We start from the raw sequence: 57,671 nt of genomic DNA on the forward strand, positions 1-57,671 counted from the left end.
GGGCGGGGACGCCGTCGCGCCGGGACGGTTCGGTGTCCGCAGCGGGCGGGGCGCACTGGCCGGTCACCGGACCGCCGGGGCCCGCCGCCGGGCGCCGGGACGGTTCGGTGTCCGCCGCGGGCGGGTCGCTCTGCGTGGTCATCGGATCGCCTCTTCCTGTGCGCCGCGGGAGACCAGCGCGCGGTAGCCGGGCTCGGTGTGCAGGAGTTCGTGGTGCGGGCCGACCGCGACCGCGCGCCCTTCGACGAGGTAGACGACCTCGTCGGCCCGGTCGAGTACCAGCGGCGAGGTGGTGGTGACCACCGTCGTCCGGCCGGTGCGCGCGGCGCCCAGCCCGGTGGCCATCGCCGCCTCGGTGTGGGTGTCCACCGCGGAGGTGGGTTCGACGGCCAGCAGCACCTCGGGGTCGGCGCAGACCGCGCGGGCCAGCCGGAGCCGCTGGCGCTGGCCGCCGGAGAGATTGCGGCCGCCCGCGCTGAGGGAGGAGTCGAGGCCCGCGGGCAGCGCGTCCACGATGTCGGTGGCCGCCGCGGTGCGGATCGCGGCGTGCACGGTGCCGTCGTCGGGGTCGGCGCGGCCCGAGACGGCCTCGCGGACGGTGCCGCTGAAGAGCGCGGCATCGTTGTCGGCGACCAGGACGCGCTCGCGTGTCTCGTGCAGCGCGACGGTGTCGAGCCGCAGGGCGCCCCACTCGGCGTCGGAGGCGGCGAAGCGGCCGAGGCGTTCCACGACGGCGGCGGTGTCGGCGGGGCGGGCGGAGGCGAGCGCGGTGAGGACTCCGGGGCGGACGACGACGCCGGAGAGCGGGTCGCGCAGCGCGGCGGGCGACGGCGGGGCGTCCACCGGGTGCGCGCCGTCGGACTGTTCCGGCGTCAGGGCGAGGAAGCCGGTCACGCGGCGGGCGGCGACCAGCGCGCGGGCCACGTCGTTGCCGCCCTCGATGAAGAAGAAGACCGGGACGACGAGCATGGCCGCGTAGCCGTACACAGCGACCAGCTCGCCGATGGCGAGCGAGCCGTCGGCCGCCATGCGCGCGGCGAGCCAGGTGACCAGGGCGAGGAAGAGCGCGGGCAGCCCGACGGCGAGCGCGCCGACCCAGCTGGTGACCGAACCGACCCGGTAGCCCTGGTCGCGCAGCGCCTGCGAGCGGCGGCGGTAGCGGGCCGCGTAGACGTCCTTGCCGCCGAGGCCGTTGAGCACGGGCAGCCCGGTCGCCACGTCGACCAGCAGCGCGGTCAGTTCGCCCTGCTCGTCGCGGTAGCCGGTGCCGACCCGCTGGAGGCGGCGTTGCAGCGGGCCGACGGTGACGGCGACCAACGGCACACCGGCCAGCACCACGAGGGCGAGCAGCGGCGAGATGGACAGCAGCACGGCGGCGACCGCCAGATACGAGACGGCCGCGCCGATTCCGGGCCCGGTGACGGTCAACGACTGGGCGATCACCATGACATCGGCCATCCCGATCGCCACCACCTCGCCCGCGCTCATCCGGTGCGGCAGCGTGGCGCCCAGTTCCGTGGCCCGCCGGACGGTGGCGCGCACCACGCGGAAGGAGGCGTCCATCCGCACCTTGGTCATGGTGCGGTGCCGGGCGATGCCGATGAACGCGTTGAGCACCCCGACGCCGAACATGGCCGCGGCCCAGCCGAACAGCGCGGTGTGGTCGCGCGGTCGGAGACCGTCGTCGATGGCGCGGGAGAGCAGATAGGGCGGTACGGCCAGGCCGAGCATCCACACGGTGCCGAGGGTCGCCCCGGCCGTGACCCGGCCGGGCTGGTTTCTGACCAGCCACAGCAGGAAGCGGACAGGACTTCGGATGTCCCCCGGGGCGGGTGGAGAGAAAGTGTCGGCCATTCCCGCACCCTATGCGGGGGTGCGGGCCGGGTCAGAGCGGTTATTCGCCGGGGGCCGGCAGCGGGGCGGAGGTCTCCAGGAAGAAGGTGTCGATGCGCTGCACGGCTTCGAGGAAGTCGTCCAGATTGACCGGCTTCGTCACATACGCGTTGGCGTGTTTCTGGTAGGCGTCGGCGATGTCGTCCGGCGCCGCCGAGGTGGTCAGGACGACCAGCGGAATGGAGCCCAGTTCGTCGTCGTCCCGCAGTACGGCGAGGAATTCGCGGCCGTTCATGCGCGGCATGTTCAGGTCGAGCACGATCAGGTCGGGGCGCTCGTGCTCCGGGTCGCGCAGGTACTCCAGCGCCTCGATGCCGTCACCGACGTGCGAGAGCTGCCGGGTCATGCCGCCCTCGGACAGCGCGTCCTCGATGAGCAGGGCGTCCGCGGGGTCGTCCTCGACCAGCAGGACGCTGTATGTGCGGCGCGGGGTGAGGGCGTTCATCGGGTCGCTCCTGATCACGAGGGGCCTCGAGGGGGGATTCGAGGTGAAGACGAGTCCGGGCCAGCGCCGCCGGGCGCCCTGCCGGGTGATGCCCCACGCCTGGCCGAGCCGCGGGTAGTTCGCGCCGAGCCGGACCGCGGCCGCGGCCTCCTGCGCCGCGCACCGGTCGACGGCACGCATCAGATGGGCCAGCACGCGCAGCCGGTTCAGCGGCGCGGCGGCGGGCTCGGGGTCCTGCCCCGACGACGTGTCGCGCGGCGCCAACTCGGCGAATCGCGAAGCCAGTTCACCGACGAGATCGCGTACGGCGGCGTCGGTCAGACCGGCCATGGCCCGCTCGGCGGAATCGGCGGGCTCGGCGGCTTGATCGGGTCCCGCGGAGTCGACAGGAGGGGCGGGGACGGGCGCGGGCTGCTCCCGGCCGCCTGGTTCGGTGGCCGTCACGGTGATCGGCATGCTCCGCATCCTAGGGAGGAGATCGACTCCATGACAACACTGGTTGTCGAAGGGCGCGGGCGCGGAGGGCCCGCGGGCGCGACGGCGCCGTCACCGTATACGGCGCTTTGTCCGCATGGGCCGGTGCGCGGTCAGATGTGCGCGAGCAGCCCGTCCAGCGGGCGCGGGACCTGGTGCGGCTCCAGCGCGTCGACCAGCGCGTGCGCGTACTGCGACTTGCGTCCGCTGTGGGTGCCGATGAAGCGCCGGAGCTGCCGGTCGACGGGGCGCTCGCGCTGCGCGGGCTGCTTCTGGAAGATCCGGAAGGAGCGCGCCTCGCCCAGTTCGGCCGCGACCTCCCGCACCGCGTCGGTGCCCAGGGACCGGATCAGCTCCTCTTCCAGGTCCGCGACGCAGACATGGAAGCCGAGGGTCTCCATCTGCGTACGGTCGCGGGGCGAGCCGACGCCCGCGCGGTCCAGGGCGCGCAGGAAGTAGCCCTCCTCCGCCTCGTCGCACAGGCCCGCCAGCGCCAGGTCGAGCCCTTCGGGGCCGACCAGGCTCAGGAAGCGTCCGATGCTCATGGCGCCGCCGAGCGGCACGACGACCGTTCCCTCGGCGGCCAGGTCCCGGCCGCGCCGGACCGCGAGTGCCTCGACCGCCGCCTGGTCGCTGGTCCCCTCGACCAGTACCGCGGTCTTCACGTGGGTGGCCGCGGCCAGCTCGCGCGCCGCCGCCTCGGCCGCCGCCGCTCCCGTACCGCCCGCGGCCCACTCCACCACCGTCAGGCCGAATCGCGTCATCGTGTCCACGCGCTCCAGTCTCCCCCCGGTGCGCGGCGGGCCCCGCATGGTTTTTCGCGCGACGGACGGCGGCCCCCGCCGGGCCGGGTACCGCGGCGCGGGCGGCTGGTGCCAGACTGCGGAGGCGTCCGGCACTTCGTATACGCGGGCGCGTATACGCAGGTCGGACGGGCGAAGCGGCGGGAACCCCCACACGACGGGGGCTCCGGCCGGTCAGGCACCGGACAGGAGGAACATGCCCGAAGCGGTGATCATCGGCAGTGAGCGCAGCGAGGTCGGACTACCGGCCGGGATGGACGTGCTGCGGCGCGGCGGCTCGGCGCTGGACGCGGTCGAGGCCGCGATGCGCCGCTGCGAGGACAATCCGGCGGACCACTACGTGGGCACCGCGGGGCTGCCCAACGCGCAGGGCGTGGTGGAGCTCGACGCTTCCCTGATGCTGGGCTCCGGGCGGCAGTTCGGCGCGGTGGGCGCGCTCAAGGGGTACCCGAACCCGATCTCGGTGGCCCGCGCGGTGCTGGAGAAGCTGCCGCAGCACAGTCTGCTGGTCGGCGAGGGCGCCGCGCTGTTCGCGCGGGAGTGCGGCTTCGACACGGCGGACCTGCTGACGGACGCGTCGCGCGAGCAGTGGCGCAAGCAGGTCGCCGACTCCGAGGAGTCGGTGGAGGGCGAGAACACCGCGGCGACCGACGGCGACGCCCGCTACCGGGAGAGCGCACTCGCGCTGATCCGCAGGCTGGCCCCGCACGACGGCCCCTGGGGCACGATCAACATCATCGCGCTGGACGCGTCGGGCGAGATGTGCGTCGGGGTCTCGACCTCCGGCTATCCGTACAAGTACCCCGGCAGGGTCGGCGACTCCGCGCTGCCCGGCGCGGGCAACTGGTGCGATCTGCGCTCCGGCGGCGCCGCCTGCACCGGCCGCGGCGAGCTGAGCATGCGCGGCGGCACCGCCCGTACGATCGTCGACCTGCTGGCGGCGGGGCTCGACCCGTCCGACGCGTGCCGGGACGCGCTCGCCGACGCGGCCACCCTGCCCGACGAGTTCCGCTCCGAGCTGCGCGCGCTGGCCCTGACCCCCGACGGCAGGCACGGCGGCGCGGCCGGACAGGAGGGCAGCGTCTACGCGTTGATGACCGACGCGTCGACCGAGCCCGAATTCCGCCCCCGGACCGTGCTGTGAAGATCTTCGTCTCCTCCGACATGGAGGGCACCGCGGGGGTCGTCGACTGGTCGCAGTGCCGTCCGGGGCAGCCCGAGTACGCGTACTGCCGCACGCTGCTCCAGGCGGAGGTCAACGCCGCGATCGAGGGGGCGACGGCGGGCGGCGCGAACGCGTTCCTGGTCAACGACTCGCACTCCACGATGGCCAATCTGCGCCCGGACGAACTGGCCGGGCGGGCCCGCTATCTGTCCGGCCGTCACAAGCCGCTGTACATGATGCAGGGCCTGGACTCCTCGTACGACGGGGTCTTCTTCGTCTCCTACCACGGCTCGATGTCGGCCGAGCGGGCCACGCTGTCGCACACGTACAACCCCGCGGCGATCAGCGAGGTGCGGCTCAACGGGGTCGTGGCGGGCGAGAGCGGGATCAACGCGCTCGTCGCGCTCGGGCACGGGGTGCCGGTGCTGCTGGTCACCGGGGACGCGACGACGGCCGCCGAACTGGAGCCGTTCTGTCCCGGAGCGGTGGGCGCGGTCGTCAAGTCGTCGGTGTCGCGGTTCGCGGCCGACAGCCTGCACCCGGAGGAGGCGCGCGAGGTGATCCGGGACGCCGCCCGCAGGGCGGTCGAGGGGCTGCCGTCCGCGGCCCTGCCGGACATCGCGCTGCCCGCGACGCTGACGGTACGGATGCGCAATCCGGACCTGGCGGAGATGGCGACCTGGATCACGGGCGTCGAGCGGGACCCGGCGAACGCGGTGACGGTACGGATGACCGACGAGGATCCGGTGCGGCTCTACCGCACCTTCGTGACCGTCGTGCTGCTGACGCGCGGCATCGCGGAGTGACGACGGCGGGGCCCGGCCGTCCGGGCCCCGCCGTGTCCGCGCGGGTCGCGGGCCGTCGACCACCCACGGCCTGCTCGTTCAGAAGCCCTCGCCTCAGAAACTGAGCGCCGAATCGCGCACCACGTAGGCGCACTCCGTGTAGATGTAGCCGCTGCGCAGCTTCACCGTGTCGCTGCCGGGCGTCGCGGAATCGCCCGAACTGGTCGACTTGTGCAGGAAGTACGTGGTGCCGACCGGCAGGTTCAGCGTCTTCTTCGGGTAGTTCCTGCCGCTGTTGTTGCACGCCGAGGTCCGCGCCGCCGCCTGGCTGGAGTACGTCTTGCAGGCGCCGCAGCCCTTGAGCGTGAAACTGCCGGTGACCGGTCCGGTGAACAGCACCTCGACCTGGTCGGGGCTGTCGTTGCTGACCGTCACGGAGATGCTGCCGCCGGAGTCCTTGGTCGGCATGCGCTTGCCCGCGTCGGGCACCGTCACGGCGACCTCGGCGGCGATGGCGAGCTTCTTGGCGTACGCGGTGTTCTTGTCGCGCGGGTACTTCTTCACGAAGTCGCGGATCTTGTCCAGCGCGCCGCTGAAGTCGCCGCCCTTGTACTCGTGGACGGCGCAGGTGTAACTGCCCGACTGCACATAGGTGTCGGCCCGGCGGGCGTCCTTGTCGAAGGCCGCGGCCACGCCCGTGTCCTCGCCCTTGAGGTTGCCCGCGCGCACGCCGAGGGCGCGCACCTTGTCGGTGGCCGCGCACGGGTCGCCGCCGTTCAGACCCTTGGCCGCCGCGTCGATGGTCGACTTGAAGGCGGGCTCGACCTTCGCGGCCTGCGGCGACTTGGGGTACGTGGAGAGCAGGTCGCTCAGGTACCCGTCCTTCGCCTCCGCGCCGCTCGCGTCGGCCAGGTCGGCCGTGCCGCACGCGTACAGCGAGGTCGCGAGCCGGTCGTCCGGCCATCCGGTCAGCGTGCCGAGGGCCTTCTTGTCGAAGTGCTCGGGTACCGTCCGCAGGTACTTCAGCGGCTCGATGGCGTCGCAGTACTTCTTCTGCGCGTAGGACGTGCCGACCGCCGTGTAGTACGTGGTCAGCCGGTCGGGTACGCGCTTGGCGGCGCGGGAGCCGCCGTGGTGGTCGCTGAGGTCGCGGTACGCGGCCAGCGCCGTGGTGTAGTCGGTGCGCGCCTGGTCGAACGGCTTGTTCTTGGCCGCCTGGACGAGCTGGTCGGCGGTGTCGAGGCGGTCGAGCAGCATCTTCTGGGTGGCCTCGTCGCGCGCGCTGTCGTAGAGGACGACGCCGCCGACGGGCGCGGCGAGCAGCACGAGGCCGAGCACGATCGCGACGGGCGTCCGCGGCGGCCAGGACAGCGGGGTGCGCAGGCCGCGATAGGCGCCGTGCGCGGCCGCGAGGACGAGGAAGACCGCGTAGGCGACGACGACGCCGCCGGACACGCCGTCCGCCTTCGCGGGCAGCGCGACGAAGAGCAGGACGCCGGTCGCGACCAGGCAGGCGGCCGTCGCGAGCCAGCGGCGGGTCAGCGCGTAACCGACGCCGAGGCCGCTGAGATTGAGCAGGCCGACGGCGACGGCCCGCAGCGCGTTCGCCGGGGCGGGCGGCGGTGCGGGCGGACCGGCCGGGAAGCCGGGCGCGTAGCCGGACTGATAACCGGACGCGTAACCGGAAGGGATGCCGGGCTGCGCGGCGGGCTGCTGCGGCAGCCAGGCCGGCGGCGCGGGCGGTGGCGGCGGCGGCGGCCCGAAACCCTCCGGTGTGCCGCCGCTCCTCGGCGTGTCGCTGGCGCTCGGCGTACCGTCAACGCCCGGCGCGTCGCCGCCGTCCGGTGTCCCGTTGGCGCCCGGCCTACCGCCGGCGCCCGCTCCGTCTTGCTGGTCCCAGGTCATGGCGAATTCCCCCCTGCTCCTGCGCGGACGGGACCACCGCCCGTCGCGCTTCCCCACCCCACCGCGGGCGCGCCCGCGCGTCCGGCCGCTGGAGGACAGGACGCGGGTGCCGACGCGGCAGTTCCCGCTCGGCGCGGGCCCTGCGCGTACCCGCCCGTGCGGTATGCGTGCTTTTGCGCGTGCGCGTACGGCTCCGCGTGCCGCTGTACGTGCCGCTCCGTGTACGGCCAGTATCGGGGGCCGGGGCCATACGCCACAAGCGAGTTGGATCACACCCCGTGCGGGGTCCCGAGGCCGACGCGGCGCAGCGTCGTGGACGCGAGGGCGACGGCCGCGGCCAGAAGACAGACGGCGCCGAAGGCCGCGAAGAGAACCCCGCAGCCCCAGGCGGCGACGGTGAGGCCGACCGCGGGGAAGAGGACGGGGGCGAGGCCGAGGGCGCACAGGGTGCTGACGGAGGTGACCCGGCCGAGGTAGCGGGGTTCGGTGACGGTCTGGACGAGGGCGCCGGTGAGCGTCGAGGTGAGGCCGCTGCCGACACCGACGACCGCGCCGAGCACGACGGCGGACGCCAGCGTGGGGGCGTAGCCGAGGGCGGCGGTGCCCGCCGCGGTGAGGAGCAGGGCGCAGGACATCACCAGTCCCGCCCGCGGCGGCCCCGACCCGACGGTGAGCAGCAGGGCGGCGCCCGCCGCGCCGACGCTGAAGGCGCTCGCCATCCACCCCATGCCGGAGGCGCCCCAGCCGCGCTCGTCGGCGAGCAGGACGAGACCGGCGGCGACCGGTCCGCTGAAGCACATCTCGCTGAGGCCGACCACGACGACCAGCGGGCCGAGCAGCGCGTGCCGCCGTATGTACCGCAGACCCTCGCCGGACTCCCGCAGCAGGGAAGGGCGTTCGGCCTCCCGTACGGCGACGGGTTCGGCCGTCCGCACCGTCAGCAGCAGGGCCAGCGACGCGGCGAACAGGACCCCTGCGGCGGTGAAGGCGCCCGCCGCGCCCCCGGCGGCGAGGACGACGCCCGCGAGCAGCGGGCCGACGGCGTTGCTCAGCCGGATGGACAGTCCGCGCATCCCGTTGACCCGCGCGAGCTGATCGTGGGTGGTGATGCGCGGCGGAAGCGCACCGACCGCGGGCATGAACACCGCGTCCACGACGCCGAAGACCAGCGCCACGGGGATCAGCAGCCACAGGCCCGGCGTGGTCGCGACGAGCATCAGGGCGGCGGCGAGGATCACCGCGCAGCGGGTGGCGTCGCTGGCGACGGCGACCCTGCGGGGGCCGAAGCGGTCGGCGACCGCTCCCCCGCCGAGCATCAGCACGGCCCGCGGCAGAGCGCCCGCCGCGATCACCAGGCCGACCTGGGAGGGCCCTGCCACGCGGGTGGCCGCCCAGGTCAGGGCGAGGAAGTACAGCAGATCACCGGTGACGGACGCGGTGTACGCGGTCAGCCAGCGCAGCACGTTCGCGTCGCGGTAGGCGGGCGAGCCGTCGGCAACCGGTACGGCCGCGACCGGTACGGACCCGGCGGGTACGGACCCGGCCGCCGTACCCGTATCGGCCCCTGCCCCGCACAACTCCCCCGCGCCCGCCTCGCTTATCGCGCCGGTCGCCTCCGGCCGGCTCATGCGTCGCCCTCGTCGTCCGGCTGCGCGGTCTGCGGCTCGTCCGGCGGCTCGTCCGGCTGCGCGCCCGGTGCCGCTGTCAGCGGCGCGACCGTGCCGGGGACGGGGAAGACCTGGAGCTGGAGCGCGACCGGTACGGCGCCCTCGACCGGATGCTCCGCCTCCTCGCGGAGCCGGGCGAAGACCTCGAAGATCTCCGCCTTCACGCGGCCGGCCCGCTCGGGCGTGAGCCACAGGACGAAGTCGGCGTACGCGCTGACGTCGAGCCATTCGCGCGGGAGCAGCGGGATCTCGTCGGCGGCCCTGCGCAGCCGGTCGACCCCGGCGAGGGCGACGGCGTGCGCGTATGGGCGGCCCGCCTCGCGTTCCTCCGGCGGACCGCTCGCCGGGTCGTGCTGCGACTGGCGGTGCGCGGCCCGCCACCACCGCTCGCGCCCGGTGCCGCGCCCCGGCTCCTCCACGATGAGCCCGCCGAGGGCGAGCCGCCGCAAGTGGTAGCTGGCGGAGCCGGGGTTGATGCCCAGTTCGTCGGCGACGCGGGTCGCGGTGGACGGCCCGCGCTGGCGCAGCATCGTCAGCACATTGATCCGCAAGGGGTGCGCGAGGACCCGGAGGGCGGCGGTGTCGAGCCGTACGTCCGCTTCCGGTTCCGGCGGGGAGTCGTCGGTCATGCGCCGACCCTAAACCCACAACAGTTCTTTCGAAAGAGTTGTTGTGAGACAGATCGGCGCGGGACCGGCCGGGGCGCTCCCCCCTCAACTCACCGTCGGCACCCAACTCCCGTGGAGGCCGAGCGGAATGGTGGCCGGGAGGTGGATCCTGGCCAGCGGGGCGGCCGTGAAGTCCTGGGCGGACAGGATGACGAGGTCGGCCGCGCCTCGGTCGGGGTTGTGGACGTAGGACAGGACGTAACCGTCGTCCTCGGCCTTCGTGTGCTCGTGCGCGGGGACGAAGACCGGCTCGCTCACGGCCGCGTCCTTCGGGAAGCGGTGCGTCTGGGTGGTGCCGCGCAGCAGGTCGTGCTTGATGAGCGCGTTGCCGAAGCGGGTGTCCGGCGGCACACCGTCCAGCGTCTCGTACGCCGTCCACATCGCGGCTGCCGTGGCGGCGTAACCGTAGCGGTGGCGGCGCGAGACCAGGCTCTCGCGGATGCGGGGGAACTCCTGCGGGCGGTCGTCGATCCGCCACGGGCGGGCCCGGCCGCGCTCCAGGTCGATCGTCAGCCGGTCGAGCCGGGGGGTGCCGAGCGCCGAGGGGCCGTCGCTGAGGGTGCCACGGCCCGCCGCGAAGAAGGGCGCGGGGAAGGTGATGAAGTCGACGACCACCGAGTGCCCGTCGTCGTAGGCGTTGAGCGTGTGCGAGTAGTACGAGCCGGGGTCGGCCTCGAACCAGCGGACCCGGCCGCCCCCGCGCGGCATCACCCCGACCCGCGCCGGGTGCGTGTCGTTCCAGACGTACGGCACGATCGCGCCCGCCTCGGCCGCCGCCGCGTCGAAGGTCACCGGGGTGTCGAAGATGATCACGTACCGCTCGGTGAGCGCGAAGTCGTGCATCATCGGGCTGTCCGCGACCGGAATCCTCGTGGTCCGAACGACCTTCCCCGTGTGGTCGATCACCAGGTGACGGACATGGTCCCAGGTCGGGTAGTACGTGATCGCGTGCAGTTCGTCCGCCCGCTCGTCGTACTTGGTGTGCGCGGTGAACGCCCCGCTGAGCGTGCCGCCGAAGTCGTACGGACGGACGGTGTTCAGCTCCTCGTCGAGTTCGTACGGCATCGGGCCGCTCTCCTGGACCGCGAGGACCTTGCCCTTGTACGGGATCACGTGCGTGTTGTTCGCGAAGTCGTCGTCGGGCACGGGGCCGTGGTAAGGCTCCCCCAGTTGCGCGGCGACGCCCGCCGACCTCACCCAGCGGTTGCGGTACCACTCGGCGCGGCCGTCCCTGAGGCGTACGCCGTGCACCATGCCCTGGCCGAGCATCCAGTGGTGGGTCCGCGGGTCCTCCAGGCCCAGCACATTGGGGCCGTTGCGCAGATAGCGGCCGTCGAGGGCGGCCGGTATGCGGCCGGTCACCGGCAGGTCGAAGGCGGTGACCTCCTCGGCGGCCGGCGCGAAGGCGCCCTTCAAGAAGGGGTAGGGGACAGTGTCGCCGCCCGCGGCGCCGGTCCCGGTCCGCCGCCCGCCCGAGCGGGCCTCGGCGACGCCCGCGCCGCTCAGCGCGACCGCCCCGCCGATCGCCGCCGCCGCGCCCCCGCGCAACATCGTCCTTCGCGTGCACCGCGTGAGATCCGTCATCGGTCCGACTCCCCGTTTCCCGCTGTCCGGTCAGGTCACCGCGACCGCGGCGCCTTCAACGACCCTCCCGCGCCGCGGGGTTCCGGGTCACTGCGGCCCGCGCCCGAACGGGGGTGGGGACAGCCCCACCGGGACATCCCTGACGCGGGGGCCGAAGAACCGGGGCAGGGAACACGACCGGAAACGCGGCCGGGAACGCGGTCCGGAACGCGGCCGGGGGCCGCGACATGGTGTCGCGGCCCCCGGTCTCACACGGGTCGTACGAGACGCGGGTCAGTGCCCGTGGCCTCCCTTCCCCTGCTGTGCCAGCAGTTCGACCTCGGTCAGCGTCGTGGACGCGGCACCGTTGTTGGCGGTCACCACCAGGCGGTACGTGGAGTACGCGCCGGGGTGGGCGATCTGGAACGGCCGGGTCTGGAGGCGGCTGTCGAAGCTCTCGCCGCTCCTGGAGTCCAGCGTGCTCCAGTGCTTGCCGTCGGTCGTGCCCTGGAGCTGCCAGCTCTTCGGGTCCTGGGCCGCGGTGCTGCCGGAGGTCAGGGTGTAGAAACCGGCCTGCTTCTTCGCCGAGCTCCCGGTGAAGGTGTACTGCACCGTCGGGTCGGCGGCCGGGAAGGTCACCGCGGTCTTCGAGGTGTTGTCGAAGAGCGCGGCGACATCAGTGCCGTCACCGGACGTCGCGGTGCCGAGGTCGGGACCTGTCAGGTCCGCGAGCGGCTGCGGCGCCTTGCCCGCCGGGGTCAGCGACGCGGGCAGCGCGTCCTTGCCCGTGCCCCACTTGGACGGCTTGGAGCCCATGGTGAAGTCCAGGCGCGCGCCGGACGAGAGCTGGCTCTGCGTCAGGTACACCTTGTTCCACGCCTTGCCGTTGACCTTCAGCGACTGCACGTAGATGTTGCTGCTGCTGTTGTTCGGCGCGTTGACGACGATGCTCTTGCCGTTGTCCAGGTGGATCGTCGCCTTGGTGAACAGCGGGGAGCCGATCACGTAGTTGTCGCTGCCGACCTGGAGCGGGTAGAAGCCCAGCGCGCTGAAGATCTGCCAGGTGGCGGTGGCGCCGTTGTCCTCGTCACCGGGGAAGCCCTGGCCGATCGAGCTGCCCGTGAACAGCCGCCGGGTGGCCTCGCGCACGACGGCCTGGGTCTTGGCCGGGTCGCCCGCGTAGTCGTACATGTAGGGGATGGCGAACGACGGCTGGTTGCTCAGGCCGAGTTCACCCATCCGGACGTCGCGGGCCTCCAGCATCTCGTGGATGGTGCCGCCGTAGCCGCCCGCGTCACCGTCGGCGGTCTCCTGAGTGGTGAAGAACGCGTCGAGCTTCTTCTCCAGGCCCTTCTGGCCGCCGTAGAGCGCGGCGAGGCCGTTCGGGTCCTGCGGCACCGTGAAGGCGTAGTTCCAGGCGTTGGTCTCGGTGTACTCGTTGCCCCACTGCTGCGGGTCGTACTGGGCGTCGGGGACGCGCCACGAGCCGTCGGCCTTGCGGCCCTCGAAGAAGCCGACGCCGGTGTTGAACAGGTTGGTGTAGTTCTGCGCGCGGCCCAGGAAGTACGCGGACTCCTCCTGGTAGCGCTGCCGGTCGGCCTTGGAGGTGTGCGGGTCCTTGGCGAGTTTGGCGGCCATGGTGGCGATGCCGTAGTCGTTGATGTAGCCGTCAAGCGACCACGAGACGCTGCCGTCGACCGAGGTGTTGGTGTATCCGGTGAACACCGAGGTGTCCAGGCCCTTGCGGCCGACACCGCCGGCGGTCGGGAACACCGTGGCGTTCTTGACCGCGGCCTCGTAGGCCGCCTTGGCGTCGAAGTTGTCGACACCCTTGGCCAAGGCGTCCGCGAAGGCGACGTCGGAGCTGGTGCCGGTCATCAGGTCGGCGTAGCCCGGCGAGGACCAGCGCGAGATCCAGCCGCCGTCCTTGTACTGCTGCACGAATCCGTCGGCGAGTTCACCCGCGGTCTTCGACTCCAGCAGCGAGTAGGCGGGCCACTCGGTGCGGTAGGTGTCCCAGAAGCCGTTGTTGACGTAGACCTTGCCGTCCACGATCTTCGCGCCGGTCTCGGCGGGCGTGTTGGCGCCGGTGGCCTTGGAGAACGGGCTGGCGTACTTGTACACCGGCTTCCTGGCCGTACCGGTGTTCTCGGAACCGGAGTTGGGGTACAGATTCATCCGGTACAGGTTCGAGTACAGCGTGGTGAGCTGGTCGTCGCTGGCGCCCTGGACCTCGACCTTGCCCAGCTTGGCGTTCCACAGCCGCTCGGCGCTCTTCTTGACGCTGTCGAAGGACGTGCCCTGCGGGATCTCCAGGTCCAGGTTCTTCTTCGCCTGGTCGGCGCTGAGGAACGAGGTGGCCAGGCGCATCGTCACGGTCTTGCTCTTGGACGTGTCGAACTGCGCGTAGCCGGTGACGTTGTCGCGGCCCTGTCCGGTGACCTTGGTGGCCGTACCGGGGGTCCGGTCGAACTCGGCGTGCACGAACATCCGCGTCGCGGCCTCGCCGCCGCCGATGTTGACGTCCGAGAAGCCGTCCAGGGTGCCCTTGGCGGCGTCGAAGGTCAGGCCGCCGTTGTTGTTCACGTTGTCGAAGAGCAGGTCGCCGTTGTCACCGGGGAAGGTGAAGCGGTAGACGGCGGAGTGGTCGGTCGGTGCTATCTCGGCCTTGATGCCGTTCTTGAACGTGACGCCGTAGTAGTGCGGCTGCGCGACCTCGTCCTTGTGGTCGAAGGCCAGCGCCCGCTTGCTCCGGTTCAGGTCCGGGGTGCCGGACACCGCGGACGGCATCACCTGGAAGGTGTCGCGGTCGCCCATCCACGGGCTGGGCTCGTGGCTGATGCCGAGCGCCTGGAGCGTCGGCAGGTTGTCGGCGTTGTTCTGGGCCGCGTAGCTGTACTCCCAGCTCGTCGAGCCCGCGTCGGTGACCGGCGTGAAGAAGTTGAAGCCGTTCGGGACCGCGGTCAGCGGCAGGTTGTTGCCGCGCGAGAAGGAGCCGGAGGCGTTGGTGCCGCGCCGGGTGTCGACGTGCTCGGCGTAGCTCTTCGCGGTGGGCGCCGGTGCGGCGCCGATGGTCAGGTCGTCGATCCAGCCCTTGAACTGGGTGGACGCGCCCGCCTCGGAGCTGCCCGCCGGGTCGTCGTAGCCGAGCAGGACCCGGTCGATCGTCTTGCCCGCGGCGACCTTGCCGATCGCGGAGACGACGGCGTTCCACTGCGAGGCGTAGAGGATCTTGCCCGCGCCCTGGCCCTGCGGGCTGAGCGTCGTGCCGTACTCGTCGAGCGCCGGGTTCCGCAGCTTGCTCAGGTACGTGCCGTCGGTGAAGTGCAGGTCTATGGAGGCGTACGTGCTCGGGTACTTCAGGTCGCCGCCGGTCAGCTCGGGGAAGATGTCGTACGAGAGCTGGGTGTTGCGGCTGACCGGGATGCGCACCTTGTAGAGCTTGTTGTAGGCGTGCACGGCGCCGGACTTCGTGTGGGTGCCCGAGTACTGGAGCGCCTTCAGGCCGCTGAAGCCGACACTCGGCTTCACGTTGGGCCCGGAGGCGGGGCCCTTGCCGACCTCGGTGGTCATGCCCGCGACGGGCGTCGGCGCCGGGGAGCCGTCGGACAGGATGAGGTCCGCGAGCTGCACGATGTCGCCGCTGTTGTTGGCCGAGACGTTCAGCCGGTAGTAGCGGTGCGGCGCGGGGTCGGCGACGTCGTAGATGGTGGACTTGTACCGGCCGCTGAACTTCACGCCGCTACGGGTGTCCACCGTCGTCCAGGTGCTGCCGTCGTCGGAGCCCTGGAGGGTGAAGTCCTTCGGGTCGCGCTCCGGCGAGTCGTTCGCGGACGTCAGCGCGTACTTCTTGACCGTCACGTCCTCGGACAGCTTGTACTGGAGCCAGCCGGTGTTCGCGAACGTGAGCCACTTGGTGTTGGCGTCCTCGTCGGCCGCGTTCTTCGCGACCTCGTTCGGCGGATTGTCCGAACTGGCCGTGACCTCGGCGATCTTGTCCTTGACGCTGCCGGCCAGCACCGGGAGGGTGCCCGCGGTCACGCCGGAGACCAGGGGGTTGCCCTTGGCGTCGGTCTCGGCGGTGCTGCTCCACGTGGGCTGCGTGTCGCCGGACTCGAAGGAGGTGGTGAAGGCGGGGGCGCCGCCCGACCTGGCCGCGTCCGCGTCCGCGTGCGCCACGGCGGACGCCGGCACGGTCAAGGTCATCGATACCGCGCCTGCCAGCAATGTTCTGGTGAGGGTGCGGCGAAGTGGGCCACGTCTCATGGGTGTTGCCTTTCTGCTTGCGGCTCCGGGTTGTGCTCCGGGACGTTCCGTTACGGGTGCGGGTGCCGCGGTGGGTACAGGTGCGGGTTCAGGTGCGGGTTCAGGGGCGTCACTCGTCACGCGTCACGTCCGCTGATCGCGTACAGCGCCAGCCGGGCGTCGTCGGGCAGGGTGAGGGAGACGGCGGTCTTCGCGCTGTCCAGCGGGACCGCGATGTGCCAGATGTCGACCCCGACACCGTCGGGCGCGCCCTGCTTGTCGTAGCGGGAGTCGGCGTGGATCGCGGCGTCCTCGCCGAGCCGGGGGGCGCCGGCCGCCCAGTCGGTCGCGGTCAGGGTGACGGGCGCGGAAGTGCCGTCCGAGTAGTGCACGGTGGCGGCGGCGTTCACATCGCCGTGGTGCGCGGTGAGCAGCACGTCGAGCGCCGAGTAGGAGCGCTCCACCAGCGCGACGCTCTGGCCGTGCGCGGTCGCGAAGTTGGCCGCGCTGCCGGTGGTGTCGGGGAAGGTGTAGGCACGCCCGCCGAGCACGCCGGGGCCCGGCACCGGGAGCTGTTCCGCGGGGAAGCTGGTCCCGGTGCCGTCGAAGTCGGCGCCGGTCGCGCCCGCCGTGCTGACGCCGTCCACGTCGTACTGCGCGGACAGGTCCTGCGGGCAGTACCCGCTGCCGCCCTGGCAGGTCGAGGTGGCGACCGAGACCGGTACGGTCCTGGTCACCGAGGGGCCGCCGGACTGCGTGACCTTGACGGTGACCTGGTAGGTGCCGCCGGGGGTGCCCGTCGGGGCGGAGATCCGTACCGGCACCACCTTGGTGGTGGGCAGCGTCCCCGAGTCCACGCGGAAGCCGCTCGTGCGCGGGCTCGCGGTGAGCCCGTGCGGCGCGCTGACCGTGACGGTGCCCGAGACCTTGCCGGGGGCGGTGAGGACGGCGGAGACGTCCACGTCCGTCCCGGGGCCGCCCGCGAGCACGCCGGGCGCGGCCGGGGAGACCGACGCGGCGGTGTGCCGTACGGGCGCCGCCACGTGGTCGGGGGCGGGCGGCCCGTCGTTCTTGCCGGTGCCCCAGCTCGACGGCTTGGTGCCGACGGTGAGCGAGAGGTCCTTGCCCGCCTTGATGTCCCGGGTGCTGATGTACGTGGTCCGCAGGCTCTTGCCGCCAAGCCGCGCGGACTGGATGTACCGGTTGGTGTCGGTGCTGCCCGGCGCGGTGATCGTCATCCTGCCGCTCGGGTAGTAGTGCCGGTCGAGGGTCAGGTCGACCCGGCCGAACAGCGGCGTGGACAGGCCCCACAGGTCGGTGCCCGGCGTCATCGGGTAGATGCCGATGGCCGAGAGCACCTGCCAGGACGACATGGTGCCGAGGTCGTCGTTGCCGGTGACGCCGTTCGGCGCGTCCGTGAAGAGGGTCAGCCCGGCGTGCACCACGTCGGTGGTCTTCCACGGCTGCCCGGTGGACAGATACGTGTACGGAGAGCTGAGGTCGGGCTCGTTCTGCGGGTTGTACTTGTCCTGGTTGTAGTACGAGTACGGGCCGTTGACCCAGACATCGCGCGCGGTGCCCGCCGGGTCCTTCACCAACTGGTCGTAGGCGAAGAAGGAGTCGAGCCGGGCGTTGGCGGTCGCGTTGCCGCCGATCAGATCCACTATCCCCGGCAGGTCCTGCGGGACGAGCCACATGTACTGCCAGGAGGTGCCCTCGTGGAAGCCGACGCTGGAGGCGGGGTCCACCGGGCCGACGAAGGCGCCGTCGGTGTTCCTGGCCCGGAAGAAGCCGGTGCTCGGGTCGAGGATGTTCCGGTAGTTCTGGCCTCGGGTCAGATAGCGGCGGGCGTCCGCGGTGTGGCCGAGCGACTGCGCCATCCCGCCCAGGGCGGCGTCGGCGAGCGCGTATTCGAGCGTCGCGGACGGGCCGTGCTGGAAGTCGTTGTCACCGGGCTTGCCGGGCCGCGCCGGGTCGTACGGCACATAGCCGTTCGCCAGGTACTCGACGTCGGCCTGGCGGCCCGCGGACGGCGAAGAGGCGGGCGGCACGGTGTCCGCGTGCTTCTTCAGCGCCCGGTACGCCTCCTCCTCATGGCCCTTGAGCAGGCCCTGCCGGTAGGCGTCCACCAGGAACGGGGTCACCGGGTCGCCGGTCATGATGTTCGTCTCGGCGGTGGCGTACCCCCAGCGCGGGAGCTGTCCGCCCTCGTCCGCGACGCGCAGCAGCGACAGCGCCATGTCGCGGGACTCGCTCGGCGCGAGCAGCGACAGCAGTTGCTGCTGGGTGCGGTAGGTGTCCCACAGCGACCAGTTCTGGTAGTACGTGATGCCGCCCGCCGGGTGCACCTTGTTGTCCCAGCCGGTGTAGCGGCCGTCCACGTCGCTGCCGACGTTCGGCGCGAGGAAGGAGCGGTAGAGCGAGGAGTAGAAGGTCCGCTGCTGCTCTTGGCTGCCCCCCTGCACCCGGATCTGGCCGAGCCGGTCCTGCCAGGACTTCCGCGCGGCGGCGGCCGTCGTGTCGAAGGTGCCGCGCCCCTCGGCCGCGAGGTTCTTCGCGGCGCCGTCCTGGCTCACCCACGACAGCGAGGTGACCGCGGTGACCTGCTGGTCCTTCGTGGTGTCGAAGCGCGCGTAGGCGCCGCCGAGCCCGGTGGAGGTCGAGGTGCGGCTGCCCGCCGTCACGGTCTTGCCGCTCCACGTCCCGTACGACTGGAAGGGCCGGTCGAAGCGGGTCTCGGTGTACACCGTGTACGGCTGGGTGTCCTGGCAGAAGCCGCGGCCGGTGATGGCGGTCAGCACCGTACGGTCGTCGAGCACGGTCACCGTGCTGCTGGTCACCTTGTGCAGCGCCTGGCCGCTGTTGAGCAGCACATTGGCCTGGTCGGTCGCCGGGAAGGTGTAGCGCTGCCAGCCGGTGCGGGTGGTGGCGCTCAACTCGGCGGTGATGCCGGTGTCGAGCTTGACCTTGTAGTAGCCGGGGGAAGCGGTCTCGTCGGCGTGGCTGAACTTCGCGGCGTAGGCGGCGTCGTCGGTGGCGGTGATCGCACCGGTCGTCGGCAGTACGGGCAGGTCGCCGCCGAGCCCGCAGCCCACACCTGACAGGTGCACGGAGCTGAAGCCGCGGATGTGGTCCTGGTTGTAGTCGTAACCCGTGTTGTGGCCGGTGTCGGGCGAGAGCTGCACCATTCCGAACGGCACGGCGGCGCCGGGGTAGGTGTTCCCGTCGTCCTGCGAGCCGATGAAAGGGTTGACCAGGTGCGTGAGATCGCCGCCGGCGACGGCGGAACCGCCGTCGGCCGACGCGGTCTGCGCGGGCAGCGCCGCCGCTCCCGCGGCGAGCAGCGCGGTGAGCGCGGCCAGCGCCGCGGAGCGCAGACGCGGCATCCGTGGAGTCATTTTGTCCTCTACTCGTTTGACAACGTTGTCAGAGCACACCTGGGATACAGGTGGTGGGAGGCACGGGGACATGCCAATGAGACGTCAGGAATCCTTGCCCGAAGAGTGCCCGGCGTCAATGGCGCAGCACAGGATGATCAAAGGATGGGGTGCATACCCCCACAATGGCGGGCATTTATCCGTCAAATCCCTTGAAACGGCACCGACTCGACAGGGAGTGCGGTCGTCTTGCGGGCGTTTTATACCGAATTGGGGGAATTCGCGGCATGGCGGGGTCCTGCCGAGAGCAGGGCCGCGAAAACCCGTGGAACCACGCCGCCACGCACGGTTATCGTGCTGGCGCACCTGTCGCACCTGTCGCCGTGGCAAAGGAACACCGTTGTACACCTGTTGAGACACCCCTGGCGCTGATCTGTCGCACGCCGCCCCCGGGCGCCGTGCCCCTTTTCGCTGCGGTCTTTCTCACCGAACAGGTGTTCATTCGTGTCACAAACCTGGGTGGTCGCTCCCACCTGCCCGCCTCTTGTCGTGCGCCGTTGCCACTCGTGCCCGTCCGATCGCTTCCGGGCGAGCGGCAAATTCCGGGTCAACGCGCACCACAAGTCCCTCGACGTCTGGCTCCTCGTCCTGTGCGCGGGATGCGGGCAGACCGCGAAGCTCACGGTCTTCGAGCGGGTCAACGTGCGCTCCCTGCGCCCCGACCTGCTGGACAGGCTCCACACCAACGACCCCGGGCTGACGGCCGAACTGCTCCAGCACCCGGCCGTCCTGCACCGCAACGGCGTCGCCCTCGACTGGACCGGCGCCTGGCGCCTCGACGTCACCGGCCCCGGCCTCGACCCCGGCCCCGGCCCCAGTCCCGGTCCCGGTCCCGCGGACGACGATGCCCTGGAGGTGTCCGTGCGCTTCGCGGCGCACATCCCGCTGCGGCCCGTCCGGCTGATCGCCGACGGGCTCGGCGTCTCACGCGCCGAGGTCAAGCGGCTGATCGACGAAGGGAAGATCGTCTCGGCGCACCGCCTGAGCGGAAAGGCGGGTGGCGACTTCACCTTCCTGCTCAAGGGCTGAGCCCTGCCGGGGCCTGTCCGGCGCGGTCCGCCGGACAGGCCCTACGGGGCGTCCGTGACGTCGAGGCGGGCGCCGCGCGCGGCGCCCGCAGAGGCCGCCACCACGCACAGCACCGCGACCCACTGCGTCCAGCGCAGCGCCTCCTGGAGCACGATCAGGCCGATGAGGGCGGCCATCGCCGGTTCGAGGCTCATGAGGATGCCGAAGACCCGCGGTGGGATCTTGCGCAGCGCCTCCAGCTCCAGCGAGAACGGGACCACCGACGACAGCAGCGCGACACCGAACCCGGCGGCCAGCACCCACGGGTGGACCAGCGCCGTACTGCCGTCGGCCACACCGAACGGGACGGCCACCAGGGCCGCGACGACCATGCCCAGCGCGAGACCGTTGCCGTGGGCGGTGTGACGGCCCAGTGCCGCGCCGACCGGGATGTACGCGGCCCAGCACGCGGCGGCGGCGAGCGCGAACAGGAAACCCACGAGGTCGATGTCTCCGCGTCCCCCGACCAGCAGGAGCACACCGGCCGCCGCGAGCAGCGCCCAGAAGGCGTCCAGCCACCGCCGCGACCCGGCCAGGGCCACCGTCAGCGGTCCGAGGAATTCGGTGGTCACCGCGATCCCGAGCGGGAGCCGGGTCAGCGCCTGGTAGAAGCAGAGGTTCATCACGCCGATCGTGACGCCGTAGCCGATCACCACGGTCCACGACCGGCGGTCCATCCGCAGCGACGGCCGCCACAGCGCCGTCAGCACGACCGCGGCGAAGAAGAGCCGCAGCGCGACCGTACCGAGGCTGCCCACCGCGCTGAACAGGTGCGTGGCCACCGCCGAGCCCAGTTGGACGCTGAGGGTGCCGAGCAGGACCAGGGCCGTCGGCGGGATCGCGCCGAAGCCGCGTCGGGCCCGCGCGGCCGGCGAGAAGCGGAGGTACGGGGCGCGTTCGGTCCTGCCGATGTTCATGGTGGCCACGCGCGGAGTATCGACGATCGGGCGCCGCACGTCGCGTGGTTTTCCTTGGGGCTTGGCCTGGGGACCTGGATTGCCGGCATCGGCGACGGGGGCGACGGGCTGTGCCTGCGCACGTCCACCGGCGAGGAGTCGCTGCCCGCGACGGTCCGACCGGCCCCCTCTGGCCCCTTCAGGCCCCCTCAGACACCCCGCAGGTCCCGCCGCGCGGCGCCGATGATCCGAAGGGCGTCGGCGCCGTACACGGCGGATTCCCGCAGGGTGCGCCAGGTGCGCAGGTACGTTCCGACGCTCACCGCGTCGTCGATCCACAGCTCCGCGTGCCAGGTCTCCACGATCACCTGGCTGTCGTCATAGACCCAGAACGCGGTGGCGGGCGGGATCTTCAGGGGCGCGGTCAACGGGACGATCCCCAGCTCCAGCGTGTCCAGGCCCACGGCGCCGGTCAGCCGGTCGAGTTGCGCTGCGAGGACGTCGGGCGGGCAGATCAGAGCCCGGAGAGCAGCCTCCCACATGAGAATCCGGAAACGTTTCCCCGGTTCGTACAGTGCCTCTTGGCGCTTGATACGGGAGCGCACCGCGTCTTCCGTATCGCGCGGCGACTGTTGCAGTTCGGCGTACCGCGTGAAGACGCACCGGGCGTAGTCGGGCGTCTGAAGAATGCCCACGACCATGGCCGGCTCCCAGCCACGGAACAGCGTGGCCGCATTGTGCCGTGCCAGGTGCGTGTCCTGGACGGCCTTGTGCCCCGCCGCGAGCTGGCGCCGCCAGGACCTGATGTGCGACTCGAAGCCGCGCAGCCGCGCCACGAGTTCCCCGTACGCCTCCGGCTGCCCCGTGGCCTCCGCCCATTGCCGAAGGTCCTCGGGCGTGGCGGTCTGCCTGCCGTTCTCCAGCTTGCTGACCTTGGGCTGCGGCCAGCCCAGAAGCCGCGCCAGGTCGGAACCGGTGAGGCGTTCTCCGGGTGCCGAGAGCCGCAGCTCACGCAGCCGCAGCCCCAGATTCTCCCGCGCCTGCTGATAGTCCGTGCTCACCGGCGCCGCCCAGGATTCACGCGTATGTGTCGTAAGGCACCGCATAGTGCCAGGCGGCGTCGCGCACCTGCGCATAGCGGTTGACGGCGGCGGGCTCCGTGATCAGTTCGACGTTCACCAGGTTGTCGTCCGCGTCGAAGTTCAGCAGCGCGACCAGACGGGAGTCAAAGATCCAGAAGTCCTCTTCAGGAAGTTGGAGCCGCTGCGCGTCGGCGCGGCCCAGGCACCGGATGTCCTCCCCCACAGCCGAATTACGCCGTGCGTTGTCGAGGAGATAGAGCTGGCCGGGGGTCGCCGGGCTGTCGAGAAGCCGCACCCGCTCGAACCGCTTGCCCAGAGCGGACTGTTCGCGCCGCTCCGCGCACCACTGCTCGTTCGCGCCCTCCCAGTTCACCGGCTCACCACGGCTGAACTGCGCCCACGTGTCCGTGGCTTCGTCGGAGGCGTAGCGGCGCCGAGTCTCCAACCGCCACGCGGTGTGTTCGAGTTGGGTGAACAGGCGCTCGAACTCATCCATGCCGATGATGTCGGCCACGCGGTCTGCCTCCTTAGGGCCGAAGTCCACCAGTAGCGCACGGGGGACGACGATCGGGACCTCGTCGGGCCCCAGGTGTTTCAGCCGGGCGATGTCAGAAGGGTCGGTCAGGACCGGTCCGTGGACGATGACTTCGCCGGAGTCCAGATCCTCGTGAATGGCCGGGCAACCGTTGACACCGCTTCCCGTGCCATTGAAACGCAGCCTTCGCACCATCGTCGGTTCCTCTCGCTGCCGGAGTTGGTCCCTTCATGCTGGCCGCGCCGGGACGTCACACGCTACTGGAACCGGGGGGTCTCGGGAGAATAAGTCGGCATACCCGCACCGGATCTGCGAATAATCGAGCATAGGCACTGCCGAGAGTCAACGTCCGTTCTCTAGCGTCGGGTTCACGGCGATGGACGCCCGCTCGGGGTGTGGTCACCGCATGGAAGACCGCTGAGGCATCTTCCGGCGGAGGCACGTCCTCGGGGACAGAATGGGAGATTCAGCATGGGTGACGGAGACAACCTTCCGGGTCAGCCGTGGCCGGGGCCGCAGGAGCCGCCGTCGCCTGACGGTGGCTCACCCGAAGGGGACGGGAAGCACAAGAAGTGAGTGGGCGTGGTGGGCCGGAGCGGGTCGGCCGGCGGGAGTTGGGCCGCTTCCTGCGGGAGGCGGGGGCGCTGTCCCCGGAGTGGGCGGGAACGTTCGAGGCCGTCGACCGGGCGGGGTTCCTGCCGTCGTTGATGTGGCCGTTCGACATGGAGACCAAGGCGTCCGTCGCCGTGGACCGTTCGCGGGAACCGGATGCCTGGTACGGCTACGCCGACTCCGATGTGCCCATCACGACGCAGTGGGACGACGGCGAGCACGCGGGACCGGGGCCGGGCCGGGTACCGACCAGTTCGGCGAGCATGCCGAGCGTCGTCTTCCGGATGCTCGGCGACCTCGCGGTGGAGGACGGCCACAGGGTGCTCGACATCGGGACGGGGCCGGGGATCAACGCGGCGTATCTGGCGCATCGGCTGGGCGGCGACAACGTCTTCACGATGGAGGTCGACGCAGGTGTCGCCGCCGCCGCGAGGAGTGCGCTCGCGCTCGCCGGTCTCCGTCCGGGCGTCATCACGGGGGACGGATTGGAGGGGCACCGCGCCGCCGCCCCCTATGACCGGATCATCGCCACGGCCGGTGTCCGGACGTTTCCCCGCGCGTGGCTGGAGCAGACACGGCCGGGCGGGGTCGTCGTCCTGCCGTGGGGCACCCGGTTCGGCAACCGGGACGCCGTCGCACGGCTGGTCGTGTCCGGCGACGGCACGGCGGCGTCCGGATTCTTCACCCGGCCGGTCGAGTTCATGAAGCTGCGGGCGCAACGGCTGTCCTGGCCGGGCCACGCCGCCCATGTCCCCGCCGAAGGAACGGCCGGCCCAGGTGTCCGGCGTACCGTCTCGGACATCCCGGAGGACGAGTTCTTCCCCGGGACGTGGGACGCCCTGGAATTCGCCCTCGGGCTCAGGATCGCGGACTGCCTGCGGATCGTCGCCGACAAGCGGGACGGGATGCGCCCGGTGTGGCTGTACGGCCTGTCGGACATGTCGTGGGCCGTCGCCGTCTTCCGGGACGGCGCGGACACCGACGTCTACCAGTCCGGCGGACGCGCGTTGTGGACGGAGGCCGAATCGGCCTACCGGTGGTGGAAGATGAACGACAGTCCGGGCTTTGAACGGTTCGGACTCACCGTGACGGCCGGCGGCCAGGACGTCTGGCTGGACGAGCCACGGCACTCGATCCGCCTGATCCGCTGAGAGGGCGCTTCTCCCCCGGCGGACGCCTCCCCCACCCCCACAGCCTCCCTGGTCACAGCCCCAAAGGCGCCCCTGCGGCACGGATCCTCCACGATCGGCCGGGGCAACAACTCCCCGCACGGGTATGGACGGGCCGCGAAACACCGACGTAGTGTGCTCCGCGGCCCAGGAAGATCAGCGGGGGTTTCCTCGTTCGCGATCTTGAAACGATTCATTCGGGAGAGACATGCCGCACAGTGAAGTGCAGGGACCAACACGGCGCGTGCTCGTCACGACGGGGCTGGCCGCCGCGTTCGTCGCGGCGACGGAGGCGGGCGGGGGCCGGGCCGTCGCCGCGGAACCGGCCGCGGGAGCCGCACCGCAGGGCGCCTCGGTCCCAGGCTCGGCCCCAGGATCGGTCCCAGGCTCGGTCCCCGCCTCGGCCCCCGCCTCGCGGCCCGGCGGCAAGGCGCCGTCGGGCAAGTGGGACGCCTTCAACCTCTCCCCCGGCAGCCGTACGGTGCGCCCGGTCGCGGTCTACACGCTCACCGGCGTGGTGCGGCAGCCCGAGGCGCTGGTGGTCAAGGGGCGCGGCGCCAAGGCCGTCACCCGGATCACCGGCAAGGGCTCCTCCGTAACCTTCGACTTCGGCAAGGAGGTCGGCGGCTTCGTCACTCTCAGCTTCGGGGCGAGCGGTGAAACGAATCAGACGATCGGGCTGACGTACTCCGAGCTGTCCAACTTCGTCAGCACGTCATCCAGCGACGGGTCGAACGGCGGCGGCAACAACGAGCCCGCCGTGCGGTACGCGGTGACGCCCGGCGGCCGGGTCAGTACCGACAAGGACACCCCGGTCGCGGGCGCGGGTCCCGCCGCGACCGCGCACCCGGCGTCCCAACTGCGCGGCGGCTTCCGCTACGTGACGGTGGTCAACGAGACCTCGGGCTCCGTGGACCTGACCGATGTCTCGGTACGGATCACCTTCGCGCCGAACGCCGCCGACCTGTCGGCGTACCCCAACTACTTCTACTGCGACGACGACATGCTCAACCGGGTCTGGTACGCGGGCGCCTACACCGTGCAGACCAACATCATCGCCGCCGACCAGGGCCGGGTCTGGGGCCCGCCGGACCTCGGCTGGGACAACAGCGCGAAGGTCGGCGAGGCGGGCGGCACCGTGCTGGTCGACGGCGCCAAGCGCGACCGTACGGTGTGGCCGGGCGACCTCGGCATCTCCGTACTGACCGACTATGTGTCGCTGGGCGACCTGGTGACCGTGCGCGACTCGCTCCAGACGCTCTACAACCACCAGGACGCCGGCGGCGCGCTCCCTTACGCGGGCCCGGCGGTGAACTTCATCGGCAACTCCGACGCCTACCACCTGTGGACGCTCATCGGCACGGCGAGTTACGTCCAGCTCAGCGGCGACACCGCGTGGGCGCGCACAGCGTACGACGCGTACAAGAAGGCCGTGACGTACATCGTCGCGAAGATCGACGGTGACGGGCTGCTGAACGTCACCAGCGCGGCGGACTGGGCGCGTTCGGACGCGGACGGCAAGAATCTCGAAGCCAACGCCATCATGTACCGGGCGCTGGTGACCGCGAGCGCGCTCGCCACGACGCTCGGCGACCCGGCCTCGGCGGGCGCGTGGAGGGCGAAGGCCGCCGCGCTCAAGTCGGCGCTGGAGAACGGCGGTTACTGGGACGAGGCGGTGGGCCTGTACCGCGACAAGCCGACCGGCGGCGGCGCCTCGCTGTATCCGCAGGACGGCAACGCGCTGGCCGTGTGGTTCGGCCTGGTGGACTCCGCGGACCGCGCGCGGACCATCAGCGCCTCGCTGGCCTGGCGTTGGACGGCGGTCGGCGCGCTGTCGCCGGAGAAGAGCGGTTCCTCCGTGCACCCGTTCCCCGGCGGCATGGAGGTGCACGCGCACTTCGCCGCGGGGCAGGACGCGACCGCGCTCGACCTGATCCGCCGCGAGTGGGGCTTCATGCTCGACAGCCCCACGGGGACGGCCAGTACGTTCTGGGAGGGCTACCGCACCGACGGCACGTCGGACTACTCCGGTTCGTACATGAGCGCCGCGCACGGCTGGTCGACGGGCCCGACCTCGGCGCTGACGTACCGCTTCCTGGGCATCTCCCCCACCGGTGACGCGGGCGCGGGGCACCGCGTGGAGCCGCACCCCGGCGAACAGCGTTTCGCACAGGGTCAGTTGACCACCGCGAAGGGTGTGATCGGCGCGTCGTGGCAGCAGCGGGGCGGCGGTGAGTTCGACCTGACGGTGAGCGCGCCGGGCGGCGCCGTGGACGAGATCGCGGTCCCGGTGACCGACGCGCGCACCTGTGTCGTACGTCTCGACGGCCGCACGGTCTGGCAGGGGTCGGCGCGGCGCACCGGAGTGACCTTCTCCGGCGGCTACGTGCGGATCGCGGGCGTGGCGGCGGGCACCCGCAAGGTGACCGTGCGCCGCCGCTGACCGGCCGCCCGCGCGCCCCGAAGGGTTCGCGCGGGGAACGCACCCGCTTCCGTAGAGGGACACAGAGAGGGAACGACGTATGCCCATTCATGTCCGCAGGAGCCGCGCGGCTGCCGCGGCCGTCGCAGCCGGGACCGTCATGCTCGGCCTGCTGCCCGGCTCGGCCTTCGGCGCCGACGCGCCGACGACGACCGCCGCGGCGAAGGCGAACGACCCCTGGACGCAGGACGGCTACACCCCGCGCCCCGGCGACTGGCGCCCGTACGTCCTGGCGCCGGCCGGCCACACGGTCACCCCGGTCCGCGTGCTGTCGGCGACCGCCAGAGGCGGCGCGATCCAGGGCGACCCGAAGGCGGTACTGGGCGACGGCCGCAGGACCGTGCGGCTGGTCAGCAACGGAGACCGCACCCAATCGCCGCTGCTGGCAGTGGACTTCGGCAAGGACGTCGGCGGCCGGATCAGCGTCAAGGTGGCGGGCGCGTCCAAGACGCCGCCTCGACTGCACGTGTGCTTCAGCGAGTCGGTGCAGTACGCGGCCACCGCTCCGGGCGACAACAACGGCGAGGCGGCCCAGGCGCCGGGCTGCGACACCGCGAACATCTGGAACGGCTATCCCGGCCAGCCGTACACCTACGACGCCGACAGCCACACCCTCACCCTGGACACGGCGAAGCTGCCCGCGACCTTGACGGACACTCAACTGCGCGGCGGTTTCCGCTACGCGACGGTGTTCCTCGACGGGCCCGGCTGGGTGGACCTCGGCGCGGTGTCGGCGACGTTCGACGCGGCGCCGCGGCAGAAGTCGCCCGCCGCGTACCAGGGCTGGTTCCTGTCCAGCGACGACGAGTTGAACAAGATCTGGTACGCGGGCGCGTACACCGTGCAGCTCGACACCTGGATGTCGGACACGGCCAAGAGCTGGCCGTATGCGACGGGTGAGGGCGATCACGCGGACAGCCAGGTTCCGAACGCCGACCCCGCCAAGGAGGTCATCTTCGACGGCGCCAAGCGGGACCGCATCGTGTGGCAGGGCGACCTGGCGGTGCAGGTCCCGGTCACGTATCTGAGCACCAACGACACGGACGCGGTGGACAATTCGCTGTCCTCGCTGGCCGCGCAGCAGTTGCCGGACGGCTACATGCCCGGCGAGAGCCTGGTGGGGCCGCACAATCAGGACGAGATCCGCACGTACGGCGAGTACGTGACGTGGTTCGTCTACAACCAGTACCAGCACTGGCTCTACACCGGGGACCGCGCCTACCTCGACAGGTGGTGGCCCGCGCTGACGAAGGCCACCGCGTGGCTGGAGTCGGTGCGCGCCCAGGACCCGCAGGGGCTGATCGCCTTCGGCGCGGTCAACTCCTGCGGTCACTACGGCTACAGCGACTGCGGGCACGAGACGTATGTGAACGCGCTGTATGTGCGCGATCTCCAGGAGATGGCGGAGCTGGCCACCGCCCAGCACGACAAGGCCGCGTCCGGGGTGTACGCGAACCGCGCGACCGTGGTGAAGAAGGCCGTCAACGACCAGCTCTGGGACCCGGCCGTCGGTGCGTACCGGCTCTCGCGGGAGATCCCGGGCGCCTATCCGCAGGACGCCAACGCGGCGGCGGCGCTCACCGGTGTCGCCGACCAGCGGCGGGCGAGCAGCGCGATGGACTATCTGCGGCGGACGAGTTGGGGCCCCTACGGCGCGCTGACGATGGCGCCGAGCACGCCCAACGCGTCGATCGGGCCCGTCTACGAGCCGCTGCCCAGCGGTTTCGAGGCGAGCGCGCGGCTGGGTCTGGCCGACGCGAGCGGCGCGCAGCAGACCGGCGGCCTGGATCTGATCCGTACCTTCTGGGGCTACCAGCTCTCGCAGGACCCGGGCGGCACCTTCTGGGAGAAGGCCAACCTGGCGGGGCAGCCCGCTCTTTCGCAGTTCACCAGCCTCGCGCACGGCTGGGCTTCGGGACCGACGGTCAGCCTCACCAACCAGGTGCTGGGCATCCGGCCGACCGGCGCGGGCTTCGCCTCGTACGCGGTCGTGCCCACGCCCGGCGACCTCACGTGGGCGCAGGGCAAGGTGCCCACACCGCACGGCGCGATAGCCGCGTCCTGGCGCGCGAACGGCAGCGGATTCACGCTGGCCACCGACGCGCCGCGCGGCACCACCGGCAGGCTCGCGGTGCCGACCGGCGGCGCGAAGGCGCGGGTCACCCTGGACGGGCGGACCGTCTGGGACGGCACGCGGGCCGTCGGCGGCGCGCGCGTCAGCAGTGACGGGGTGAACGTGTACGTGGCCGCGGTCGGCGCCGGGCACCACACGCTCGTCTCGCACAAGACGCGCCAGCGGTAGGGGAATTGAGGGACGACGGCCCGCGGGCGGTGGGGAGACCGCCTCGCGGGCCGTCGTCGCGTACCGGCCGGGACCGGATCCGGCGCGGTACGCCGCCGCCGCTCCCCGCTACTCCTCGTCCGCCGTGGCGCCGGAGGACGAGCCGCCGGGCAGCCGTTCACGGATGGTGTCCATCACCGTGGAGTCGGTCAGCGTCGTCACGTCGCCGAGGTCGCGGTGTTCGGCGATGTCCCGCAGCAGCCGCCGCATGATCTTGCCCGAACGGGTCTTGGGCAGTTCGGCGACGACCAGGATCTGCCGGGGCCGGGCGATCGGCCCGATCTCCTTGGCCACGTGCGCCCGCAGTCGCCTGGCCACGTCGTCGCCGCCCGCCTCCCGCGCGGCCTGCTCGCCGTCGGCGCGCAGGATCACGAAGGCCACGATGCCCTGCCCGGTGGTCGCGTCGGTGGCGCCGACCACGGCGGCCTCGGCGACCAGCGGATGGGACACCAGCGCGGACTCCACCTCGGTGGTGGAGATCCGGTGCCCTGACACGTTCATCACGTCGTCGACCCGGCCGAGCAGCCAGATGTCGCCGTCCTCGTCCTTCTTCGCGCCGTCGCCCGCGAAGTACCAGCCGGGGAAGCGCGACCAGTACGTGTCGATGTACCGCTGCTCGTCGCCCCAGATGGTGCGCAGCATGCCGGGCCACGGCTCGGTCAGCACGAGGTAGCCACCGGAGCCGTTCGGCACCGGACGGCCCGTGTCGTCCACGACCTCCGCCGAGATGCCGGGCAGCGGCCGGAGCGCCGAGCCCGGCTTGCAGGTGCTGACGCCCGGCAGCGGGCTGATCATCTGCGCGCCGGTCTCGGTCTGCCACCAGGTGTCGACCACCGGGCAGCGGTCGCCGCCGATGGCGCGCCGGTACCACATCCACGCCTCGGGGTTGATCGGTTCGCCGACCGAGCCGAGCAGCCGCAGCGACGACAGGTCGTACTGGCCCGGGATCGTGTCGCCCCACTTCATGAACGTGCGGATCGCGGTGGGCGCGCAGTACAGGATCGTCACCTTGTACTTCTCGACGATCTCCCACCACCGGCCCTGGTGCGGGGAGTCGGGCGTGCCCTCGTAGAGCACCGAGGTCACGCCGTTGGCGAGCGGGCCGTAGACGATGTACGAGTGGCCGGTGACCCAGCCGATGTCGGCGGCCGTCCAGTACACGTCCTGTTCCGGCTTGACGTCGAAGACCGCCCAGTGCGTCCAGGCGGCCTGGGTGAGGTAGCCGCCGGTGGTGTGCAGGATGCCCTTGGGGCGGGCTGTCGTGCCCGAGGTGTACATGATGTAGAGCGGGTGCTCGCTGTCGAACGCCTCGGCCTCGTGCTCGGCCGGCTGCGCGTCCACCAGGTCGTGCCACCACACGTCCCGGCCCGAGGTCCACGCCACGTCCTGGCCCGTACGGCGCACGACCAGGACGCTGCGGACGTCGGGGCAGCTCTCCACGGCCTCGTCCACGGCGGGTTTGAGGGCGGAGGCCGCGCCCTTGCGGTAGCCGCCGTCCGCGGTGATCACCACCCGCGCGTCGCAGTCGAGGATCCGGCCGCGCAGCGCGTCGGCGGAGAAGCCGCCGAAGACCACGGTGTGCGGCGCGCCGATCCGGGCGCAGGCCAGCATCGCCACGACCGTCTCGGGGATCATCGGCATGTAGAGCGCGACCCGGTCGCCGGCCCGCACGCCCAGCGAGAGCAGGGCGTTGGCGGCGCGGCAGACCTCTTCCCTGAGGTCGGCGTAGGTGAGCGTGCGGGTGTCGCCGGGCTCGCCCTCCCAGTGGAAGGCGACCCGGTCGCCGAGCCCGGCGCGCACGTGCCGGTCGACGCAGTTGTCGGCGACGTTGAGCTTCCCGCCGACGAACCAGCGGGCGAAGGGCGCCCGGCTCCAGTCGCGTACCCGGGTCCAGGGCTCGGCCCAGTCGAGCCGGGCGGCCGCCGCTGCCCAGAACGCCTCGACATCGGCGGCGGCTTCCTCGTACGCGGCTTCGGTGACATTGGCCCGCGCGGCCAGTTCGGGCGGCGGGGGGAAGCGCCGGTCTTCTCTGAGCAGGTTGGAGAGGGTCTCCTCGGTCATGAGTGGGGCTCCTCCACCGGTCCGCCGCGGCGGCCGACGGGGAGTCCTGACAACGGGAGCACGGGGACGACCGCGCGCTTCCAGGTGCTGTTGGTGACGACGGCGAAGGAGGCGTACCAGGCGAACACGGCGGTGACCAGGCCGATCCAGCCGCCGACCTTGGTGATGGTGACGGACTTGTCGAATTCGGCGACGGTCAGCACGATGAAGGTCGCCGACAGGGCCACGAAGACCGCGAACAGCGCGGCGTTGGTCCGCAGGGCCGCGACCGTCATGTAGACGGTGAAGATCGCCCAGATCAGCAGATAGAGGCCGGTGGCCTGGTTGGCCGTGTCCGGGGGCAGGTCGCCGACGACGAATTTCACGTAGGCCGCGTAGGAGAGCCAGAAGGCGCCGTAGGAGCCGAAGGCGGTGGCCCCGAAGGTGTTGCCCTTCTTGAACTCCCACATTCCGGCGAGCAGTTGCATGAGTCCGCCGTAGAACAGCGCGAGCGGCAGGACCACCGTGAGCAGATTCTGGTCGATGAGGTGGGCGTTGAAGGAACTGAGGACGAAGGTGGTGGCGGCGAACGCGGCGAGGCCGAGCGGTCCGGGGTCGGCGATGCCGTCCACGGGCGGCCGTTCGGTCGTGACGGGGGTGCTCATCTGCGGTTCCCTCCTCGTTGAGGAACGGCGGCGCGAGTCGCGGTACGTACGCCGCCGCAGGCCGTGCTGGGCCCGCTCCCACGCTAGGAACGGCGACGTCGGGGGGCCACAGCCACACATCGGACGTCGCCCAGCGGTCGGGTCCGGGCGACGGACGGTCCGTCAGATACGGTGAGCGGTCGGTCAGGTACGGCGAACGGTCGGTGACCGCTCACCGGCGGGTCCCGGTGCGCCGGGCGTCTCCCGCGGTACAGGGACGCCGAGTTGGCCGGACTGACCGGGCCGACCGGGTTCCGGCTGCGCGCCGACCTCCTCCGGAAGGTGCATCCGCAGCATCACCCGGTCGACGTCCGCGCGCGAGATCCGGCCGCGGGTCAGCAGCGACCCGACGACCATCACGGCGAAGGCCACGGGGACGGTCCAGGCCGCGGGTTCCTCGAGCAGCGCGGCGATCCAGCCGCCGCCGGGTCCGCGCACGCTGGTCAGCACGACCGCGACGGCGGCGAGCCCGCCACCGGCCACCAGGCCGAACAGCGCGCCCAGGTCGGTCAGTCCGCGCCACCAGATGCCCAGCACCAGCAACGGGCAGAAGGACGAGGCCGCGACGGCGAAGGCCAGGCCGATCGCGTCGGCCACCGGCAGGCCGGGGGTCGCGACCGTCATCGCCAGCGGCGGTACGGCCGCCGCGAGCGAGGCCCAGCGGAAGCCGTGGGTCGAGCCGCGCAGCAGATCCTGCGAGACCACGCCGGCCACCGACACCGTGAGTCCCGACGCGGTCGACACGAAGGCGGCGAAGGCTCCCGCGGTCGCCAGCGCCGCCAGCAGCCGCCCCGCCTCACCGGCCTGTGTGATCTGCGGCAGCACCAGGACCGCGGTGTCGGTCTGCCCGGTGAGCAGCAGTTGCGGCGCGAAGATCCGGCCGAGCGCGCCGTAGACCGGCGGCAGCAGGTAGAAGCCGCTCAGCAGGATCAGGACGAGCAGCGTCGTACGGCGGGCGGCCCGGCCGTCGGGGTTGGTGTAGAAGCGGACGAGGACGTGCGGCAGGCCCATCGTGCCGAGGAAGGTGGCCAGCAGGATCGAGTAGACGGCGTACAGCGGGTGCGATCTGCCGCCCGCCCCGGACAGCGGGCTCGCCCACATGGCGCCGGTCGCCGGTTCGAGACCGACCTTGTGCGGTACGGGGACGCCTTCGGGGAAGGTCAGGCCGGCGCCGCCTTCCGCCGTGTGCTCGCCCCGCACCAGCCGTACGGGCACGCCGTGTTGGTCGCCGCCGGTCGCCGGTCCTTCGCCGTAGGCCGTGCCGTCGAGGGTGCCGCTGACCGTCACCGTCACGGGTGTCGTCACGTCGAAGCGGACCTGGGTGTCGAGCCGTACGACCGTGGTGTGCGGGAAGCGCGGCACGTCGGGCGCGGTCAGCGAGGGCGTGCCCGCCGACCGCCAGGCCAGGACGAGGAAGACGGCGGGCACCGCGATGGCGGTGAGCTTCAGCCAGAAGTGGAAGCCCTGCACGAGGGTGACGCTGCGCATGCCGCCCGCCGCCGAGACGCCGACGACAGCCGCCGCCACGACCACCGCGCCGACCCAGCGCGGCGCGCCCGTCACCGTCTGGAGGGTGAGGCCCGCGCCCTGCAACTGCGGTACGAGGTAGAGCCAGGCGATGACGGCGACGAAGACGCTCGCCACCCGGCGCACGGCCGTCGACCCGAGGCGTTCCTCGGCGAAGTCCGGCAGCGTGTACGCGCCCGAGCGGCGCAGGGGCGCCGCGACCAGCAGCAACAGCACCAGATATCCGGCCGTGTAACCCACCGGGTAGGCCAGCATGTCGACGCCGTAGGCCATCAACAGGCCCGCGACGCCCAGGAAAGAGGCGGCCGACAGATACTCGCCGCCGATCGCCGAGGCGTTCCACAGCGGTGAGATCTCGCGGGAGGCGACGTAGAAGTCCGAGGTGGCGCGGGACAGCCGCAGGCCGTAGAAGCCGACCGCGACGGTCGCCACGAGGACGACGACGAGGGCGGTGAAGCCGAGCGCCGGATTCATCCGGCCTCCGGGCCGGGGGCGGTTTCCTTCGTGGCCGCGGGTCCAGGCCCCGGGCCCGGACCCGGCGCCGGACCGGGGGCGTTGAGCAGATCCGTGAAGTCCCGCTCGACGCGCTCCGCGTGCCGTACGTGGAACCAGGCCGCGCCCACCAGCAGCGGGTAGGCGACGACACCGAGCAGCAGCCAGGCGAGCCGGACCCCGAGGACCTCCACGGTGCGCAGCCCCGGCGCGAGCGCGAACGCGCCGGGCAGTCCGCCGATGACGACCGCGAGGACGGCCAGCACACCGAGCGAGAGCCGCAGTTGGTCCCTGACCAGGGAGCGGACATAGACCTGGCCGAGGCGCGGCTGCGCGTGCAGGTCCTCGGCGACGGCCCGCGCGGACCAGCCGCCGGTACGGTCGCGGCGCGGCGCGGTCACCGCGACCCGGCGCGGCGGGGGCGGCTGCGAACCGCTCATGACGGCCCCTCGCCCGGCGCGGGCGACCACTGCATCAGCAGGTCCCGCAGTTCCCTGGAGTGGCGTCGGCTGACCGGGAGTTCACCGCCCGCGACCCGTACCGTCCAGTGCCCGGCGTCCGAGCGCAGCTCCTCCACGTGGCGGAGCGAGACCAGGTAGCCGCGGTGGATGCGGACGAAGCCGTGCTGCGCCCAGCGCTCCTCCAGGACGGCGAGCGCTATCCGGACCAGTGGCGCGTGGCCGCCCGCGTGCAGGCGTACGTAGTCCCCCTGCGCCTCGACGTACGCGACGTCCTCGCGGCGGATGAAGCGGGTGACCCCGCCGAGGTCGACCGGGATGCGCTCGTCGGAGCGGCCGGCGGGCGCGGCTCCCGGCGTGTTGCCCTCGATGACGGCGGCGACGCGGCGGACCGCCTCGGCCAGCCGTTCCCTGCCGACCGGTTTGAGCAGGTAGTCGCAGGCTTTGAGGGCGAAGGCGTCGACGGCGAAGTCCTCGTAGGCGGTGACGAAGACGACCGCGGGCGGCCGGGCGAAGCGGCCGAGTACGCGGACCAGGTCGAGACCGTCGAGGCCCGGCATCCGGATGTCGAGGAAGACGGCCTCGACCGACTCGTCCTCCAGCAGCCGCAGGGCCTCGTCGCTGCTGCCCGCGGTGAGCACCCGGCCGACCCGCCGGTCGCCGCGCAGCAGATACGTCAGGTCCTCCAGGGCGGGCGGTTCGTCGTCAACGGCCAGGACCTGCAACGGTTTCACGATGCGCGTACTCCGTTCCGGTACTTGGGCACCCGGACGTTGACCTTCGTCCCGGCGCCGGGGGCGGTCTCCACCACCAGGCCGTACTCGTCGCCGAAGACCGTACGCAGCCGCTCGTCGACATTGCCTAGGCCGAGCGAGTCGCCGTCGTCCTCTCCGGCGAGCCGCATCCTGACCTCCTCCGGGTCCATGCCCACGCCGTCGTCCTCCACACTGATGCGGCACTCCGCGCCCGCGTCCTCGGCCCTGATGGTGATGCGCCCCGGCGTCGACTTGGGTCCGAGTCCGTGGCGTACGGCGTTCTCAACGATCGGCTGGAGACAGAGGAACGGTACGGCCACCGGCAGCACTTCGGGCGCGATGAGCAGGTCGACGCGGAGCCGGGAGCCGAAGCGGGCGCGCTCCAGGCGCAGATAGCGGTCGACGGACCGCAACTCCTCGGCGAGGGTGGAGAACTGGCCGTGTCTGCGCAGGCTGTAGCGCGTCAACTCAGCGAATTCGAGCAGCAGTTCACGGGCCTGGTCGGGGTCGGTGCGGACGAAGGAGGCTATGGCGGTGAGCGAGTTGTAGACGAAGTGCGGGGAGATCTGCGCCCGCAGCGCGCGCAGTTCGGCTTCGATCATCCGGGTGCGGGAGCGGTCCAGCTCGGCGAGTTCCAACTGCGAGATGACCCAGTGCGCGACCTCGCCCGCGGCTCTGACCAGGCCCGCCGACACCTGGCGCGCGTACACCGACAGCGCGCCGACGACCAGGCCGTCCACCACCAGCGGTACGACGACGGCGCTGCGGATCGGGCACCGGTCGTCGCCGCAGTGGATCTCCTCGGCCGGGACCACCCACGGCCGCCCGGCGTCCATCGCCTCCCGCGCGTGTTCCACGGCCTGCGCCGCGTGCCTGCGGCCCGGACCTTCCCAGGCGAGCAGTTCGCCGTCGCCGATGACGGCCAGCGCGGGTGTGCCGAGCAGCGCCCGCAGATGGCGGGCGGCGCTGCGGGCCGACTCGGGGTCGAGGCCGTTGCGCAGCGGGGGCGCGGCCAGTGACGCCGAGTGCAGGGTGGCGAAGGCGGCCCGGTCGGCGGGCGTACCGAATCCCCTGCGCCCGCGAACCAGCCAGAACAGGGCCGCCGCGGCGCCCGCGACCACCAGCGCGACCGACACCACAGTGATCACTGACCCCATGCCTCGCATTATCGCCAGGTGTGACGGCGTGAGACAGGTTCCGTTCGCAAGATTCCGTCGTGCGGGGGCCGTACCGCCGGTTTCGGCCCTGCCGCCGCGCGCCGGAGCCGCCGTGCCCCCTACGCTCTGTTCATGATTGCCGAATTGCAGTGCGTGGTGCTCGACTGTTCCGATCCGGCGGAACTGGCCAGGTTCTACAAGTCGTTGCTCGGCGGTACGGTCGACCGGCCCGATCCGCGCTGGTCGTTGAGCGACGGCTGGGCGACACTGCACACCGCGGCCGGGCTGGTGCTGGCCTTCCAGCGGGTCACCGAATACCGCAGGCCGCGCTGGCCGGAGCCCGCCTCCCCACAGCAGTTCCACCTCGACTTCGGCGTGCCCGATCTGGCCGAGGCCGAGGAGAAGGTCCTGGCCAGGGGTGCGATCCTGCTCGACGACGGTGCCGGGACCCGGAGTTGGCGTGTCTACGCGGACCCCGCGGGGCACCCCTTCTGCCTGATCAAGCACTGAGTCCTGGCCGATCGAACACCGCATCGACGTGTCCGAGCACGGATGTCGCGTGCCCGAGCAGCGATTTCGCAGGTCCGAACGCCGGTTCCGCGCGCCCGAGCGCCGGACACACGCCCGGTGACAGCGCATCACCCTGTGTGACGCACGCCACGCGGCGATCCGGCAGGCTTGGCCGTCGCTTTACGTGAGCCCTGCAACCGCCGTGATCGGGTGGGGGTCTGTAGTAGACGTACCGTGGTGATCAGGCGTAGCGGACGCGCCGGGACCCGACCGTACGTACCGGACGTAAGTGACGCAGTGATACGAGTGGAGCACGGGCATGAGTGGGTTCAGGGGCAGCTTGGGTGTCGCGCTGGTGGCCGGAGCGGTGCTCGCGGGCACGAGCGCGTGCGGCGGGAGCGGGCATGACGCCGCCTCGTCCGCTGCCGACGGGAAGGCGTCGTCCTCGGCGAAGCCGAGCGCCACGCCCTCGCCGACGAAGCCGACCCCGAAGGGGCCGCCGATGCTGCTCGACACGATCACCCCGCAGACCGGGACCACGGTCGGCGTCGCGATGCCGGTCTCGGTGCTCTTCACCAACCCGGTGGCGACCTCGGCCCGCGCGACCATAGAGAAGCACCTCAAGATCACCACGTCCGTGCCGACCACCGGCGCCTGGCACTGGTTCAGCACCACCCGGGTCGACTTCCGGCCCGAGTCGTACTGGAAGCCGGGCACGAAGGTCACGGTCGACGCGAATCTGACCGATGTGCCCAACGGCAACGGGCGGTACGGGGTGCACGGCTACCACCACGCGTTCACCATCGGCGACGACAACGAGGCGACCGTGTCGGTGCCGGGCCACACGATGAAGGTCACGCACAACGGACAGGTCGTGAAGACCCTGCCGATCGACGCGGGCAGCCCCACATGGCCGTCCTGGGACGGGACGATGGCCGTCATCGACAAGGCGGAGAAGGTCCACATGACGTCCTGTAGCGTCCGCATAACCTGCGACAAGAGCAATCCGGACTACTACGACCTGACCCTGCCGTGGGACGTGCACCTGACGAATTCGGGCACGTACATCCACTACTCGACCGGGGACCCGCAGCCGGGGCACAGCGTCGGCTCGCACGGCTGCGTCCACCTGTCGCTCGCCGACGCCAAGTGGTTCTACAGCTACGTCAAGCAGGGCGACCCGGTCACCATCACCGGCTCCCCGCGCGGCAAGGCTCCCGGAGACAACGGCTACGCCGACTTCAACCTGTCCTGGTCGCAGTGGCTCCAGGACAGCGGCACCGGCCAGATGACGACCACGGCCGCCTGAGACCCGCCGCCCCTGGCACCTGCCCCTGACCCCTGACCCTTGACCGCTGACCGCTGACGTCCGACGTCCGACGCGCGGCAGTCGCGTACCGGCGGCGCGGGACCGGCCGACCCGGTCCCGCGCCGTCAGCTCTGCGCGGTCGGGCGGACGACGATCTCGCCGACGTCGATGTCGGCGGGCTGCTCGATCGCGAAGGCGATACCGCGGGCGACGGCGTCCGGCGGCATCGCGATCCCTTCCACCATTTCGGTCAGCTTGGCGCGCGCTTCGGGGCGCCGCATGCCGCCCGCGAATTCGGTCATCGTCATACCGGGCGAGATGATCGTCACCCGCAGCTTGCCCCCCGCTTCCTGGCGCAGCCCCTCGGAGACGGCTCGGACTGCCATTTTCGTACCGGAATAGACCGACTGGCTCGGCACAATTCGGTGGGCCGACGTGGACGCGGTGTTCACGAAATGGCCGAAGCCCTGCGCGCGGAATACCGGAAGCGCGGCGGCGATGCCGTACAGCACGCCTTTGAGATTGACGTCGACCATCTCCTCCCAGTCCTCGACGCGCAGTTCGTCGAGCGGGGAGATCGGCATCGCCCCCGCGTTGCTGACCAGCACGTCGAGCCGCCCGTAGCGCTCGGTCGCGAGACCCACGAGCCCGGCCACGTCGGCGCGGCTGCGCACGTCGGTGCGCAGGTGGGCGACCTCGCCGCCCGCTGTCTCGATCCGTGCGGCGACCGCGGCGAGCCGGTCCGTCCCGCGGGCGCCGAGCACCACTTTCGCGCCGCGTTCCGCGAGCAGCAGCGCGGTCGCCTCGCCGATTCCGCTGCTGGCTCCGGTGATGGCGACGACCTTGTCCTTGATTTCGGTCATGACTTTTCCGTCCCTGCGGGGTTGAGGGGGTTCACGCGTGCGGGGAGAGTGCCGCGAGTGCCGTGAATTCCGCACGCGAGGTATGTAAGAGGGCTATCACTACGGTACGGTAAGAGGGCTATCACGTCCAGCGCGCGAGGAGGCGGCCCGTGTCGGGGAACGCGCAGGGCGGCCCGCAGCGGGGCCGCTACCACCACGGCGAGCTGCGCCCCGCGCTGATCGAGGCGAGCTTCGATCTGCTGGCGGAGGCGGGGCCCGCGGCCTTCTCGGTCGCGCGGGTCGCCCGCAGGCTCGGGGTGAGCACGGCCGCGCCCTACCGGCACTTCGCCGACCGCGACCACCTCTTGGCCGCGGTCGCGACCCGGGCCGCCGAGGAACTGGCCGAGCGGTTCCGGCAGGCCGCCGACGGCGCGGGGCAGGACCCGGCCGAGCGGTTCGCGGCGACCGCGGGGGCGTACGTCCGCTTCGTCGGCGCGCGCGGCGCCGGTTTCGACGTGATCTTCGCCAGGCCCCTGGTGGCACTCCAGGACCGCGGCCTCGCCGACGCGGGCCGCCGGCTGGTGGACCTGCTCTTCGAGCTGGCCCAGGACGCCCTCGGCCAGGGTCCCGCCGCCGCGCTGACCCTCCTGGAGCAGCACGTGACGGCCGCCCACGGCTACGCGACGCTGCACCCCGGCGGCCTCTTCAGCCGCGTGAGCCCCCGGGAAGGGGTCGACGGCACCGCGGACCTCGCGGTCGCCACGAGCCGCGCCCTGGTGCGCGGCGCGCCCGACGCCGCCGCCGCCGGGCCGACGTCATCCGGACGCCCGCACGACTGACCGCACGACTGACCGCGCGGGGCCGCGACGGGCCGCGACGGGGCCGTCACCGTGCCGCGACAGGCCCGAGCCGGGCGGACCAGGGCCGGCGCCGGGCCCGCTCCGGACCTGTTCCGGACCTGTTCCGGCCCCGCTCAGGTCCCCGACGACCCGCCAGGACCAAAGCCACGTTCGGTCCTGCGGCCCGCAGGGCGTACCGTCATAGGCGGCGCGTACCGTCGTCCCCGGACGACCTGCCGTTTTCCCCCGCACCAGGGCGGAGCCGTCACCAACGACGGCGACGACCGCCGCGGGCGGACCGAGGCAGCGGCGACCGCCGTCATCACCACTCACTGGGGGATCTTCATGGACTCTTCGCCTTCGCTCTTCTCCAATCCGGAGCAGACCTCCCCGCGCCCGGCCAGCGTGCCCAACCCGGCGCCGGTCAACGACCCGTTCCTCGCGCCGCCGGAGGCCCCGCACGAGGAAGAGGACGAGGACGCCTCGTAACGACCGGCGCCCGCGTCCCGGTCAGCTCCCGCTGACGGTGAAGTCGGTGATGCGCTGGGCGCCGTCGGTCGCGCCGGGAGCGGCGCTGGTCAGGCCGAGGCGCAGCCGCGGGGTGCGGACGGCCGGGAAGGTGATCACGGTCGGCGCGCCGCTCGCCGTCGCCCAGGTGATCGCCAAGTTCTTGACGGGCACGTAGCGGTCGCCGTCCCAGTAGGAGAGCGTGACGGCGGCGGGCAGGGAGTGCGTGGCGTCGACGGTGAAGGTGACCGAGAGGGCGTCGATCCGCTGCGGCGCGGCCCAGGCGACCGACACCCAGTCGGCGGGGCGGGCGCCGCGGAAGGCGGGCAGCAGCGCGGTGGCGCTCTTGTTGAAGGCGTTGGACCAGCCGGTGGCGGGGTTGCCGTCGAGCATCGCGGCGGGCAGCGAGGTGCCCGCGCCGGAGTAACTGGCGTCCGCCAGCGGGTAGATGACGGGCCCGGGGCCCGGGTCGGGTGCGAAGCGGACCGGCGGTGTGGTGGCCACGGGTCCCGGCGCGCGGCCGGTCCGTATCGAGGTGGTCGCGGGATGCAGCCCCGGCGCGCTCGCGGTCAGGGTGAGGCGGCCCGCCTCGGTGCCCGAGCGGACGATGGCGAGTGCCTTGCCGTGGAAGGCGGTTCTGGTGGTGGCCTGGTAGCGCTCGGCGCTCTCCTGCTGTCCGTTGTCGAGTCCGGCCAGGGAGCCGCCGGCGGACTTGAAGGTGATCAGGTGGTCGGCGCCGGGGACGACGGTGCCGTGCGCGTCGATCACCTCGGCGGTGACGAAGGCCAGGCAGTCGCCGTCGGCGGTCAGGGAGTTGCGGTCCGGGGTCAGGCGCAGGCCGCGCGGCTCGCCCGCGGTGCGCAGCACATCGGTCGCGACCGTCCTGCCGTTCTTCCGGGCGACGGCCTTCAACTCACCCGGTGCGAAGGGGACTTTCCAGGTCAGGTGGAGTTTGCCCGCGCTGCCGTTGGGGCTGGTGTAGCTGCCGGGGTACGGGCCGCCGGTGACCGTCTTGTCGTCGCCGGTCGCCTCGGTGGTCTCCAGGTACGTCCGCCCGTCGACGGTCTTCTTGGTGTCGAAGCGCCGCACCCCGAGCGAGCGGCCGTCGAGGTAGAGCTCGACGGTGTCCACGTTGGCGTACGCCCAGACCTCGACGGTCTCGCCCGGTGTGTGGTCGGTCCAGTCCATGGGCACCAGGTGGACCATCGGCTCGCTCGTCCACTGGCTGCGGAAGAGGTGGTACATGTCCTTGGGGAAGCCCGCGGTGTCGACGGCGCCGAAGAAGGACGCCTTCACCGGGAAGACGCCGTAGGGCGTGGGTTCGCCGATGTAGTCGGTGCCCGACCAGAGGAACTCGCCGGCGAAGAAGGCACGGTCGCGGTCCTTCTTCAGGCCGTACTCGCCGCTCATCGTCCAGGACGCGAGGTTGTTGTCGTAACTGGAGGTGGCGCGCTTGCCCGGGGTGTAGTTCTCGCCGGTGTTGAGGTGGTCCGGCTCCTGGTAGGCGCCGCGGGTCGAGGTCTCGGACGACGACTCGGACTCGAAGAGGAACAGGTGCGGGTAGCGGGCGTGCAGGGCGTCCACGGAGGCCGCGGTGTTGTAGTTGAGGCCGAGGCCGTCGAGTTTGGCGAGCATGAGGTCGGCGGCGGAGCCGGCCGCGGGCAGGCCGCGGTATTTGTCGGAGCCGATGACGACCGGGCGGCTGGTGTCGCGCGCGCGGACCGCGGTGATCAGCCCGTCGGCCATGCCGAGGCCCGCGGTGCTGGTGGAGTCGGGGATCTCGTTGCCGATCGACCACAGGATCACGGCGGGCGAGTTGCGGGCGGCGTCGACCATCTCGGTGATGTCGGCGGCGCTGTGGGCGTCGAAGAACCGGCCGTAGTCGTAGGTGTTCTTGCCGCTGCGCCAGCAGTCGAACGCCTCGACCATCATGACGATGCCCAGTTCCTCGCAGACCTGGACGATCTCGGGCGACGGCGGATTGTGCGAGGTCCTGAAGGCGTTGACGCCCATCGACCGCATGATCGTCATCTGGCGGCGCACCGCGTCGATGTGGACGGCGGCGCCGAGCGCGCCCTGGTCGTGGTGCAGGTCGACGCCCTTGAGCTTGGCGTACCGCCCGTTGACGAACAGTCCGCGGTCGGGGTCGACCGTGACGTGGCGGATGCCGAAGCCGGTGCTGTACGTGTCCACCGTCCGTCCGTGGACGCGGACTTCGGTCAGCAGGCGGTACCGGTGTTCCGGGGTGTCGAACGACCAGAGGTCGGGGCGGTCCACGCGCAGGTCGGCGGTGATGTCGCGCGCTCCGCCCGCGGCGGGCAGCGTCAGCGGTGAACTGGCCTTCGCCACCTGGCGGCCACGTGGGTCGAGGACGGTGTTGACGACGGTGGCGGAGGCCGCCGCGCCCGACTCGTTGACGACCGAGACCTGCGCGCGGACGGTGGCGTAGCCCTTGCCGTGGGAGGCGGCGAGGGTGTCGGCGAGTCCCGGCGTCGTCACATGGGTGCCCCAGCGCGCGACATGCACGGGGTCGGTGATGACCAGGCGGGCGTTGCGGTAGATGCCGCTGCCGGAGTACCAGCGGCTGCTGGGGAGTTGGTTGCGGACTTCGACGGCGATGACGTTGGGGGTGCGGCCGTCGGTGTGCAGCAGGTCGGTGAGGTCGAGGGCGAACCCGGTGTAGCCGTAGGGGTGGTTGCCGACGAGCGTGCCGTTGCAGTAGACGTTGCTGTCCATGTAGACGCCGTCGAACTCGACCGAGACACGGCGCCCCGCGACCGGGGGCGGCAGGGTGAACGCCTTGCGGTACCAGCCGAGTCCGCCGGGCAGATAGCCGGTGCCGCCCGAGGCGCCGTTGGCGGTGGTCGGGGTCTGCTCGATGCTCCAGTCGTGCGGGACGCGGACGGTACGCCAACGGTAGTCGTCGTAGCCGGGCTGTGCGGCGTCGGCGTAGGCGCCGGTCGGGTCGGTGATGCCGCCCGGGTTCACGAGGGCGAAACGCCACCCGTCGGCGAGGTCGACCGTCCGCGGAATGGTGGTTCCTGTTGATCCGGAACGGGCGCTCGCGACTCCGGTGAGACCGGGGAGCGAGGGTACGGCGACGGCCCCCGCCGCCCCCGCGATCAGGAACGACCTGCGATCGACCGGCATGGTGGATCCCTCCTCATTGAGGTACGCGCGATCCGGCGCCCTCGACCGAGCGTCGGCAACTCACGGGCGAACAAACGGCATTGAACAGAATCAACCAATCGCACACGGATTCTTGCAGGGCCGTACCGCCGAGGGTCAAGGGTCGCGTCACCGCCGGTTCGGCCGACACAGAAATCGCTGTCGCACACCTTGTCGTGACACCGCCACACGCCGTATGAATCTATCCATGCATCTTGAAACGTTTCGATCGCATACCAGGAGAACACCGTGAAGCGGCCGATCCGGACGACCGCCGCACGCGTCGCCCCCCGGCGCCGCTCGGCGCTCCTCGCGGTGACCGTGGCCGTCGCGGCCATGCTTCCCGCCGTCGGCTCGGTGACGCCCGCCCAGGCGTCGTCCGGGCACGTCGGCGCACTCGCGCCGACGTCCTTGCAGGTGGACGGGGAGTCCTCGGACGCGGTCGTCGGCGGTCAGCGCCCCGCGCTGTCGTGGGTGGTGAACGACTCACGCCGGGCCGAGGCGCAGACGGCGTATCAGGTCGTGGTCGAGACCGCGGCCGTCGGGAAGGGCGGCCACGCGCATCAGGTGTGGGATTCGGGCCGCGTTCGTTCGGCCGAGTCGGTGAATCGTTCTTATGGCGGTCCCGCGCTGGCGAGCAACACCACCTACACCTGGTCGGTGCGCACCTGGGACCGGGCGGGCGACCGCTCCCCCTGGTCGGCCCCCGCGCACTTCGACACCGCGCTGTTCTCCGCGTCCGACTGGTCCGCGTCGTGGCTGCGGGTCGCCGACGGCGCGCTGGTGCGCGGCGTCGTCGACCTCCCCAAATCCGTCGCGCGCGCCCGGCTGTACTTCGGCGCGCAGGGCATCGTGGAACCGCACGTCAACGGCGCGGTGGCCGAACCCGACCAGGTCCTCAACTCGACGGTGACCGACTACGCCAAGCGCGTGCTCTACCGCGACTTCGACGTCACCCGGCAACTGGTGCGCGGACACAACGCGTTGGCCTTCATGGCGGGCAAGGGACAGTTCTCCGGACAGCCGACCTTCGTCGCGCAGCTCAACGTCACCTACACCGACGGCACTTCCGGGGCCTTCGGCACCGGACCTGCCTGGCGCACCGCAGCGGGGCCGGTGACCGGCGACGACTTCTACCTCGGCGAGATGTACGACGCCCGTCGGGCCGTGACCGGCTGGGACACCGCGGGCTTCGACGACAGCGCGTGGAAGCCCGTCGTGGCGGTCGCCGCCGCGACGCACCCGCAGAGCCTCGCGCAGGGCAAGCCGGTGACCTCGCTGGACACGACCTCCTGCTGCGGCTGGTCGCCCGCCGCCCTCACCGACGGCGTCGACGGCTCGACGGACGCCTCCCAGGGCTACCACTCAGCCGTCGCGACGACCGCGAACGACGCCAAGTGGGCGCAGATCGACCTCGGTTCGGCCCAGCCGCTCTCGGGCGTCAGCCTCTTCCCCGCCCGGCCGACCAACGACACGGCGGGCGACCTGCCCGGCGCCGGATTCCCGGTGCGCTACCGCGTCGAGGCGAGCGACGACCCGACCTTCGCCACCGCGACGACCGTCGTGGACCGTACCGGCGCCGACCAGCCCAACCCCGGTACGGCGTCGGTCGCGATACCGGCCGAGGTGACGGCCCGCTATGTGCGCGTCACGGCCACCAAGCTCTACCGCAACGCCTCCGGGTGCAGCCTGCGGCTCGCCGAACTCGGCGTGTACGGCGCCCACCCGGCCACCGTCTACAGCGCCCTGACCCGGCTCCAGGCCGACACGACGCCTGCGACCCGTATCGTCAAGACCCTCAAGCCGGTGGCCGTCACGCACCCGGTGGCCGGGGCGCAGGTGTACGACTTCGGGCAGAACATCGTCGGCTGGGTGACGATCAAGGCAAGTGCCCCGTCCGGCACCACCGTTGACATCAAGAAGGGCGAGATCCTCGCCTCGGACGGCCAGGTCACCACGTCCAACATCAGCTTCGGCGACGGCGATCCGGTCCGGCAGACCGAGCACTACACCTTCGCGGGCAGGGGCACCGAGACCTACGCCCCGCACTTCAACTACTCCGGCTTCCGGTACGCCCAGCTCACCGGCGTGCCCGCGGGCGCCTCCATCACCGTCACCGCGCGGGAAGTGCACTCCGACGTCGCCACGACCGGACAATTCGACACGTCCGACAAGCTGCTGAACAGCATTCAGACCGCCCTCGTGCAGACCCAGTTGAACAATCTCCAGTCGATTCCGCTGGACTGCCCGACGCGTGAGAAGCACGGCTGGCTCGGCGACGCGGGCGACACCGACGTCGAGGCGATGAGCAACTTCGACATGCAGGCGTTCTACGACCAGTGGGCGCAGACCGTCGTCACCAGCGCCCACGCCGACGGCAGCCTGCCCTCGGTCGCGCCCACCCAGGGCGCCACCGACTGGTTCACCGACCCCGCCTGGGGCTCGGCCTACCCGCAGATCGTCTGGGACTCCTACACGCAGTACGGCAACGCGGGCCTGGTGCGGGCCAATTACGCGCAGGTGAAGAGCTGGGTCGACTACCTCGGCACGATCAGCGACAGCGACCACGTCGTCACCAACGCGCCCGGCTCCTGGGGCGACGACTGGGTGGCGATGGTCAGCACCCCGCACGTCTTCTTCCAGACCGGCTACTACTACCTGGACGCCACCCTGCTGGCGAAGATGGCCGCGGTCGTCGGCGACGCCGCGGACGCCAAGCGCTACACCGACCTGGCGCGGCAGATCGGGGCGGGCTTCACCAAGCGGTTCCTCGACGCCGGCACCGGTGTGTGGAGCACCGGCACCCAACTGACCTACGCCATGCCGCTGGTACTCGGTCTGGTCCCGGCCGCTCAGCGGGAGGCGACCGTCGACCGGCTCGTCCAGGACATCGCCCAGCACGGCAACCATGTGACGACCGGCTTCGTCGGCACGTCCTTCGTCTACCAGGCGCTCGGCATGTTCGACCGCAACGACGTGGCGCTGGCCGTCGCGGAGCGCACCGACTTCCCGAGCTTCGGCTACATGGTGACCAACGGCCCCGGCACGATCTGGGAGAAGTGGCCGAACTCCTCCGCGGCGGACGGCACATCGTCCAAGGACCACATCGGTCTCGCCGGCTCGATCGGCCAGTGGTACTACCAGCAACTCGGCGGCATCCAGCCGGACACGGGACCGGCGGGCGCCGCGTACCGCGCCTTCACCCTCGCGCCCGCCGTGGTCGGCGACCTCACTCATGTCTCCGCGCGGCAGCGGACCGCGCGCGGCACGGTCGTCAGTTCCTGGCAGCGTCACGGGTCCACGCTGACCTACCACGCGGTGGTGCCGGTCGGCTCGACCGCGACCGTCAAGGTGCCGCTGCTCGGCGGCGCCCGGTCGACGGTGACCGAGAGCGGCCGGACGATCTTCGCCGACGGCCGCCGCGGCCAGAGCGACCCCGGCCTGAGCGTGGGCACGGCGGACGGCAAGACGCTCACCGTGACCGCCGGGTCCGGTGACTACACCTTCACCGTCCGCCCGCCGCGGACCCCGTACACCCAGGTGTCGGTCTCCGCGGGCGCGCCCGCGCCCGCGCTGGTCAAGGGGAACGGCGGTACGACGATCGGCGCGGTGGTCGAGGGCCACTCGACCGCCGCCAACGCCTCGGCGACGGTCGGCGCCGACGTCCCCGCGGGCTGGACCGTGACGTCCACGCCCGCCCGCGTCCCGCTGACCCCGGCGTCCACCGCGACCTTGGCGAACGTCAAGGTCACACCGCCGAGCGGGACGAGGAGCGGTACGTATCCGGTCACCGTGACCGTACGGTCGTCCGACGGTACGACGGCCAAGGCCGCTCTCAAGGTGCTGGTCCTCGGCAGTTGGCCGCAGGGCACCACGGCAGCCGCCTCCAGCGAACACGCGCCGAACGTCGTGGACGGCGCGACCCGTACGTATACCGCGGGCAATGCCGTCGACGGTGATCTGAGCACCTTCTGGAACGACGACACCGACTCCCGGTACCCCGACACCCTGACCGTCACCGCCCCCGCCGCGGCCACGCTGAACGGCGTGGGCTTCGCCTCGCACAGCGACGGCGTCCCGACCGCTTTCACCGTCCAGACCTGGGACGGCGCGGCGTGGGTGACGCAGGCCGACATCACCGGCAACACCGACCAGTACCGCTGGATCCCCTTCGCGGGCTCCGTCACCACCACGCGGGTCCGCGTCGTGGTGACAGCGGCGCAGAACAGCTTCACCCGGATCGTGGAACTGACCCCCTAGAGCGGGTCAGGCGCCGCCGTCCCAGGGCGCCGCACGCGGGCGGCCCGGCTGTTCGTACCCGTTCGGCTCACCGGGTGCGGAACAGACGGGCCGCCCGTTCCGCTTGCATGGGTGACGGGACCGCGCCCGGCCGACCGGGCGGGCGCGCGGCGCGCATCGAGGAAGGGTTCACATGGGACAGTACGACCGGCTGGGCAGGATCGGGATCTGGAGCGGCGCCTGGACCGCGGCGGTGAACGGCTCCGGAGTGACGTACACCGGCGCGTACGACGAGGCCGCCGCCGAGGTCGAGGCGCTGGGGTACGGCGCCGTCTGGCTCGGCGGCAGTCCCGGCGTCGCCGTCGCGGAGCCGCTGCTGAAGGCCACCACCCGGCTGACCGTGGCGACCGGCATCCTCAACATCTGGAACGACGAGGCCGCGGACGTCGCCTCGCAGTGGGCGGCGGTGGAGCGGACGCATCCGGGCCGGTTCCTGCTCGGGCTCGGTGTCAGCCACGGCCCGATGGTCAAGGGCTACGCGCGGCCGTACTCCGCCATGGTCGACTACCTGGCGGCGCTGGACGCGGCGCCGGAGCCGGTGCCCGCCGGGCGGCGGGTGCTGGCGGCGCTCGGCCCGAAGATGCTGGAGCTGTCCCGTGACCGTGCGGGCGGCGCGCACCCGTATCTGGTCACCCCCGAGCACACCGCGAAGGCGCGCGCGGTCCTGGGTGCGGGACCGCTGCTCGCGCCCGAGGTCAAGGTCGTGCTGGACACGGACCTGGACTCGGGGCGTGCCAAGGCCAGGGACCATCTGAAGCTGTACCTGGCGCTGCCCAACTACACGAGCAATCTGCTGCGTTCGGGCTTCACCGAGGAGGACCTGGCCGGCGGCGGCAGCGACCGGCTGGTGGACGCGGTCTTCGCCGTGGGCGACGAGAGCGTCGTCGCGGCGCGGGCCGCGGAATTCCTCGCCGCGGGCGCCGACCACCTCGCGGTCCAGGTGGTCACCGGCGATCCGGCGCGGCCGTTGCCGCTGGCGCAGTGGCGCAGGCTCGCGCCGGCGCTGATCGAGGGCTGATCGAGGGCTGAGTCCGCGCTCATTGTCGCGGAGTGGACCGGGACGCCCGCCCGCCGCGGACGGGCGCCCCGGAGTCCTGCGGGATCAACGGCCTTGCAGCGCCTTGACGTTGTTGCCGAAGGTCCAGTTCTTCGAGCCGTCCCAGTTGAGCGACCAGGTCATCAGACCCTTGAGGGCGCCGCTGTAGCTGTTCCACGCCTGCGAGACCAGACTGGTCGTCATATAGCCGCCGCCCGCGCCGGGTTGGGCCGGAAGACCGGGGACCTGCTTGTCGTACGGGACGCGGATCGTCGCGCCCTGGACGACGAGTCCCTTGTTGAGGCAGGTGGTCTGCGCGGTGAAGCCGGCCACCGTACCGGCCTGGTAGGAGTCGCCGGAGCAGCCGTACATGCTGCCGTTGTAGTACTGCATGTTGAGCCACCAGAGCTTGCCGTTGTCGGCGTACTTCTTCACGATCGGCAGGTAGGCGCCCCAGATCGAGCCGTAGGTGATGCTGCCGCCGGTGACGTACGCCGTCTCGGGGGCCATCGTCAGGCCGAAGCCCGCGGGCATCCGGGACAGGACGCCGTCGATGATCCGCTCCAGGTTGGCCTGCGAGGCGGAGAGGGTGTTGATGTTGCCGCTGCCGACGAGGCCGGTCTCGATGTCGATGTCGATGCCGTCGAAGTTGTACTTCTGGAGGATCGGCACGACGGTGGCGACGAAGCGGTCGGCGACCGTGCTCGAACTGAGGTCGATGCCGGCCGCGGCCCCGCCGATGGACATCAGGATCGTGGCGCCCGCGGCCTTGGCCTGGCACATCTCGGCCGGGGTGGCGACCTTCACGCCGGTGTCCATGCCGTCCTGCCACAGCACGGTGCCGTCGGACTGGATGACGGGGAAGGCCGCGTTGATCACGTTGTAGCCGTGGGCGGCGATCCGGCTGTCGGTGATGGGGATCCAACCGAGGCCGGGGTGCACGCCGTTGGCGGCGCCGTCCCAGTTCTCCCAGTACCCCTGGAGCACCTTGCCCGCGGGCCGTGCCTTGGTCGCGCAGGTGTCGGCCGCGGCCGACGCCGGTTGTGCCGCGTGGGTCGCCGCGGCGACCGGAATCTGCGCCAGGAAGGCCATGGCGAGGCCGACTCCCAGCAGACGCACCCTCCGACCGATCATGTCGTACTCCTCGTGGTGTCGTCGCGCACTCACAGGCCGTAGTGGACCGGATCGTAAAGTGGTCTGAACCACTCGTCAATAGGTCTGGACCAAGCCCGTGGTGCGGCGACGACAGTGACGGGAGGATAGGGAAGGGTCAGCCGGTGGTCGGACGGTAGGCGTAGGCGGTGGTGGAGACCGCGCACACGCTCGGCGAGATGATCTCGACCCGCAGCACCTTCGCGTTCGCGTCGTAGTCGACGCCCTCGGTCTCGAAGCCGCCCGAGCAGATGCTGCTGCGCGGCACCTGGAAGAGGGTGGCGACCCGGCCGGTGACGGGCGTGCCGTCGAGCGCGTGCGGCAGGTCGACCTGGAAGACGTCCTTGGCGTCGTCGTCGGAGACGCAGACCAGCCGGGTCGCGGAGACGAAGTCGCAGCCCTGGACGTCCGTGACGGCCTTGTCGAGGCTGATCTGTCCGGCCTGCGCGAGGGTGCCGCCGGTGGCCGGGGTCGCGGGGTTGGTCACCGGGGCGGGAAAGACCTGGAGCCGGTTGACCGTGCCCCACTCCCCCTCGACCAGCCACTGCGCGTCCGGCGAGACGGTCGCGAAGGAGTTGTTGAGCAACTCGCCCTGGCCCAGCGGGTGCACGTAGTCGTAGCTGTGTCCGTCGGGTGTGGTGACCTCGAACATCTTCGAGGTGGCGCTGTCGCCGCCCTGGTAGGCGTCGAAGACGTAGCCGTTGACGATGTCCGGGTCGCCGACGTGGTTCCAGCCCGCGATGCGCAGCCGCAGCGGGATCGAGCCGAGGCCGCGGGTGAGGACCGAGCCGTCGGCCCGGGTGGCGATGCCCTCGCCCGCGGTGAGCGTGCTGTACACCGTGTTGCCGTCGGCCCGCCACCCGCCGGGCGAGTCGGCGTGCGCGGTGGAGGTGCCCACGGCGGTCAGGGCCGCGGTGGCGAGCAGCAGGGCGGCGGCGCGGCTACGGAGTGCGCGTGCGGTCAACGGAACCCCCGGTGTGAACGGTGGGAGCCGCCCGCGGCACGGGGCAGCCCTGTGACAGCAGTGACCCTAGGGCCTGACGGGCCGACGCCACCACAGCGCGTGGGCCAACTCGGCCTGAACGGGCGGCGATCGGATCGTTCGCACTGGTCATGGGTGCGGGGCGGGCGGGGCCGGTCGTGCCGGTCCCGCCCGCCCCGCGTTCTGCGCGGTGGACTGCCGGGGTCAGGCGGTCGCCACGGAGAAGATGTGCATGTCACCGCCGTTCGTGCTGGACGGCAGCGTCACACTGGCCAGTTGCCTGCCCGCCTGGAGCGCGATCGGCGCGGTGGAGAAGATCTCGGTGCCCACCGGGTCCTTTCCGCCGCCCTGGACGTCGCGGTACGCGGTGTGCACCGCCACGACGTTGCCGTACGAGGGCTGCTGGGAGCCGCCGCCGAGCGTCCAGTCGCTGAAGCCGATGTCGGCCTGCTGGGTGGTGCCGTCGGTGTACGTCAGCGTCACCGTGCCGGTGGTCGGGCCCTCGCTCGCGCTGCCGAGCAGGCTCAACGTGGTCGCACCGGCAGCCGACTTGGAGACGTCGAGCACCTGGTCGCCGCCGCCCACCACGATGTTGTCGGGCGCGCCGGGCGCCACCTGGGGCCAGGTGAAGTCGAAGCCCCCGGAGGACACGGTGCCGCCGGGCGTGGCACCGGCCGCGGCGAGCGCCGCCGCCGAGTAACTCCAGCCCTCGCCGTCGAAGTTGGCGGCCGGGTTGCTGTCGTCGGCGGAGATGCCGTTGTTGTTGACGTACCAGGTGATCGTGCCGCGCACGCCGACCGTCACCGACAGCGAGGCGCCCGGCGCGGTGCCGCCGTGCGAGTCGGTCAGCGTGATCGGGATCGTGTAGACCCCGGACTTGGTGTCGGCGGCGACCGACACGGACAGCTTGGCGCTGGTGGCGCCGCCCTTCGGGACGGTCACCGTGCCGGACGCGGGCTTGAGCGTGATGCCCGCGGGCGGCTTCGCGGTCCAGCGGACGTCGACCTTCTTGTCCTGGATCGTGGACAGCTTGATCGCGGCGTCGGCGGAGCCGCCGGGCTCGATCTTCACCTGGCCGGGGTCGGTCGAGGCGAAGAACGGGGCCTCACCGTCGCGGAAGGACGGCGGCGCGTTCTTGGCCGCGCTGCCCCACGTGGTGTTCGCGGTGCCGCCCAGGGTGTAGTCCAGGGTGCCGCCACGGGTGACGAACGAGGCCGGGACCCACGGCTTGTCGGACTTCTTGCCGTTGACGCGCAGGCCCTGGACGTAGATGTTCTTGGCCGACGCCTGCGGGGCGTTGACCGTGATCGTCTTCCCGAGCCCGGTGTGGATCACCGCGCGCGGGAAGACCGGGCTGGAGAGCACCAGGTCGGCGCGGCTGGGCACCTGCGGGTACATGCCGAGCGCGGAGAAGACGTACCAGGACGACATCGTGCCCGCGTCGTCGTTGCCGGGGATGCCGCCGGGCGCGTTGGTCCACAGGCCGTCGGTCTCGGCGCGCACGGTCTCCTGGGTTTTGTACGGGGCGCCCAGGTAGTCGTACACGTACGGCGCGTTGATGTCGGGCTCGTTGGTGGCGTCGTAACGCGTGTCGTCCTTCGCGGAGAAGTCGAAGGTGCCGTCCGGGTTGCGGAAGAAGGCGTCGAGGCGGGAGACCGCGGTCGCGTTGCCGCCCATGGCCTTGGCCAGTCCGGCGATGTCGGAGTAGACCATCCACGTGTAGCGGGCGCTGCTGCCCTCGACGAAGCCGCTGCCGGTGGCGGGGTTGAAGTTGGCTCCCACCCACGACCCGTCGGACTTGCGGTCGCGCATGTAGCCGCCCTGCGCGGTCGCGTTCGGATCGAAGACGTTGGTCCAGTTGCCGCTGCGGTCGAGGAACTTCTGCTGGTTCTTCCGGTCGCCGACGTGTCCCGCCAGCTCCGCCAGACCGAAGTCCGCGGCGGCGTCCTCCAGGGTCTCGGCGGCGCCTCCCCAGCAGTGGCAGTTGTCGGACGGCACGTAACCGAGCGTCAGGTACTTGTCCAACGCCGGTCGCTGGCCCACGCATTCGACGTTGCAGCCCGAGCTGTCGGAGTCGTTGGCGGTCGGCACGGTGGCCGCCTTCACCAGCGAGGCGAGGGCGCCCCTGACGTCGAAGTCCCGGCCGCCGAAGGCGTAGATGCCCGCGAGCGCCGCGTCGGACGGGTCGCCGGACATGATGCTGGTCTTGCCGTTCTCCAGCAGCCAGCGGTCCCATTCGCCGCCGCGCTGCTGGGCGTAGTTGAACAGCGACTGCGCGTAGTCACTGCCGACTCTCGGCTGAAGCAGCGTCAGCAACTGCACCTGCGCCCGGTACTGGTCCCAGCCGGAGAAGGTGCCGTACTGCTCGTGCTGTCCCCTGGCCAGCGAGTGGGTCTTGCGGTCGCCGCCCAGATACTGGCCGTTGACGTCGCTGGTGAGGGTCGGCTCCAGCATCGAGTGGTAGAGCGCGGTGTAGAAGGTGGCGTTCTGGTCGGCGGAGCCGCCGGACACCTGGATCTTGCGCAGCGCGGTGTTCCACGCGGCGGTGGCCTTCGACCTGACCGAGTCGAAGCTGGCGCGCCGCGGGTTCTCCGCCGTCAGGTTGGCCTCGGCGTTGCGCGCGCTCACGTACGAGATCGCGACCTTGGCCTGCACCTGCTTGGTGCCGGACGCGAAGGTCACGTAGGCGCCCGAGCCCTTGCCCGCGGTCGCGTTGCCGCTGGAGTTGTAGCCGGTGCCGCCGCTGGCCGACGTGGAACCCGGCGTCAGGGTGCCGTCGGTCCAGGTGCCCACCTTGGCGAAGGGCTGGTCGAAGTGGGCCGTGAAGTAGAGGGTGTAGACGTCGTGCCGGTTGTTCGCGCTCTGCGGTCCGCAGAAGTTGCCCGCGCTGACCGAGCCGGTCACGGTACGGGCCGCCGCGTTCACGGTGACGTCCGCGGCGGCGCTGCCGCTCTCGGAGTTGGACGTACGGAACAGCACGCTGGCGGGCTTGTCGGCCGGGAAGCCGAACTGGCCGGTGCCGGTGCGCTCGGTGGTGGTCAGCCGCGCGCTGGCCCCGCTGTCCAGGCCGACCTGGTAATAGCCCGCCTGCGCCGTCTCGTTGGCGTGCGAGAAGGTCGAGGCGTACTTCGCGTCCTTGGTGTCGGCGCTCGGCGAGGAGTCGACGTCGCCCACGTACGGCATGATCGGCATGTCGCCGTTGGCGCCGGAACAGCCCACGCCGTTGAGGTGGGTCAGGCTGAAGCCGCGGATCTTCGTCGCGTCGTACCGGTAACCGCCGGGGGCGGGCGTCGAGAACTGGTTGCCCGTCGAATTCTGCGGGCTCCACGCCAGCATGCCGAACGGCAGCACGGCGCCGGGGTAGGTGTTGCCGGCGTTCGAGGAGCCGATCAGGGGATTGACGTACGAGGCCGGGTCGGCGCCATGCCCCCCGGAGGCCCCCGGGCTCGCGGTGGCGGGTCCGGCGCCGAGGCCCAGGCCGATGCCGAGGACCGCCGTCGCCACCGCGGCCACGGCGCTCACGCCGCGGCCCTTCCACCGCCTTCTGTCCAGGGGTCGCACTGATCTGTCCGACACGGTTCCCGCCCTTCGTGTGTATCGCTTACGACAACGTTGTCAAACGATCAACTGTAGATGTTCCTCCCGGGGTTGGAGGGTGTCAAGAGTTGTCAGGTACCCGCGGGCGGGGTGGGGTGGTGGTCCGGCGCGGGGTGGGGCGGTGGCTTGGAGCGGGGTGGGGTGGTGGCTCAGGGCGAGGCGGAATGGTGGTCCGGCGCGGGGTGGGGCGGTGGGCAGGAGGTGGCCAGGAGGGCGGCGGAATGGTGGCCTCGGGGCGGTGTCGTGTACGGCTCGCGGCGGGCGCGCGGGCGGCGGGGTTCGGGCAAGCGGGTGAACACAGCGGGGTGCCGTGACGTCGATCGGGTAACTTTGCCCTGCACGCTTGCCGCGTCGGCCGCGGGGCGGGATCGGGAGCCGCCCTCCTGGGCGGGGCGCCATTCGCCGGGGCCCGGCCGGACCTGACCGGCACGACCGGCACGGTCCGGCACGACTGGCACCATCCGGTACGACCGGCACCATCCGGTACGACCGGCACCGTCCGGCACGGGCCGCACGCCGTCCGGCACCGTCCGACGCCGTCTGACAAGGGACTTGATGGACACCACCGCCGCCGTCGACCGCTTCGACCTGCCCGCCAGCGCCCGCGCCGTGCTGCGCGCGCTGGCCACCGAAGGCCCGGCGACCCGGCCGCAGCTCAGCACCGCGCTCGCGCTGTCCCGGCCCACGATGTCGGTGGCCATGGCGGAGCTGTCACGGCTCGGCCTGGTCGCCGGGCAGGGCAGTTCACGCGGCGCCACCGGGCGCAGCGCCGTCCTCTACTCGCTCGCGCCGACCGCCGGGCACGTACTCGGCGTCGAGATCGGCGCGACCGTGGTCCGGGCGGCGGCGTACACCCTCGACGGGCGGGAGATCTGCACCGCCGAGGTGCGGCTGCCCTCCGACCAGCCGACGGTCACACCCGAGGCGGCGGACGCGGCGGCGGGGGTGGTGCGTACGGTGCGCGAGGAGGTCGGGGCGCGGTACGGGCCGCTGCGCGAGGTGGTGGTCGCGGCGCCGACGCTGCCGAATGTGGGGGCTTCCGGGGCGGGGCACGGGGGCGGGGGGCGCGGGGGCGGCGGGGGCGGGGGCCTTCAGCCGGACGGCACGGTACGGATCACCGACGCGCTCGCCGTGCCCGACGGGGTGCCGGTCACCGTCGAGAACAACGTCAACTGCGCCGCCGTCGCCGAGCACCGCTTCGGTGTCGCCCGCCACCAGCAGATGTTCGCGTACATCCAGGTCGGCGTGAAGATCGGCGTCGGCATCGTGCTCGACGGACGTCTGATGCAGGGCGCCAACGGCGCCGCAGGTGAGGCCGCCATGCTGCCCTTTCCCTGGTCGGAGTCCCAACAGCCCCGGCGCGCCGGGCTCGAGCGGTTCCTCGGCTCCGACGCCCTGATGGAACGCTGCCGCGCCGCCTGGCCCGCCTCCGGCGGCGGACCCGTGCCGCTGGACGCGAGGGCCCTCTTCGCGTCCGCCGCCTCCGGCCACGCCGCCGCCCGCCGCGTCGTCGACGAACACGCCGCCGCCATCGGCCGCCTTGTCGCCGCCGTCGTCGCCCTCCTCGACCCCGGCCTCGTCGTCCTCGGCGGCGGCGTCGGCCAGAACCAGCTCGTCCTCCTCGAAGTCCGCCGCACCGTCCACGAGCTCACCTGGCCCACCGACATCACCATCGGCGGCCTCGCCGACCGCGCCACCCTCCTCGGCGCCGTCCACGTCGCCCTGACCCGCGCCCTCGACTCGATGACCTAGCCGGCCCTGACGACCGGATCACGGGCGGTCCCGTCGTCGGGCGCTGTCACCCCGGCACAATGGTCAAGGTGGCTCTGAACGACTTCTCTGGCCCCGGAGGAACGGGTCCGGTGGCCCCAGGGGGTTGATCGGGGAATGAGTGTTCGTCAGAAGTGGCCCCAGGGGCAAGTCTTGCGTGGGAGCATCGGTTGTGCTTCCGACAGTCAGGGGGCCCGGATGGACGGCCCGAGATCCAAGGTTGAGCCCTTCGCGGCGATCCGCCGGGAGTCGCGTACGGAGAAACTGTCGATCCATGAACTCTCCCGCCGCTACGGGGTACACCGGCGGCTGGTCCGCGAGGCCCTGACCTCTCCGTGGCCCGCTGCCCGCAAGCCGATGCCGCCACGGGCGTCGGTTCTGGATCCGTACACTGAACGAACGCGCCGGCCACGGCGGCGACCCCCTCTTCTGCACGCGCATGGGGCGTCGGCTCAGCCGCGACGCCGTCGCCCAGCGACTGAGCACCCACGCGCGCACCGCCGCGCACGCCTGCCCGTCCCTCATCGACAAGAGCATCCACCCGCACGCTCTGCGGCACAGTTGCGCCATGTCGCTGCTGCGGGCTGGCGTCGACACCACGGTCATCGCGCTCTGGCTCGGCCACGCCGGCGTCCGCTCCACCGACGCATACGTCCACGCCGACATGACCATCAAAGAGAAGGCACTCGCCCTCACCGCACCGGTCGCCGCCCGCCCGGTCGCTACCAGCCCACCGACAAGGTCCTCGCCTTCCTCGACCGCCTGTGACGTCGATCGGACTGGCTGCGAGGTGAACCCGCTCGACGCCATCGCACTCAGTCCTCCCACGGCCACCTGCTGAAGTGCCACCAACGACCGCACCGTGAAACGGTGTGTCTCAATGCCGGGTGATCCAGAATTCTGCTGTCCAAGCGCCCGACGATGCGGGCGAGCTCGCGCGCGGACTTCGAAGGCAGGGCATGCATGGCGACCTCCAGGAGCTCCCGCCATTCGTCCGCCTCCGGTGGACAGCAGGACGGTTCACCGCAGCCTGTGCGAATGTCAGGCGCACGCCGTCGCGGAGTACGCGCCAGCTCAGCCCAGGCAGCCAGGGCTTTGCCCAGGTCACCTGGCGCGAAGCGAGTTCGCTCCAAACGGATGATCTCAGCCTGCGCCGAACCGGAAACCTGACCAATCTTCGAATATCGCCCACGCTCAACCGCGAACCTCCGGCGGTCCGAACGCAGGCAGCGCTGACATCCTGCTCGGCATAGTCGCGGTGTCGGCATAGGTCAATCTATGCTGATATCCGC

36 protein-coding genes and 1 pseudogene are annotated in these 57,671 nt (G+C 71.6%); 14 read left to right on the plus strand and 23 right to left on the minus strand.

Annotated features, from left to right (window positions below):
• Positions 1-138 precede the first annotated feature (138 nt).
• The 3 genes from BGM09_RS26775 to BGM09_RS26785 form a co-directional block, all read right to left on the minus strand.
• Complete coding sequence (locus BGM09_RS26775; protein ID WP_188284274.1) at positions 139-1,854, minus strand: ABC transporter ATP-binding protein; 1,716 nt, start codon at positions 1,852-1,854, stop codon at positions 139-141.
• 40 nt (positions 1,855-1,894) lie between these two features.
• Positions 1,895-2,794 carry a response regulator gene (locus tag BGM09_RS26780; protein WP_317452906.1) on the minus strand — a complete coding sequence of 300 codons (900 nt, stop codon included), beginning with the start codon at positions 2,792-2,794 and terminating at the stop codon, positions 1,895-1,897.
• Between the two features lie 131 nt (positions 2,795-2,925).
• Entirely contained in the window at positions 2,926-3,585 is a 660-nt protein-coding gene (locus tag BGM09_RS26785; protein WP_188284275.1) for a TOPRIM nucleotidyl transferase/hydrolase domain-containing protein, read from the minus strand.
• Positions 3,586-3,811: 226 nt separating this feature from the next.
• Between BGM09_RS26785 and BGM09_RS26790 the strand changes: the two genes are divergently transcribed.
• On the plus strand, positions 3,812-4,759 hold the full coding sequence (locus tag BGM09_RS26790) for a N(4)-(beta-N-acetylglucosaminyl)-L-asparaginase (RefSeq protein ID WP_188284276.1): 948 nt from the start codon (positions 3,812-3,814) through the stop codon (positions 4,757-4,759).
• A complete protein-coding gene (locus BGM09_RS26795; RefSeq protein WP_188284277.1) occupies positions 4,756-5,586 on the plus strand; it encodes a M55 family metallopeptidase in 831 nt (276 codons plus the stop codon). Before BGM09_RS26790 ends, BGM09_RS26795 begins: the two co-directional genes overlap by 4 nt.
• A gap of 93 nt (positions 5,587-5,679) precedes the next feature.
• Here the strand turns inward: BGM09_RS26795 and BGM09_RS26800 are convergent, their stop codons facing one another.
• The 6 genes and pseudogenes from BGM09_RS26800 to BGM09_RS26825 all read right to left on the minus strand — a co-directional run.
• Positions 5,680-7,470: a hypothetical protein gene (locus tag BGM09_RS26800; RefSeq protein ID WP_223187654.1), complete on the minus strand. Its 1,791-nt coding sequence runs from the start codon at positions 7,468-7,470 to the stop codon at positions 5,680-5,682.
• Between the two features lie 269 nt (positions 7,471-7,739).
• A complete protein-coding gene (locus BGM09_RS26805) occupies positions 7,740-9,098 on the minus strand; it encodes an MFS transporter (RefSeq protein ID WP_188284278.1) in 1,359 nt (452 codons plus the stop codon).
• Positions 9,095-9,766 (minus strand): helix-turn-helix domain-containing protein, encoded by a 672-nt coding sequence (locus BGM09_RS26810; protein ID WP_188284279.1) that lies wholly within the window; start codon positions 9,764-9,766, stop codon positions 9,095-9,097. Before BGM09_RS26810 ends, BGM09_RS26805 begins: the two co-directional genes overlap by 4 nt.
• Positions 9,767-9,850: 84 nt before the next feature.
• Positions 9,851-11,389, minus strand: a complete 1,539-nt coding sequence (locus BGM09_RS26815; protein ID WP_188284280.1) for a carotenoid oxygenase family protein — start codon at positions 11,387-11,389, stop codon at positions 9,851-9,853.
• Between the two features lie 273 nt (positions 11,390-11,662).
• Positions 11,663-15,574, minus strand: a complete 3,912-nt coding sequence (locus tag BGM09_RS26820; RefSeq protein WP_223187655.1) for a GH92 family glycosyl hydrolase — start codon at positions 15,572-15,574, stop codon at positions 11,663-11,665.
• A gap of 1,091 nt (positions 15,575-16,665) precedes the next feature.
• Positions 16,666-18,999: pseudogene (locus BGM09_RS26825) on the minus strand (GH92 family glycosyl hydrolase); the annotation flags it as partial.
• Between the two features lie 495 nt (positions 19,000-19,494).
• Between BGM09_RS26825 and BGM09_RS26830 the strand changes: the two are divergent.
• Positions 19,495-20,079, plus strand: coding sequence for a DUF1062 domain-containing protein (locus tag BGM09_RS26830; RefSeq protein WP_188284282.1), 585 nt, complete (start codon positions 19,495-19,497; stop codon positions 20,077-20,079).
• Between the two features lie 41 nt (positions 20,080-20,120).
• Here BGM09_RS26830 and BGM09_RS26835 read toward each other — a convergent pair whose 3' ends face one another.
• From BGM09_RS26835 to BGM09_RS26845, 3 genes are all read right to left on the minus strand, one after another.
• Entirely contained in the window at positions 20,121-21,035 is a 915-nt protein-coding gene (locus tag BGM09_RS26835; protein WP_188284317.1) for an EamA family transporter, read from the minus strand.
• Between the two features lie 188 nt (positions 21,036-21,223).
• On the minus strand, positions 21,224-22,075 hold the full coding sequence (locus BGM09_RS26840; RefSeq protein WP_188284283.1) for a helix-turn-helix domain-containing protein: 852 nt from the start codon (positions 22,073-22,075) through the stop codon (positions 21,224-21,226).
• A gap of 16 nt (positions 22,076-22,091) precedes the next feature.
• Positions 22,092-22,826 (minus strand): DUF6879 family protein, encoded by a 735-nt coding sequence (locus tag BGM09_RS26845; protein WP_188284284.1) that lies wholly within the window; start codon positions 22,824-22,826, stop codon positions 22,092-22,094.
• A 377-nt stretch (positions 22,827-23,203) separates the two neighbouring features.
• Between BGM09_RS26845 and BGM09_RS26850 the strand changes: the two genes are divergently transcribed.
• The 3 genes from BGM09_RS26850 (at position 23,204) to BGM09_RS26860 (ending at position 29,196) form a co-directional block, all read left to right on the plus strand.
• Positions 23,204-24,394 carry a methyltransferase domain-containing protein gene (locus BGM09_RS26850; protein ID WP_317452907.1) on the plus strand — a complete coding sequence of 397 codons (1,191 nt, stop codon included), beginning with the start codon at positions 23,204-23,206 and terminating at the stop codon, positions 24,392-24,394.
• A gap of 262 nt (positions 24,395-24,656) precedes the next feature.
• On the plus strand, positions 24,657-26,855 hold the full coding sequence (locus BGM09_RS26855) for a hypothetical protein (protein ID WP_188284285.1): 2,199 nt from the start codon (positions 24,657-24,659) through the stop codon (positions 26,853-26,855).
• Positions 26,856-26,934: 79 nt separating this feature from the next.
• Positions 26,935-29,196 (plus strand): alpha-L-rhamnosidase C-terminal domain-containing protein, encoded by a 2,262-nt coding sequence (locus BGM09_RS26860; protein WP_188284286.1) that lies wholly within the window; start codon positions 26,935-26,937, stop codon positions 29,194-29,196.
• A 108-nt stretch (positions 29,197-29,304) separates the two neighbouring features.
• On the opposite strand, the gene acs is transcribed toward BGM09_RS26860, so the two are convergent.
• The 6 genes from acs to BGM09_RS26890 all read right to left on the minus strand — a co-directional run bounded on the left by acs (position 29,305) and on the right by BGM09_RS26890 (position 36,377).
• Positions 29,305-31,296, minus strand: coding sequence for an acetate--CoA ligase (gene acs / locus BGM09_RS26865; RefSeq protein WP_188284287.1), 1,992 nt, complete (start codon positions 31,294-31,296; stop codon positions 29,305-29,307).
• Positions 31,293-31,940 carry an acetate uptake transporter gene (locus BGM09_RS26870; RefSeq protein ID WP_188284288.1) on the minus strand — a complete coding sequence of 216 codons (648 nt, stop codon included), beginning with the start codon at positions 31,938-31,940 and terminating at the stop codon, positions 31,293-31,295. Before BGM09_RS26870 ends, acs begins: the two co-directional genes overlap by 4 nt.
• Before the next feature lie 183 nt (positions 31,941-32,123).
• The gene (locus BGM09_RS26875) at positions 32,124-33,980 is read right to left on the minus strand and encodes a cation acetate symporter (protein ID WP_188284289.1); all 1,857 of its coding nucleotides are present in this window, start codon (positions 33,978-33,980) and stop codon (positions 32,124-32,126) included.
• Positions 33,977-34,438, minus strand: coding sequence for a hypothetical protein (locus BGM09_RS26880; RefSeq protein WP_223187656.1), 462 nt, complete (start codon positions 34,436-34,438; stop codon positions 33,977-33,979). Before BGM09_RS26880 ends, BGM09_RS26875 begins: the two co-directional genes overlap by 4 nt.
• Complete coding sequence (locus BGM09_RS26885; protein WP_188284290.1) at positions 34,435-35,190, minus strand: LytR/AlgR family response regulator transcription factor; 756 nt, start codon at positions 35,188-35,190, stop codon at positions 34,435-34,437. The genes BGM09_RS26880 and BGM09_RS26885 overlap by 4 nt, the downstream gene beginning before the upstream one ends.
• Positions 35,187-36,377 carry a sensor histidine kinase gene (locus tag BGM09_RS26890; protein WP_223187657.1) on the minus strand — a complete coding sequence of 397 codons (1,191 nt, stop codon included), beginning with the start codon at positions 36,375-36,377 and terminating at the stop codon, positions 35,187-35,189. Before BGM09_RS26890 ends, BGM09_RS26885 begins: the two co-directional genes overlap by 4 nt.
• A gap of 123 nt (positions 36,378-36,500) precedes the next feature.
• Here BGM09_RS26890 and BGM09_RS26895 point away from each other — a divergent pair, with 123 nt between their 5' ends.
• Both BGM09_RS26895 and BGM09_RS26900 read left to right on the plus strand, forming a co-directional pair.
• Complete coding sequence (locus tag BGM09_RS26895) at positions 36,501-36,878, plus strand: VOC family protein (RefSeq protein WP_188284292.1); 378 nt, start codon at positions 36,501-36,503, stop codon at positions 36,876-36,878.
• Positions 36,879-37,197: 319 nt separating this feature from the next.
• Positions 37,198-38,187 (plus strand): Ig-like domain-containing protein, encoded by a 990-nt coding sequence (locus tag BGM09_RS26900; protein ID WP_188284293.1) that lies wholly within the window; start codon positions 37,198-37,200, stop codon positions 38,185-38,187.
• Positions 38,188-38,312: 125 nt separating this feature from the next.
• Here the strand turns inward: BGM09_RS26900 and BGM09_RS26905 are convergent, their stop codons facing one another.
• Positions 38,313-39,050, minus strand: a complete 738-nt coding sequence (locus BGM09_RS26905) for an SDR family oxidoreductase (RefSeq protein ID WP_188284294.1) — start codon at positions 39,048-39,050, stop codon at positions 38,313-38,315.
• A 149-nt stretch (positions 39,051-39,199) separates the two neighbouring features.
• On the opposite strand from BGM09_RS26905, the gene BGM09_RS26910 reads away from it, so the two are divergent.
• On the plus strand, positions 39,200-39,868 hold the full coding sequence (locus BGM09_RS26910) for a TetR/AcrR family transcriptional regulator (RefSeq protein ID WP_188284295.1): 669 nt from the start codon (positions 39,200-39,202) through the stop codon (positions 39,866-39,868).
• Positions 39,869-40,213: 345 nt separating this feature from the next.
• The gene (locus BGM09_RS26915; protein WP_188284296.1) at positions 40,214-40,357 is read left to right on the plus strand and encodes a hypothetical protein; all 144 of its coding nucleotides are present in this window, start codon (positions 40,214-40,216) and stop codon (positions 40,355-40,357) included.
• A gap of 21 nt (positions 40,358-40,378) precedes the next feature.
• Here BGM09_RS26915 and BGM09_RS26920 read toward each other — a convergent pair whose 3' ends face one another.
• Complete coding sequence (locus tag BGM09_RS26920; protein ID WP_188284297.1) at positions 40,379-43,525, minus strand: glycoside hydrolase family 2 TIM barrel-domain containing protein; 3,147 nt, start codon at positions 43,523-43,525, stop codon at positions 40,379-40,381.
• Between the two features lie 267 nt (positions 43,526-43,792).
• Here BGM09_RS26920 and BGM09_RS26925 point away from each other — a divergent pair, with 267 nt between their 5' ends.
• Positions 43,793-47,803, plus strand: a complete 4,011-nt coding sequence (locus tag BGM09_RS26925) for a family 78 glycoside hydrolase catalytic domain (protein WP_188284298.1) — start codon at positions 43,793-43,795, stop codon at positions 47,801-47,803.
• Between the two features lie 172 nt (positions 47,804-47,975).
• A complete protein-coding gene (locus BGM09_RS26930; RefSeq protein ID WP_188284299.1) occupies positions 47,976-48,860 on the plus strand; it encodes an LLM class F420-dependent oxidoreductase in 885 nt (294 codons plus the stop codon).
• Between the two features lie 84 nt (positions 48,861-48,944).
• Here the strand turns inward: BGM09_RS26930 and BGM09_RS26935 are convergent, their stop codons facing one another.
• The 3 genes from BGM09_RS26935 to BGM09_RS26945 all read right to left on the minus strand — a co-directional run bounded on the left by BGM09_RS26935 (position 48,945) and on the right by BGM09_RS26945 (position 54,534).
• On the minus strand, positions 48,945-50,012 hold the full coding sequence (locus BGM09_RS26935) for a chitinase (RefSeq protein WP_188284300.1): 1,068 nt from the start codon (positions 50,010-50,012) through the stop codon (positions 48,945-48,947).
• Positions 50,013-50,148: 136 nt separating this feature from the next.
• Positions 50,149-50,994, minus strand: a complete 846-nt coding sequence (locus tag BGM09_RS26940) for a hypothetical protein (protein ID WP_188284301.1) — start codon at positions 50,992-50,994, stop codon at positions 50,149-50,151.
• A gap of 222 nt (positions 50,995-51,216) precedes the next feature.
• Positions 51,217-54,534, minus strand: a complete 3,318-nt coding sequence (locus BGM09_RS26945; protein ID WP_317452908.1) for a GH92 family glycosyl hydrolase — start codon at positions 54,532-54,534, stop codon at positions 51,217-51,219.
• A gap of 630 nt (positions 54,535-55,164) precedes the next feature.
• Between BGM09_RS26945 and BGM09_RS26950 the strand changes: the two genes are divergently transcribed.
• Positions 55,165-56,361 (plus strand): ROK family transcriptional regulator, encoded by a 1,197-nt coding sequence (locus BGM09_RS26950; protein WP_188284302.1) that lies wholly within the window; start codon positions 55,165-55,167, stop codon positions 56,359-56,361.
• Positions 56,362-56,770: 409 nt separating this feature from the next.
• The gene (locus tag BGM09_RS26955) at positions 56,771-57,220 is read left to right on the plus strand and encodes a tyrosine-type recombinase/integrase (protein WP_223187669.1); all 450 of its coding nucleotides are present in this window, start codon (positions 56,771-56,773) and stop codon (positions 57,218-57,220) included.
• Positions 57,221-57,671: the final 451 nt, after the last annotated feature.

Origin of the sequence: Streptomyces sp. CBMA29 (genome assembly GCF_014596445.1) — a bacterium.
Taxonomy (GTDB): Bacteria; Actinomycetota; Actinomycetes; order Streptomycetales; family Streptomycetaceae; genus Actinacidiphila.

Coding starts and splice junctions, on each gene's coding strand:
- BGM09_RS26950 (WP_188284302.1), top strand. CDS start 55,165: ATGGACACCACCGCCGCCGTCGACCGCTTCGACCTGCCCGCCAGCGCC.
- BGM09_RS26805 (WP_188284278.1), bottom strand. CDS start 9,098: ATGAGCCGGCCGGAGGCGACCGGCGCGATAAGCGAGGCGGGCGCGGGG.
- BGM09_RS26815 (WP_188284280.1), bottom strand. CDS start 11,389: ATGACGGATCTCACGCGGTGCACGCGAAGGACGATGTTGCGCGGGGGC.
- BGM09_RS26860 (WP_188284286.1), top strand. CDS start 26,935: ATGCCCATTCATGTCCGCAGGAGCCGCGCGGCTGCCGCGGCCGTCGCA.
- BGM09_RS26895 (WP_188284292.1), top strand. CDS start 36,501: ATGATTGCCGAATTGCAGTGCGTGGTGCTCGACTGTTCCGATCCGGCG.
- BGM09_RS26775 (WP_188284274.1), bottom strand. CDS start 1,854: ATGGCCGACACTTTCTCTCCACCCGCCCCGGGGGACATCCGAAGTCCT.
- BGM09_RS26935 (WP_188284300.1), bottom strand. CDS start 50,012: ATGATCGGTCGGAGGGTGCGTCTGCTGGGAGTCGGCCTCGCCATGGCC.
- BGM09_RS26790 (WP_188284276.1), top strand. CDS start 3,812: ATGCCCGAAGCGGTGATCATCGGCAGTGAGCGCAGCGAGGTCGGACTA.
- BGM09_RS26845 (WP_188284284.1), bottom strand. CDS start 22,826: ATGGTGCGAAGGCTGCGTTTCAATGGCACGGGAAGCGGTGTCAACGGT.
- BGM09_RS26890 (WP_223187657.1), bottom strand. CDS start 36,377: ATGCGAGGCATGGGGTCAGTGATCACTGTGGTGTCGGTCGCGCTGGTG.
- BGM09_RS26905 (WP_188284294.1), bottom strand. CDS start 39,050: ATGACCGAAATCAAGGACAAGGTCGTCGCCATCACCGGAGCCAGCAGC.
- BGM09_RS26900 (WP_188284293.1), top strand. CDS start 37,198: ATGAGTGGGTTCAGGGGCAGCTTGGGTGTCGCGCTGGTGGCCGGAGCG.
- BGM09_RS26875 (WP_188284289.1), bottom strand. CDS start 33,980: ATGAATCCGGCGCTCGGCTTCACCGCCCTCGTCGTCGTCCTCGTGGCG.
- BGM09_RS26800 (WP_223187654.1), bottom strand. CDS start 7,470: ATGACCTGGGACCAGCAAGACGGAGCGGGCGCCGGCGGTAGGCCGGGC.
- BGM09_RS26835 (WP_188284317.1), bottom strand. CDS start 21,035: ATGAACATCGGCAGGACCGAACGCGCCCCGTACCTCCGCTTCTCGCCG.
- BGM09_RS26780 (WP_317452906.1), bottom strand. CDS start 2,794: ATGCCGATCACCGTGACGGCCACCGAACCAGGCGGCCGGGAGCAGCCC.
- BGM09_RS26820 (WP_223187655.1), bottom strand. CDS start 15,574: ATGACCTTGACCGTGCCGGCGTCCGCCGTGGCGCACGCGGACGCGGAC.
- BGM09_RS26915 (WP_188284296.1), top strand. CDS start 40,214: ATGGACTCTTCGCCTTCGCTCTTCTCCAATCCGGAGCAGACCTCCCCG.
- BGM09_RS26920 (WP_188284297.1), bottom strand. CDS start 43,525: ATGCCGGTCGATCGCAGGTCGTTCCTGATCGCGGGGGCGGCGGGGGCC.
- acs (WP_188284287.1), bottom strand. CDS start 31,296: ATGACCGAGGAGACCCTCTCCAACCTGCTCAGAGAAGACCGGCGCTTC.
- BGM09_RS26810 (WP_188284279.1), bottom strand. CDS start 9,766: ATGACCGACGACTCCCCGCCGGAACCGGAAGCGGACGTACGGCTCGAC.
- BGM09_RS26930 (WP_188284299.1), top strand. CDS start 47,976: ATGGGACAGTACGACCGGCTGGGCAGGATCGGGATCTGGAGCGGCGCC.
- BGM09_RS26880 (WP_223187656.1), bottom strand. CDS start 34,438: ATGAGCGGTTCGCAGCCGCCCCCGCCGCGCCGGGTCGCGGTGACCGCG.
- BGM09_RS26870 (WP_188284288.1), bottom strand. CDS start 31,940: ATGAGCACCCCCGTCACGACCGAACGGCCGCCCGTGGACGGCATCGCC.